At 57.5% G+C, this 56,277-nt stretch carries 55 protein-coding genes and 1 tRNA gene (2 of these 56 only partly in view); 27 read left to right on the top strand and 29 right to left on the bottom strand.

Translation table 11 applies throughout. The features are described from left to right. Nucleotides 1-238 carry the 5' portion of a GntR family transcriptional regulator gene (locus ACHZCJ_RS02165; RefSeq protein WP_159643165.1) on the bottom strand. The gene continues 107 nt to the left of window position 1, outside the view, so 238 of the gene's 345 nt are visible here — the first part of the coding sequence; the start codon lies at nucleotides 236-238; its stop codon lies off the left edge, out of view. A gap of 79 nt (nucleotides 239-317) precedes the next feature. Further along, nucleotides 318-920 carry a nitroreductase gene (locus tag ACHZCJ_RS02170; RefSeq protein ID WP_159643163.1) on the bottom strand — a complete coding sequence of 201 codons (603 nt, stop codon included), beginning with the start codon at nucleotides 918-920 and terminating at the stop codon, nucleotides 318-320. A 159-nt stretch (nucleotides 921-1,079) separates the two neighbouring features. On the opposite strand from ACHZCJ_RS02170, the gene ACHZCJ_RS02175 reads away from it, so the two are divergent. The 3 genes from ACHZCJ_RS02175 to ACHZCJ_RS02185 are packed head-to-tail and all read left to right on the top strand — an operon-like array spanning nucleotide 1,080 to nucleotide 5,385. Continuing rightward, nucleotides 1,080-2,675, top strand: a complete 1,596-nt coding sequence (locus ACHZCJ_RS02175) for a peptide MFS transporter (RefSeq protein WP_159643161.1) — start codon at nucleotides 1,080-1,082, stop codon at nucleotides 2,673-2,675. Between the two features lie 17 nt (nucleotides 2,676-2,692). Continuing rightward, nucleotides 2,693-4,093 carry an amidohydrolase gene (locus tag ACHZCJ_RS02180; protein WP_321323505.1) on the top strand — a complete coding sequence of 467 codons (1,401 nt, stop codon included), beginning with the start codon at nucleotides 2,693-2,695 and terminating at the stop codon, nucleotides 4,091-4,093. Further along, nucleotides 4,090-5,385, top strand: a complete 1,296-nt coding sequence (locus ACHZCJ_RS02185) for an amidohydrolase family protein (protein ID WP_321323507.1) — start codon at nucleotides 4,090-4,092, stop codon at nucleotides 5,383-5,385. The genes ACHZCJ_RS02180 and ACHZCJ_RS02185 overlap by 4 nt, the downstream gene beginning before the upstream one ends. 3 nt (nucleotides 5,386-5,388) lie before the next feature. Here the strand turns inward: ACHZCJ_RS02185 and ACHZCJ_RS02190 are convergent, their stop codons facing one another. Both ACHZCJ_RS02190 and ACHZCJ_RS02195 read right to left on the bottom strand, forming a co-directional pair. Next, on the bottom strand, nucleotides 5,389-6,381 hold the full coding sequence (locus ACHZCJ_RS02190; protein WP_321323509.1) for an aldo/keto reductase: 993 nt from the start codon (nucleotides 6,379-6,381) through the stop codon (nucleotides 5,389-5,391). Continuing rightward, a complete protein-coding gene (locus ACHZCJ_RS02195; protein ID WP_321323511.1) occupies nucleotides 6,378-7,598 on the bottom strand; it encodes a cation:dicarboxylate symporter family transporter in 1,221 nt (406 codons plus the stop codon). Before ACHZCJ_RS02195 ends, ACHZCJ_RS02190 begins: the two co-directional genes overlap by 4 nt. Nucleotides 7,599-7,770: 172 nt before the next feature. Between ACHZCJ_RS02195 and glmM the strand changes: the two genes are divergently transcribed. The 4 genes from glmM to ACHZCJ_RS02215 are packed head-to-tail and all read left to right on the top strand — an operon-like array spanning nucleotide 7,771 to nucleotide 10,626. Further along, nucleotides 7,771-9,111: a phosphoglucosamine mutase gene (gene glmM / locus ACHZCJ_RS02200; protein WP_159643151.1), complete on the top strand. Its 1,341-nt coding sequence runs from the start codon at nucleotides 7,771-7,773 to the stop codon at nucleotides 9,109-9,111. After that, nucleotides 9,111-9,302 carry a hypothetical protein gene (locus tag ACHZCJ_RS02205; protein ID WP_159643149.1) on the top strand — a complete coding sequence of 64 codons (192 nt, stop codon included), beginning with the start codon at nucleotides 9,111-9,113 and terminating at the stop codon, nucleotides 9,300-9,302. Before glmM ends, ACHZCJ_RS02205 begins: the two co-directional genes overlap by 1 nt. Then, nucleotides 9,299-10,072, top strand: a complete 774-nt coding sequence (gene thiD / locus ACHZCJ_RS02210; protein ID WP_236553858.1) for a bifunctional hydroxymethylpyrimidine kinase/phosphomethylpyrimidine kinase — start codon at nucleotides 9,299-9,301, stop codon at nucleotides 10,070-10,072. The genes ACHZCJ_RS02205 and thiD overlap by 4 nt, the downstream gene beginning before the upstream one ends. Continuing rightward, nucleotides 10,069-10,626: a ribonuclease HII gene (locus ACHZCJ_RS02215; protein WP_321323517.1), complete on the top strand. Its 558-nt coding sequence runs from the start codon at nucleotides 10,069-10,071 to the stop codon at nucleotides 10,624-10,626. The genes thiD and ACHZCJ_RS02215 overlap by 4 nt, the downstream gene beginning before the upstream one ends. Here the strand turns inward: ACHZCJ_RS02215 and ACHZCJ_RS02220 are convergent. Next, on the bottom strand, nucleotides 10,623-11,684 hold the full coding sequence (locus ACHZCJ_RS02220) for an acyl-CoA desaturase (RefSeq protein ID WP_159643143.1): 1,062 nt from the start codon (nucleotides 11,682-11,684) through the stop codon (nucleotides 10,623-10,625). The genes ACHZCJ_RS02215 and ACHZCJ_RS02220 overlap by 4 nt on opposite strands. Nucleotides 11,685-11,691: 7 nt before the next feature. Next, a complete protein-coding gene (locus ACHZCJ_RS02225) occupies nucleotides 11,692-11,895 on the bottom strand; it encodes a hypothetical protein (RefSeq protein ID WP_321323519.1) in 204 nt (67 codons plus the stop codon). A gap of 90 nt (nucleotides 11,896-11,985) precedes the next feature. Here ACHZCJ_RS02225 and ACHZCJ_RS02230 point away from each other — a divergent pair, with 90 nt between their 5' ends. The 4 genes from ACHZCJ_RS02230 (at nucleotide 11,986) to ACHZCJ_RS02245 (ending at nucleotide 17,391) form a co-directional block, all read left to right on the top strand. Then, a complete protein-coding gene (locus ACHZCJ_RS02230) occupies nucleotides 11,986-13,137 on the top strand; it encodes a site-specific DNA-methyltransferase (RefSeq protein ID WP_321323521.1) in 1,152 nt (383 codons plus the stop codon). 13 nt (nucleotides 13,138-13,150) lie between these two features. Continuing rightward, the gene (folP, locus tag ACHZCJ_RS02235; RefSeq protein WP_321323523.1) at nucleotides 13,151-14,284 is read left to right on the top strand and encodes a dihydropteroate synthase; all 1,134 of its coding nucleotides are present in this window, start codon (nucleotides 13,151-13,153) and stop codon (nucleotides 14,282-14,284) included. A 75-nt stretch (nucleotides 14,285-14,359) separates the two neighbouring features. After that, on the top strand, nucleotides 14,360-15,895 hold the full coding sequence (locus tag ACHZCJ_RS02240; RefSeq protein ID WP_321323525.1) for a tryptophan halogenase family protein: 1,536 nt from the start codon (nucleotides 14,360-14,362) through the stop codon (nucleotides 15,893-15,895). After that, entirely contained in the window at nucleotides 15,892-17,391 is a 1,500-nt protein-coding gene (locus ACHZCJ_RS02245; RefSeq protein ID WP_321323527.1) for a tryptophan 7-halogenase, read from the top strand. The genes ACHZCJ_RS02240 and ACHZCJ_RS02245 overlap by 4 nt, the downstream gene beginning before the upstream one ends. 935 nt (nucleotides 17,392-18,326) lie before the next feature. Here the strand turns inward: ACHZCJ_RS02245 and asd are convergent. Then, on the bottom strand, nucleotides 18,327-19,121 hold the full coding sequence (asd, locus tag ACHZCJ_RS02250; RefSeq protein ID WP_394700012.1) for an archaetidylserine decarboxylase: 795 nt from the start codon (nucleotides 19,119-19,121) through the stop codon (nucleotides 18,327-18,329). 81 nt (nucleotides 19,122-19,202) lie between these two features. After that, nucleotides 19,203-20,444 (bottom strand): threonine ammonia-lyase, encoded by a 1,242-nt coding sequence (locus ACHZCJ_RS02255; protein WP_394700013.1) that lies wholly within the window; start codon nucleotides 20,442-20,444, stop codon nucleotides 19,203-19,205. Between the two features lie 75 nt (nucleotides 20,445-20,519). On the opposite strand from ACHZCJ_RS02255, the gene ACHZCJ_RS02260 reads away from it, so the two are divergent. The 4 genes from ACHZCJ_RS02260 (at nucleotide 20,520) to ACHZCJ_RS02275 (ending at nucleotide 24,449) form a co-directional block, all read left to right on the top strand. Further along, complete coding sequence (locus tag ACHZCJ_RS02260) at nucleotides 20,520-21,392, top strand: NAD(P)-dependent oxidoreductase (RefSeq protein WP_321323533.1); 873 nt, start codon at nucleotides 20,520-20,522, stop codon at nucleotides 21,390-21,392. 14 nt (nucleotides 21,393-21,406) lie between these two features. Then, complete coding sequence (locus ACHZCJ_RS02265; RefSeq protein ID WP_321323535.1) at nucleotides 21,407-23,077, top strand: amidohydrolase; 1,671 nt, start codon at nucleotides 21,407-21,409, stop codon at nucleotides 23,075-23,077. A 195-nt stretch (nucleotides 23,078-23,272) separates the two neighbouring features. Then, nucleotides 23,273-23,509 (top strand): hypothetical protein, encoded by a 237-nt coding sequence (locus ACHZCJ_RS02270; protein WP_321323536.1) that lies wholly within the window; start codon nucleotides 23,273-23,275, stop codon nucleotides 23,507-23,509. A 175-nt stretch (nucleotides 23,510-23,684) separates the two neighbouring features. After that, nucleotides 23,685-24,449 carry an arginyltransferase gene (locus ACHZCJ_RS02275; RefSeq protein ID WP_321323538.1) on the top strand — a complete coding sequence of 255 codons (765 nt, stop codon included), beginning with the start codon at nucleotides 23,685-23,687 and terminating at the stop codon, nucleotides 24,447-24,449. A gap of 100 nt (nucleotides 24,450-24,549) precedes the next feature. On the opposite strand, the gene ACHZCJ_RS02280 is transcribed toward ACHZCJ_RS02275, so the two are convergent. The 3 genes from ACHZCJ_RS02280 to arfB form a co-directional block, all read right to left on the bottom strand. Then, on the bottom strand, nucleotides 24,550-25,935 hold the full coding sequence (locus tag ACHZCJ_RS02280; protein ID WP_321323540.1) for an RcnB family protein: 1,386 nt from the start codon (nucleotides 25,933-25,935) through the stop codon (nucleotides 24,550-24,552). A 161-nt stretch (nucleotides 25,936-26,096) separates the two neighbouring features. Next, nucleotides 26,097-26,582, bottom strand: coding sequence for a GAF domain-containing protein (locus ACHZCJ_RS02285; RefSeq protein WP_159643123.1), 486 nt, complete (start codon nucleotides 26,580-26,582; stop codon nucleotides 26,097-26,099). A gap of 84 nt (nucleotides 26,583-26,666) precedes the next feature. Next, nucleotides 26,667-27,065 carry an alternative ribosome rescue aminoacyl-tRNA hydrolase ArfB gene (gene arfB / locus ACHZCJ_RS02290; protein WP_159643121.1) on the bottom strand — a complete coding sequence of 133 codons (399 nt, stop codon included), beginning with the start codon at nucleotides 27,063-27,065 and terminating at the stop codon, nucleotides 26,667-26,669. A gap of 364 nt (nucleotides 27,066-27,429) precedes the next feature. On the opposite strand from arfB, the gene ctrA reads away from it, so the two are divergent. After that, nucleotides 27,430-28,137, top strand: a complete 708-nt coding sequence (ctrA, locus tag ACHZCJ_RS02295) for a response regulator transcription factor CtrA (RefSeq protein ID WP_100094627.1) — start codon at nucleotides 27,430-27,432, stop codon at nucleotides 28,135-28,137. A 72-nt stretch (nucleotides 28,138-28,209) separates the two neighbouring features. Here the strand turns inward: ctrA and ACHZCJ_RS02300 are convergent, their stop codons facing one another. The 5 genes from ACHZCJ_RS02300 to ACHZCJ_RS02320 form a co-directional block, all read right to left on the bottom strand. Then, nucleotides 28,210-28,977 carry a metallophosphoesterase family protein gene (locus ACHZCJ_RS02300; RefSeq protein ID WP_321323546.1) on the bottom strand — a complete coding sequence of 256 codons (768 nt, stop codon included), beginning with the start codon at nucleotides 28,975-28,977 and terminating at the stop codon, nucleotides 28,210-28,212. Nucleotides 28,978-29,084: 107 nt separating this feature from the next. Then, nucleotides 29,085-30,266 carry a saccharopine dehydrogenase NADP-binding domain-containing protein gene (locus ACHZCJ_RS02305; protein ID WP_321323547.1) on the bottom strand — a complete coding sequence of 394 codons (1,182 nt, stop codon included), beginning with the start codon at nucleotides 30,264-30,266 and terminating at the stop codon, nucleotides 29,085-29,087. Nucleotides 30,267-30,320: 54 nt separating this feature from the next. Next, nucleotides 30,321-30,875 (bottom strand): dCTP deaminase, encoded by a 555-nt coding sequence (gene dcd / locus ACHZCJ_RS02310; protein WP_159643115.1) that lies wholly within the window; start codon nucleotides 30,873-30,875, stop codon nucleotides 30,321-30,323. A gap of 19 nt (nucleotides 30,876-30,894) precedes the next feature. Next, on the bottom strand, nucleotides 30,895-31,572 hold the full coding sequence (locus ACHZCJ_RS02315) for a GH25 family lysozyme (protein WP_321323550.1): 678 nt from the start codon (nucleotides 31,570-31,572) through the stop codon (nucleotides 30,895-30,897). 47 nt (nucleotides 31,573-31,619) lie between these two features. Further along, nucleotides 31,620-32,102 carry a UPF0262 family protein gene (locus tag ACHZCJ_RS02320; protein ID WP_089134646.1) on the bottom strand — a complete coding sequence of 161 codons (483 nt, stop codon included), beginning with the start codon at nucleotides 32,100-32,102 and terminating at the stop codon, nucleotides 31,620-31,622. Between the two features lie 154 nt (nucleotides 32,103-32,256). Between ACHZCJ_RS02320 and ACHZCJ_RS02325 the strand changes: the two genes are divergently transcribed. Next, on the top strand, nucleotides 32,257-33,756 hold the full coding sequence (locus ACHZCJ_RS02325) for a replicative DNA helicase (RefSeq protein WP_321323555.1): 1,500 nt from the start codon (nucleotides 32,257-32,259) through the stop codon (nucleotides 33,754-33,756). A 36-nt stretch (nucleotides 33,757-33,792) separates the two neighbouring features. On the opposite strand, the gene ACHZCJ_RS02330 is transcribed toward ACHZCJ_RS02325, so the two are convergent. From ACHZCJ_RS02330 to ACHZCJ_RS02360, 7 genes are all read right to left on the bottom strand, one after another. After that, nucleotides 33,793-34,575 (bottom strand): phosphoadenylyl-sulfate reductase, encoded by a 783-nt coding sequence (locus ACHZCJ_RS02330; RefSeq protein ID WP_321323557.1) that lies wholly within the window; start codon nucleotides 34,573-34,575, stop codon nucleotides 33,793-33,795. After that, the gene (locus ACHZCJ_RS02335) at nucleotides 34,568-34,993 is read right to left on the bottom strand and encodes a DUF934 domain-containing protein (RefSeq protein ID WP_321323559.1); all 426 of its coding nucleotides are present in this window, start codon (nucleotides 34,991-34,993) and stop codon (nucleotides 34,568-34,570) included. The genes ACHZCJ_RS02330 and ACHZCJ_RS02335 overlap by 8 nt, the downstream gene beginning before the upstream one ends. Then, nucleotides 34,986-36,620: a nitrite/sulfite reductase gene (locus tag ACHZCJ_RS02340; RefSeq protein ID WP_321323561.1), complete on the bottom strand. Its 1,635-nt coding sequence runs from the start codon at nucleotides 36,618-36,620 to the stop codon at nucleotides 34,986-34,988. The genes ACHZCJ_RS02335 and ACHZCJ_RS02340 overlap by 8 nt, the downstream gene beginning before the upstream one ends. A gap of 1 nt (nucleotide 36,621) precedes the next feature. Next, nucleotides 36,622-36,918: a DUF2849 domain-containing protein gene (locus ACHZCJ_RS02345; RefSeq protein WP_321323563.1), complete on the bottom strand. Its 297-nt coding sequence runs from the start codon at nucleotides 36,916-36,918 to the stop codon at nucleotides 36,622-36,624. Then, the gene (gene cobA, locus ACHZCJ_RS02350) at nucleotides 36,915-37,706 is read right to left on the bottom strand and encodes a uroporphyrinogen-III C-methyltransferase (protein ID WP_321323565.1); all 792 of its coding nucleotides are present in this window, start codon (nucleotides 37,704-37,706) and stop codon (nucleotides 36,915-36,917) included. Before cobA ends, ACHZCJ_RS02345 begins: the two co-directional genes overlap by 4 nt. A 66-nt stretch (nucleotides 37,707-37,772) precedes the next feature. Beyond that, nucleotides 37,773-39,218, bottom strand: a complete 1,446-nt coding sequence (gene astD, locus ACHZCJ_RS02355) for a succinylglutamate-semialdehyde dehydrogenase (protein WP_321323567.1) — start codon at nucleotides 39,216-39,218, stop codon at nucleotides 37,773-37,775. 137 nt (nucleotides 39,219-39,355) lie between these two features. Continuing rightward, nucleotides 39,356-40,756 carry a protein adenylyltransferase SelO family protein gene (locus ACHZCJ_RS02360; RefSeq protein ID WP_321323569.1) on the bottom strand — a complete coding sequence of 467 codons (1,401 nt, stop codon included), beginning with the start codon at nucleotides 40,754-40,756 and terminating at the stop codon, nucleotides 39,356-39,358. 60 nt (nucleotides 40,757-40,816) lie between these two features. On the opposite strand from ACHZCJ_RS02360, the gene ACHZCJ_RS02365 reads away from it, so the two are divergent. From ACHZCJ_RS02365 to ACHZCJ_RS02380, 4 genes are all read left to right on the top strand, one after another. Further along, nucleotides 40,817-41,680 (top strand): alpha/beta hydrolase, encoded by an 864-nt coding sequence (locus ACHZCJ_RS02365; RefSeq protein WP_321323571.1) that lies wholly within the window; start codon nucleotides 40,817-40,819, stop codon nucleotides 41,678-41,680. A 31-nt stretch (nucleotides 41,681-41,711) separates the two neighbouring features. Next, entirely contained in the window at nucleotides 41,712-42,857 is a 1,146-nt protein-coding gene (locus ACHZCJ_RS02370) for a glycosyltransferase (RefSeq protein ID WP_321323573.1), read from the top strand. A gap of 80 nt (nucleotides 42,858-42,937) precedes the next feature. Then, a complete protein-coding gene (locus ACHZCJ_RS02375) occupies nucleotides 42,938-44,341 on the top strand; it encodes a nitronate monooxygenase family protein (protein WP_159643091.1) in 1,404 nt (467 codons plus the stop codon). Between the two features lies 1 nt (nucleotide 44,342). Further along, on the top strand, nucleotides 44,343-44,798 hold the full coding sequence (locus ACHZCJ_RS02380) for a GNAT family N-acetyltransferase (RefSeq protein ID WP_321323576.1): 456 nt from the start codon (nucleotides 44,343-44,345) through the stop codon (nucleotides 44,796-44,798). A gap of 56 nt (nucleotides 44,799-44,854) precedes the next feature. Here ACHZCJ_RS02380 and ACHZCJ_RS02385 read toward each other — a convergent pair whose 3' ends face one another. After that, a complete protein-coding gene (locus tag ACHZCJ_RS02385; RefSeq protein ID WP_321323578.1) occupies nucleotides 44,855-46,174 on the bottom strand; it encodes an ammonium transporter in 1,320 nt (439 codons plus the stop codon). A 100-nt stretch (nucleotides 46,175-46,274) separates the two neighbouring features. After that, nucleotides 46,275-47,273, bottom strand: coding sequence for a D-glycerate dehydrogenase (locus tag ACHZCJ_RS02390; RefSeq protein WP_321323580.1), 999 nt, complete (start codon nucleotides 47,271-47,273; stop codon nucleotides 46,275-46,277). A gap of 109 nt (nucleotides 47,274-47,382) precedes the next feature. Between ACHZCJ_RS02390 and ACHZCJ_RS02395 the strand changes: the two genes are divergently transcribed. Beyond that, complete coding sequence (locus tag ACHZCJ_RS02395; protein ID WP_321323582.1) at nucleotides 47,383-47,859, top strand: SH3 domain-containing protein; 477 nt, start codon at nucleotides 47,383-47,385, stop codon at nucleotides 47,857-47,859. Here ACHZCJ_RS02395 and ACHZCJ_RS02400 read toward each other — a convergent pair whose 3' ends face one another. After that, nucleotides 47,860-49,050, bottom strand: coding sequence for an acetyl-CoA C-acyltransferase (locus ACHZCJ_RS02400; RefSeq protein ID WP_321323583.1), 1,191 nt, complete (start codon nucleotides 49,048-49,050; stop codon nucleotides 47,860-47,862). 150 nt (nucleotides 49,051-49,200) lie between these two features. Between ACHZCJ_RS02400 and ACHZCJ_RS02405 the strand changes: the two genes are divergently transcribed. Further along, nucleotides 49,201-49,962, top strand: a complete 762-nt coding sequence (locus tag ACHZCJ_RS02405) for an A24 family peptidase (RefSeq protein ID WP_321323586.1) — start codon at nucleotides 49,201-49,203, stop codon at nucleotides 49,960-49,962. A gap of 102 nt (nucleotides 49,963-50,064) precedes the next feature. Next, nucleotides 50,065-50,149: transfer RNA gene (locus tag ACHZCJ_RS02410), tRNA-Leu, on the top strand. A gap of 184 nt (nucleotides 50,150-50,333) precedes the next feature. On the opposite strand, the gene ACHZCJ_RS02415 is transcribed toward ACHZCJ_RS02410, so the two are convergent. Both ACHZCJ_RS02415 and ACHZCJ_RS02420 read right to left on the bottom strand, forming a co-directional pair. Further along, nucleotides 50,334-51,500, bottom strand: coding sequence for a glycosyltransferase family 10 domain-containing protein (locus ACHZCJ_RS02415; RefSeq protein ID WP_394700014.1), 1,167 nt, complete (start codon nucleotides 51,498-51,500; stop codon nucleotides 50,334-50,336). Then, entirely contained in the window at nucleotides 51,500-52,714 is a 1,215-nt protein-coding gene (locus tag ACHZCJ_RS02420) for a glycosyltransferase family 2 protein (protein WP_394700015.1), read from the bottom strand. Before ACHZCJ_RS02420 ends, ACHZCJ_RS02415 begins: the two co-directional genes overlap by 1 nt. A 34-nt stretch (nucleotides 52,715-52,748) precedes the next feature. On the opposite strand from ACHZCJ_RS02420, the gene ACHZCJ_RS02425 reads away from it, so the two are divergent. Next, nucleotides 52,749-54,059: a nucleotide sugar dehydrogenase gene (locus ACHZCJ_RS02425; RefSeq protein ID WP_321323592.1), complete on the top strand. Its 1,311-nt coding sequence runs from the start codon at nucleotides 52,749-52,751 to the stop codon at nucleotides 54,057-54,059. A gap of 8 nt (nucleotides 54,060-54,067) precedes the next feature. On the opposite strand, the gene ACHZCJ_RS02430 is transcribed toward ACHZCJ_RS02425, so the two are convergent. Continuing rightward, the gene (locus ACHZCJ_RS02430) at nucleotides 54,068-55,123 is read right to left on the bottom strand and encodes an NAD-dependent epimerase/dehydratase family protein (RefSeq protein WP_321323594.1); all 1,056 of its coding nucleotides are present in this window, start codon (nucleotides 55,121-55,123) and stop codon (nucleotides 54,068-54,070) included. Nucleotides 55,124-55,346: 223 nt separating this feature from the next. Here ACHZCJ_RS02430 and ACHZCJ_RS02435 point away from each other — a divergent pair, with 223 nt between their 5' ends. Both ACHZCJ_RS02435 and ACHZCJ_RS02440 read left to right on the top strand, forming a co-directional pair. Beyond that, a complete protein-coding gene (locus ACHZCJ_RS02435; RefSeq protein WP_321323596.1) occupies nucleotides 55,347-55,910 on the top strand; it encodes a methyltransferase domain-containing protein in 564 nt (187 codons plus the stop codon). A gap of 55 nt (nucleotides 55,911-55,965) precedes the next feature. Next, nucleotides 55,966-56,277, top strand: partial view of an ABC transporter ATP-binding protein gene (locus ACHZCJ_RS02440; protein WP_321323599.1) — the 5' end (the start) only. 1,398 nt of this gene lie beyond the right edge of the window; 312 of the gene's 1,710 nt are visible here — the first part of the coding sequence; the start codon lies at nucleotides 55,966-55,968; the stop codon falls past the right edge of the window.

The raw sequence follows: 56,277 nt of genomic DNA on the forward strand, positions 1-56,277 counted from the left end.
ACAGGCGCTTTCTGGCGCCGGCGGCTACGAACATGCCGACACCGCGCTTTACGGTAACCAGACCCTCCTCCTGAAAACCCTGATAGGCTTTGGCGACGGTCAGCGGATTGGCGCCTTGGTCCGCAGCAAAGACGCGGACAGAGGGAAGCATGTCACCCTCTTCATATTTACCGTCGAGAATGGATTCCGATATGATGTCCCGCAACTTCAGATAGACGGGTTTGTTCGCATTGTTCATGCTGCATCACTGCCATAATACAGCGAAGCAGGCAAGTGGAAGTTCCGCTTCTTCCGCAAAGCGCGATAAAGTCCGAGATTTATTGTGGGGCTGGCGGGGTCCATTCGGACAATATGTTCTTCAACTCCGGGCGCGGGCGCTCGGTCAGTTCGGCACCGGCCGTGCCCAGATAGAGGAAGCCCGCGATTTTTTCGGGCTTGGCGCCAAACAGGTCGCGGACATCTTCGTTGAAGGCCGGCCAGCCGGTGATCCAGCCACCGACAAAACCCATGGCGTGGGTGGCGTGGAGAATATTCATGACAAAAGCGCCGCAGCTGAGTTCCTGTTCCCACAGCGGAATCTTGGTTGATTCTACCGGAGAATACATCACGACCAGCAGCGTCGGCGCGAGGCAGGCCATGGATTCCAGAGATTCCAGTTCCATCCGTCCCGCTTCCGGCCGTTCTTTCAGATAGGCGTTGTGGATCCCATTGGCGAACAGGCTGCGCTGATCGTCGCCGACTGCAACCACGCGCCACGGCGCCAGCTTGCCATGGTCCGGCGTGCGCAGGGCAATAGTGACAATCTCTTCAATCTGCGCCTTGCTGGGTCCGGGTGCGATCATGTCGCGCGGCCGTCCGGAGCGGCGGGAAGGGAGGTAGCTGGCGAGGCTGCTGAGATCGTTGAATTGCTTTTCGGTCATATTCGTCACTTCGGAAGAGATGCACGCGATTGCAAGGCGAATTTGCGGAAAACCGGTCTCGCTTGAAACAATATGCTTCACTTGCGCATTTTTATCATTAGTGTGCGGGGCAACCGGGCCGGATTATGCGGCCCAAATCTATTGCCGGGGAGTATTTATATGGCGGGAGCGTATCTGGAATCGGGTGATGCAAGAGGGACATTCCTCGGACACCCCAAGGGCCTGTTTGTTCTGTTTTTCGCAGAAATGTGGGAACGTTTTTCCTATTACGGCATGCGCGCGCTGCTTATATTCTACCTGACCAAACACTGGCTCTTTTCCGATAGCGAATCCGGGATCATTTACGGTGCCTATACGGCGCTGGTCTATATCACTCCCGTTGTCGGCGGTTATCTGGCAGACAAATATCTCGGGCAGCGAAAAGCGGTGCTGTTCGGGGCGGTATTGCTGACGTTGGGCCATTTTTTCATGGCATTCGAGGGCGATGCGGGAGTCGGTCATGTCGACAACCCAATCATCAGCATATTCTGGCTGGCGCTCGCACTGATCATCGTCGGTTCCGGTTTTCTGAAAGCCAATATCTCGGTGATCGTCGGCCAGCTTTATCCCCGCACCGATGTGCGACGCGACGGCGCCTATACAATTTTCTATATGGGCATCAATCTTGGCGCTGCTTTGGGGTCGTTGCTATGCGGCTACATCGGTGAGACTTATGGCTGGGCTTATGGTTTCGGTCTGGCCGGAATCGGCATGCTGCTTGGCCTAGTCGTCTTCATCTGGGGCAAACCCCTTCTGCTCGGCCGCGGCGAAGCCAAGGATCCGGAACTTCTGAACAAGCCTGTGGGCGGACTGAAGCTGGAATGGTGGATGTATATCATCGGTCTGGTACTGGTCGGTGTCTGCTGGCTGGCCATTCAGTTCCAGGACATGGTCGGTTACGTGCTCGGCCTGTTTGGCGGCGCGCTGGTGCTCTATGTGCTGGTCACTGCGGTCACGAAGCTGGCATCCGATGAACGCGACCGTATCTTCGCGGCGATGTTCCTGATCCTGACTTCGATCATATTCTGGGCGCTGTTCGAGCAGGCCGGTTCTTCGCTGAACCTGTTCACCGACCGGCATGTTGACCGTGCCGGTGTTCCGGCCTCGACCTTCCAGTCGATCAACGCGATCTACATCATCTTGCTGGCGCCGGTATTCGCGACGCTATGGACCGTGATGGGCCGCAAGGGAATCGAACCCTCGGCGCCGTTCAAATTCGGTCTGGGTGTCGTCCAGGTTGGTCTTGGTTTTCTGGTTCTGGTCTGGGGCGCACAGTCTGCCGGACTTGAAAATGCAACGCCTGTGATTTTCATCTTCCTGATCTACCTGCTGCACACAACCGGTGAACTCTGCCTTTCGCCGGTCGGTCTGTCGGCTATGAACCGGCTGGCACCTGCGCATATGGCCAGCCTGATCATGGGAACATGGTTCTTCGCATCGGCAACCGGCAATTTCGCCGCAGGTCTCATCGCTTCCGCAACAGGCGCTGAAGGCGTGGGCGAGGAAGCCGGCAAGCAGGTTGTGCTGGATGTCTACTCCACCGTCGGCTGGGTAGCGATTGCCGTTGGCGTCGGGGTTCTCGTGGTATCGCCGCTGATCAGAAACCTGATGCATCTCGATACGTTGAAGGACGACAATGTCGGCGATGATCTGGAAGGCCAGCGGGAAGTGGGCGAACCACAGGCTGCTGGCGTCCATCCTTCGACCAAATCATAAGACTGAGTGGCTTTGCTATGAAATTTCGGGCTTTGCTGGCGCTGGTTGCTGGCGGATCGCTGTTGGCTGGCTGTACGGCCAATGCGGCGGATACAAAATCGGCTAGCACCACACCGCCCGTGAAATCGAGCAAACCGGCCAAGGTGGCATTTCCGTCGACTTACCGCGCCTATCCGTCAGCGCCCACCGCCATCACCGGCGTGACCATCTATGATGGTGAGGGCGGCCGGATCGAGCGGGGAACAGTGTTCATGGCGGGCGGAAAAATCTCCTCAATCGGCGGCCCCGACACGGCCATCCCGGCCGATGCGACGATTGTCGACGGCACCGGTAAATATGTCACGCCCGGCATCATCGACGTGCACAGTCATCTCGGCGACTATCCGACGCCGAGCGTATCGGCGCATGATGATGGCAATGAAGCGACCTCTCCAGTGACCCCGGAAGTCTGGGCCGAACATAGCGTCTGGCCGCAGGACCCCGGCTTCTCCCGCGCCATGGCCAATGGCGGGATCACGGCGCTGCAAATTCTGCCAGGTTCGGCCAATCTGTTCGGTGGTCGCTCGGTGACGCTGAAAAATGTGCCCTCGCGGACCGTGCAGGGGATGAAATTTCCCGGCGCACCTTATGGTATGAAAATGGCTTGCGGTGAAAATCCGAAGCGGGTTTACGGCAGCCGCAACCGCATGCCGTCGACCCGTATGGGCAATCTCGCGCTCAACCGGCAGACCTGGATCGACGCACAGGATTATCGCGAAAAGCGCAACGCCGGCAAGAGCCAGAAACGCGATCTCGGCAAGGAGACTCTGGCCGGCGTGCTCGACGGCGATATTCTCGTCCACAACCATTGCTACCGCGCCGACGAACTGGCCCAGATCATCGATATGTCGAAGGAGTTCGGCTATAAGGTTACGGCGTTCCATCACGCGGTCGAAAGCTATAAAATCGCCGACATGCTGGCGGAAGAGGGCATTTGTTCCGCCGTCTGGGCCGACTGGTGGGGTTTCAAGATGGAAGCCTATGACGCGATCCCGGAAAATGCGGCGCTATTGCAAAAGGCCGGTGCCTGCGTGATCATCCACAGCGATGACGAAAACCAGATCCAGCGGCTCAACCAGGAAGCGGCCAAGGCGCTGGCCGACGGCCGGGCGATGGGCATAGAGATCAGCGATGCACAGGCGATCCGCTGGATCACGCTCAATCCGGCGAAAGCCATGGGCATTGACGAGATGACTGGCAGCCTGAAGCCTGGTAAGATGGCTGATCTGGTCCTGTGGAACGGCAATCCGCTGAGCGTATACGCGCGGCCCGAAAAAGTCTGGATTGACGGCGCCCTGATGTTTGACAGTGGCGATCCCGGCCGCCGTCCGGTCAGCGATTTCGAACTCGGCCAGCCCGGTGAAGGAGACGTGAAATGAAGCGTTTTTCTCTGTTGCTCGCCTCCGCTGCAGCCCTGATTGCTGCTCCGCTTGCTGCGCAGACCACTGCCATTACCGGCGGCAAGGTCGTGATCGGCGACGGCAGCGCGCCGATTGAAGGCGGCACCGTATTGATCCGCAATGACCGGGTAGTCGCTGCCGGTGCCAATGTCGCCATTCCCGCCGATGCGCGGCGGGTCGATGCCAGCGGAAAATGGGTGACGCCGGGCATTTTTGCCGGATTCAGCCGGATCGGCCTGGTCGAAGTCGGGGCGGTCAGCCAGACCAATGATATGAACGCAAGCGGGTCGCCCTTTTCGGCAGCGCTGGATGTGCAATATGCCATCAATCCATTCGCGTCTGCCGTGGCCGTAAACCGTGCCGCCGGGGTTACCCGAGCGGTTGTATCGCCGAGCACCTCCGACTCCATTTTCGGAGGTTTCGGAGCGATAGCCGATCTCGGGCAGGATGAGGATCCGATCACCCGGGCGCGTGCCTTCCAGTTTGTCGAACTGGGTGAAACCGGTCACCGACGCGCGGGGGGCAGCCGTTCCGCTTCGCATATCCACTTCCGCGCGCTGCTCGATGAGGCACGCACTTATGCGCGCAATCCTTCAGCCTTTGACAGCGATCTGCTCAAGGCTTCCGATGCCAAGGCCTTGTTGCCGGTGATCAACGGCAACACCAAGCTGCTCGTCCATGTCGAGAGCGCCAATGACATTTTGAAAGTCCTCGACTTGCGCAAGGATTTTCCGGCCCTGAAAATGGTGCTGGTTGGGGCCAATGAAGGTTGGCGGGTGGCCGATCATATCGCCGCAGCAGGCGTGCCGGTGCTGGCTTCTGCCCTTGCTGACCTGCCTTATGGTTTCGAGGATCTGGCTGCTACCCAGTCCAATATCGGTCGGATGAAGGACGCCGGTGTCAAGGTTGCCATCGGCATGATCAATGACCGGGATGCGCACCAGCTCCGCTATTCGGTACAATATGCCGGCAATCTTGTTGCACTCAACAGGGTGCCGCGCGCAACCGGGCTGAGCTGGGACGAGGCTTTTGCCGCGATCAGCTCGGGTCCTGCAGAGATTATGGACATGGGCGGGCAACTGGGTTCGCTCAAGCCCGGCCGTCAGGCCGATGTGGTTATCTGGACCGGCGATCCGCTGGAGCTGTCGACCCAGGTGGAAAAGGTGATTATCGACGGTGTCGACCAGTCGCTCAGCAATCGCCAGATGCGGCTGCGCGACCGCTATGCCGATCCGGCACCGGGGGTCTTGCCAAAGGCCTATGACCGCTAGACGCTAGAGCCGGACCATCGACATCATGGTCTCGCCATAGCGCGGACCTGCGGTGCCCCCGACCGGTGCCGCAGCTTCCAGTTCGTCGAGATCGATTGTGGTGAGTTCGATATCGACCGCTGCCATGCTGTCTTCCAGCGTGGCCCGCCGCTTCGAACCGGGAATGGGAACAATGAAGTCGCCCTGCGCCAACAGCCACGCCAGGGCAATTTGCGCGGGTGAACAGTGATGCCGGGCGGCAACCGCCTTGACCACGTCTACCAGCTTCATATTCAGCGCGAAATTTTCTTCCGAATAGCGCGGATCATTGCGGCGATAATCATCCTCCGGAAGATCGTCACGGCTGCTGATCTGGCCGGTGAGAAAACCGCGGCCCAACGGACTATAGGGCACAAAGCCGATGCCAAGATCCTGACAGACCGGCAGGATATCTTCCTCGACGCCGCGCTCCCACAGGGAATATTCGGATTGCAGAGCGGCTATCGGATGGGTCGCATGGGCCTTTTTCAGCGTGGCGGCTCCGGCTTCCGACAGGCCGAGATAGCGGACCTTGCCCTCGGTCACGAGGTCGGCCATCGCGCCGACCGTTTCCTCAATCGGCACATTGGGATCGACGCGGTGCTGGTAAAACAGATCGATGGTGTCGATACCCAGCCGCTTCAGGGACCCCTCGCAGGCCCGGCGCACATTGGCCGGCGTGGAATCAACCCCGCGTACCTGAGCATCCTTGATCGCGAAACCGAATTTGCTGGCGATGATCAGGCGGTCGCGGCGACCGCTGATCGCCTGGCCCAGCAGTTCCTCGTTCAGATAGGGACCGTAGACTTCTGCGGTATCAAAAAAGGTGACGCCCAGCTCGATTGCCCGGTCGATGGTCGCCAGACTTTCGGCGCTGCTGGCCGCTCCGTACATGCTTTTGCCAATACCCGCCATCGGCATGCAGCCGAGACCGAGCGCTGACACTTCCAGTTCCGGTCCGAGTTTGCGATATTTCATGTCAAATCTCCTTCGCTTCTGCCGATTGTGGCGGTGACGCTCATATTGGTGCTGACATTGGCGACCGTCCGCATGATATCAGGAAAGGTCTCGATCGCCAAAAGCAGAACCAGTGGTTCGATGGGCAGGCCCATGGCGATACAGATGGGGGCAATGGATGTGATGAAGCTGATCGACCCCGGCAGGCTGACCGCTCCCATGGTGGTGATGGCGGCGACCACAACACCGATCGCCAGCATCGGGAAGGTTAATTCTATACCGATCAGATGGGCGATATAGATCGCCACCGCCAGATTCATACAGGGACCGGTCGCCCGGAAGAGGGCAACAGCAATCGGCAGGACGACATCGGCGGACCGTTCGCCCACACCCATCGCTTTCACACCGCTAACCATGGCCGGTAGTGATGCAAGCGAGCTTTGCGTTGAAATCGCGACCGCCTGGGCGGGGGCCGAGGCCTTGAAAAAGGCAATGGGGCCACGTCTCCCGCCGATATAGGTGAGGACATAGCTGAATATCCAGACCACAGCGCCGACGCTGCTGACGATCAGGACATAGTGAAGCAAGGCCCCGAAAGCTGCCAGACCGGCGGTGGCGCCGACACCCAGAGCCAGCGCGAAAACGCCGAGGGGGGCAAGCGCAAGCACCCACTGGATCAGGATCAGCAGGGCATTGGCAACCGCATTGAAAAACTGGTCGAGCATGAGCCGCTGCGCCTCCGGCAATTTGGTAATGGCAAAGGCGAATGCCAAGGCGAAGACCATCAGCGGAAGCACCGCATCCTCGGCTGCGGCCGCAATGGCATTGGTCGGGATCAGGGCGCGGAGAAATTCGCTGAACGGCGGGACGTCGCCCGGCGCAGCCGCGCTTCCCAGCGCGGTGCGAAGAGCCGCCGCAGCATCACCGTTAAGCGGAAACAGATCGAGCAAGGCAGGGGTAACCAACGCCGCCATGGCCGACGAACACCAGAGGATGAAGATCATGAACCCGATCGCCCGCGCGGTCATCCGTCCGGCGCGAGCCATGGATGCCGCCTTGCCAATTCCGACGATGAGCAAGGTGAATACAAGCGGGATGACCGTCATTCGTAAAGCATTGAGCCACATATTGCCGACCACATCGGCCGCTTCGACCAGCAGGACGTTTCGGGAACCGGCGTACAGGCCGGTCAAGATGCCAAGGACCAGAGCGAGCAATATGATCAGCGCTTTTTTCAATGGTTTGCCCCTTCATGGTATGGAAGCGGACCATCAACCATGGCGCGGCGGTGCTGGCAAGGGGCGATTGTTCGTAAAATTTGCTGTCATCGCCATTGTCTCTTGGTTTCCTGCCGATCCATCGGCTAGAGATAGGCGCAACGGGCGCGATCATGGCGGGACATAGTTGAATATGGCGAAGAAATTTTTTGGTACCGACGGCATTCGCGGTCTGACCAATGCACATCCAATGACAGCCGAAATCGCGATGAAGGTAGGGCAGGCCGCCGGTCGGCATTTCCAGCGGGGCAACCACCGGCACCGTGTGGTCATCGGCAAGGATACCCGGTTGTCGGGCTATATGATGGAAAATGCGCTGGTCGCCGGTTTTACCAGCGTCGGAATGGACGTTGTCCAGGTTGGTCCTATGCCAACGCCGGCAGTGGCGCTGTTGACCCGTTCGATGCGGGCCGATCTGGGCGTGATGATTTCGGCCAGCCATAATCCCTATTATGACAACGGCATAAAATTATTCGGGCCGGACGGATTCAAGCTGTCCGACGAAGATGAATTCACGATCGAATCCTATCTTGAAGAAGAGGCAAAACTTGCGCCGGCAGCGGATATCGGCCGCGCCAAAAGGTTCGAAGATGCGCGCGGCCGCTATATTCACGCCGTCAAAATGTCCTTGCCCGATCATATCCGTCTGGATGGCCTGAAGATCGTTTGCGATTGCGCCAATGGCGCGGCCTATCAGGTGGCGCCTTCTGCGCTTTGGGAACTGGGCGCCGAAGTTGTGACTCTCGGGATCAGTCCCAACGGTTTGAACATCAATGACAAATGCGGGTCGACGGATGTCGCGACCTTGCAGGAGACCGTCGTTGCTTCCGGCGCGCATATTGGTATCGCGCTGGACGGGGATGCGGACCGCTTGATCGTGGTCGACGAAAAGGGCCAGGTGGTCGACGGCGACCAGCTGATGGCTCTGCTCGGCTGGAGCTGGAGCCGGAACGGCCTGCTCCGCGGGGACGGTATCGTTGCCACGGTGATGTCCAATCTCGGGCTGGAAAGATTTCTCAACGCGCAGAATCTCGATCTCGTGCGGGCCAAGGTCGGCGACCGCTATGTTCTGGAGGAGATGAAGAAGGGCGGCTATAATGTCGGCGGCGAGCAGTCGGGGCATATGATCCTGCTCGATCACGGAACCACCGGAGACGGCACCGTTGCCGCGCTTCAGGTGCTCGGTGAACTGGTCGATAGCGGCAAACCGGCGAGCGAATTGCTGCATCTTTTTGATCCGGTCCCGCAATTGCTCAAGAATGTGCGTTACAGTGACGGCCAGCCGCTCGAGAGCGAAAAGGTCAAGGCGGTGATCGCGGAAGCGGAAAGGGAACTCGAAGGCAGCGGCCGTCTGGTGATCCGCAAATCGGGCACCGAACCGCTGATCCGGGTGATGGCCGAAGGTGACGACGAGGCTCAGGTAAATGCTGTCGTTGACCGGATTTGCGCGGTAGTAGAGGAAGTTGCGAGCTGATGCTGGGATTCCTCGACGCCATGGATGCCAGAACCATTGTGGTGATGGGACTGATCCTGCCGGTTCTCGTGACGCTGCTCGTCTATATCTTTGCGCGCGGTTTTTTCCGCCGGTTCTGGCTTCCCATCGTCCTGCTCGCCGGCGCTCTTGAATGGTTTTTAATCGTCCAGGTCGGGCCATTATTCCTGTGACCACTCGCTGTCCGCGGATATTGTCGATTGCCGGCTCGGACAGCGGCGGTGGGGCCGGTATCCAGGCGGATATCAAGACCATTACCATGCTGGGCGGTCACGCAATGACAGCGATCACTGCGATTACCGCGCAGAACACGCTCGGCGTGCAGGCCGTCCACCAGCTGCCGACCGAAATGATCATCCAGCAAATGGAATCCGTGGTCAGCGATATCGGAGTCGATGCGGTCAAGATCGGCATGATCGGGAGCGCGGAGGCAGCGCTGGCGGTGGCGGACTATCTGCAGAAGCTGGGCATCGCCATTGTCTTCGATCCGGTGATGATCGCGACGAGCGGTAGCATCCTGGCGGACGCAGAGACAATATCGGCGTTTGGCAAGCTGATGGACGTGGCATCAGTGGTTACGCCCAATCTGCCGGAACTGGAAGCGCTGGGCGGCAAGGATGAGATTTTAGGCCATGGCTGCCATCTGGTGATCAAGGGCGGACATGGAGAGGGGGCCGTGGTCATTGACGAGCTTCATGCACCAAGCGGCCTGGTCAGACGGATTGAAGGGAAACGGATCGATAGCAGCCAAACCCATGGTACCGGCTGCACCTTCGCCAGTGCGCTGGCGGTCGGTCTCGGTCGCGGACTGGCGTTGAACGCAGCGTTCGAGCAGGCCATATCATTCACCCGTATCGCGATTTTGGAAGCGCCGGGGCTCGGTGAAGGCAGCGGCCCGCTTGGCCACCAGTTTGTCACCGATTTTCAGGATGAGGAGCGGTGATCGCGGGCGTTGACGAAGTGGGCAGGGGGCCACTTGCGGGGCCCGTGGTTGCAGCCGCCGTCATCCTGCCCGACGATCGCATGATCGCAGAGCTGGATGACAGCAAGAAACTGACGGCAAAAAAACGGGCGCGGCTCGAGCAGCAGATCATGGATTGTGCCCGTTTCTCGATTGCCCAATGCTGCGAGGCCGAGATTGACGAGATCAATATCTTGCAGGCGACGATGCTGGCGATGACACGCGCGGTGGAAGGGCTGGATGCCGTCCCCGATCATGTGCTGGTCGATGGCAACCGCTTGCCGAAATGGACCTATTCAGCCGAAGCGGTGATTGGCGGGGACGCGCTGCATCCCTGTATTTCGGCCGCCTCCATTCTCGCCAAGGAATTTCGCGACCGGTTGATGATCGCCGCAGCCGAGCAATATCCGCAATATGGCTGGGAACGGAACAAGGGCTATGGCACGGCCGAGCATCTGGCGGCGCTCAGGCAATATGGACCGACACCACTGCACCGCAGAAGCTTCGCTCCAGTGTCCCAGATGGAATTGCTCTAGGCTTCGACTTCCGCGCGTTTTGGCGCGATCTTGCGCTCTGCCAGAACCCATTCGCCGCTCTCGCTCTTGATATATTTCGGTTGGCGGGTGACGTTCCACACCAGACCCATTTTCTCCAGCAGCAGCAGGATATAGCCAGCGATGTCGATCTCCCACCAGGCCATGCCTTGAAAGCTGGCGCGCGGATGCTTGTGGTGGTTGTTATGCCATCCTTCGCCCAGCGTCAGCAGCGAGAATATGAAGCTGTTCTTGGCAGTGCCCACACCCTTGGTATGGCGCTGTGATCCGACCACATGGGCGTAGCTGGAAATGCCGAGCGTGATCTGCAGGACGACAAATGTCCGGAAGTAACCGCCGATCAGGATAGTGCTGATTACATGGTCCCAGCCACCGAAAACAAGGCCCCAGATACCGGGGAAGATAATCAGCGAGAAAACCAGCCAGTACCAACGGGTCTTGTGCAGCCAGAGCACAACATCATTGTCGGCCAGGCCTTTGCCATAGATGCTGGTGTCGGTGACGCAATCGTCCATGAACCAGCCAAAATGGGAATGGAACATGCCCTTGAGCCTGCTGGTCGGGCGGCCGCGGCCATCGAGCCAGGGGCTGTGCACGTCTCCGATTTCATCGGTATGAGCATGATGTCGGCGGTGGTCGGTGGCCCAGCGCAAGACCGACGACTGGATCGACATCTGCGCCATTCCACCCAGGATATATTGCATCGGCACCGAGGTTTCGAAGGCCTTGTGCGAATAATAGCGATGGAAGCCGAGCACTATGCCGAGCATCAGTATGATATAGCCGGCGATGAAAGCCGACCATTCGACCCAGCCGGTATCATAGGTAAACATATACCAGATGGCTGCAATCGAGCCGAAAATCTTGGAGCCGAAGACAATCGCATATTCCTTGCGTTTCTCGCGTCCGGCTGCGCCGCCGACGATCACGCCGGGATGCGGACGGGGTTCGTCGCTTTCCTGGGAAATGCCATTTTCATGTTGATACTGATCGCGAAAATTGCGTGCCATCTGTTCACCGGCCCCTGGGCTGTTGCTCATCCGAGCTTTACTGGTTTTTACGTTTATAGTCCGAATGCGGCTTTTGTGAAACAAATTTGATTTTTGAAAAATTCCAGATTTTTTCCGAAGAATTTTCGCCAACGAGTCTTTTGCGCCACACCACTAGGGATTGAGTCGCGTCCGGCGGCGGCGACTCCATATCTGGTGACGGACTCGTTTCGTTCTCGTCGGCAAAGTTTCCGTTAACCATTAAGATACGCCTTTAACCTATGTTAACGGCCTTGACCGCGGGCGATTTGGGACTCACCACGGGCGCGATCGAAAAAAGGAATTGAGTTTCATGGGGATTATCGAGCGCATTCAGGCGCCCAAGACACGCACCGCGCCAAGCGCTGGAACACGTACTACCAAGAAGGCGGCCGAACTGCCGCTCGGGCAGATTCTGAAGATGGACTGTATCACGGCAATGGCATCGCTTCCCGATGCATCGGTCGATATGATCTTCGCCGATCCGCCCTATAACCTGCAACTGGGGGGTGATCTTTACCGTCCGGAAGGCGGGCAGGTAGACGCTGTGGACGATGCCTGGGACCAGTTTGACAGCTTTGCCGCCTATGATGCCTTTACCAAGGCCTGGCTGGCGGAAGCGCGACGCATTCTCAAGCCCGATGGTTCCCTGTGGGTGATCGGCAGCTATCACAATATCTTCCGGGTCGGCGCTTCGCTGCAGGATCTCGGTTACTGGATCCTCAACGACATCATCTGGCGCAAGGCCAATCCAATGCCGAATTTCAAGGGCACCCGTTTTACCAATGCGCATGAAACCCTGATCTGGGCGTCGAAATCGGAAAAGTCGAAATATACGTTCAACTATCGCGCGATGAAGAATCTCAATGACGAATTGCAGATGCGCAGCGACTGGGTAATGCCGATCTGCGGCGGTCAGGAACGGCTGAAACGCAACGGGACCAAGGCGCATCCGACCCAGAAGCCGGAAGCTTTGCTTTACCGGGTGATGCTGGCGACGACCAATCCCGGAGACGTGGTGCTCGATCCGTTTTTCGGCACCGGTACGACTGGAGCGGTTGCCAAGCGTCTGGGACGTGAATGGATCGGTTGTGAAAAAGAGGACAGCTATTGCGAAGTCGCCGAACAGCGCATCGCCGAAGCCCTGCCACTTGACGAAAGCGCACTCAAAACCATGCAGTCACCCAAAGCGAAGCCGCGGGTTGCTTTCGGAACGCTGGTCGAAACCGGCTATCTGAAGCCTGGTGACGAACTGTGCAGCAAGAACCGCAAGTTCAAGGTCAAGGTCCGGGCGGACGGTTCGGTAATCTGGGAAGGCCAGGAAGGCTCGATCCACAAGATCGGTGCGGCCGTGCAGGATGCTCCGAGCTGTAACGGCTGGACCTATTGGTATTACAAGGATGGCAAGGACCTGAAGCCGATCGACAATCTGCGGCAGACCTATTTGCTGGCCACCGAACCCTGATAGGGGTGACATCATGAGCCAACTGGAAGAACTGGAAGCATGTGGAGCGGATAGCAGGCTCTATCTGAAACCTGTTGGACTGGTAGATAGTCCGCAATGGCATACCGATAAAAACCAGCGTTTAAACAATAGTTTAACTTGGTTTTCTCAGATCGAATATTTGATAGTCGAGGCCGGTTGTCCAAACCGGCGAGGTCTGGTCAATATCACGCAATGGCCGGAATGGGCGCATGCGCTTCCGGAGCCGCTGGCGCAGCGCGCGGAGACATTATTCGCCAATCTTACCCGCCAGCACCCGGCGCTACAATGTGGTGACCGGACGATCCGCTTTGATCAACCGCATGTCATGGGCATCCTCAATATAACGCCCGACAGTTTCTCCGACGGCGGCAAGCACCAGGATGATCCGGAAAAAGCGGCCGAAGCCGGTCTGGCGATGGCGGTTGCCGGGTCCTCGATCCTCGACATTGGCGGTGAGAGCACGCGGCCCGGTGCCAATCCGGTCTGGGAAGGCGATGAAATCAAGCGCGTGGTTCCGGTCGTCGAACGACTGGCCCATTGCGGTGCTGTCCTTTCGGTCGACACGCGCAAGGCGGCGGTGATGGAGGCAGCGATCGCCGCAGGCGCGCATCTGATCAACGACGTCTCGGCCTTGCTGCACGACAAGAGGTCGCTCGAAGTGGCCGGCGTGTCCGGTCTCCCGGTGGTCTTGATGCACGCGCCCTCCAGCGGCAAGGACCCGCACAAGGGCGAGGGCTATGGCAATATCGTCACCGATACGCTCGACTGGCTGGAGCAGCGGGTCGCCGAGGTGGTCGCGGCAGGCTTCGAGCGCGACAAGATCATCATCGATCCGGGCCTCGGCTTCGGCAAGTCACTAACCGACAATCTTGCCCTGATGAACAATATCGCGATGTTCCACGCGCTCGGCCAGCCGTTGCTGATCGGTGCCAGCCGCAAGCGGATGATCGGTGCGCTAGCCAAGGAAGCGCCGGTCGACCAGCGGCTCGGTGGCTCGATCGCTTTTGCCCACCACGCCATCCAGCAAGGCGCACAGATCGTCCGGGTGCACGACGTCCCCGAAACGGTTCAGGCCATGCAGATATGGCGCGGGATGCGTGATGCCGGGGTTACCGCACCGCGCTGATTATCCGTTTGGCGAAAGGGCAATAATCGGGCAGTCTGTCCCTTGTCTTGATCAAGCAAGCATCGGGGAAACGCATTGAAAGACCGCTCCGAACAAAGCATCCGGGAGATTGTCATTGTCGGCGGCGGTACGGCGGGCTGGATGACGGCAGCTGCGCTTTCCCACAGGCTCGGAACGACCGGTACGAATATCCGTCTGATAGAATCGGCGGAAATCGGCACCGTGGGTGTCGGCGAGGCAACGCTACCGCAAATTCGCGACTTCAACCGGATGCTCGGGATCAAGGAAGCGGAACTGATGGCGCGAACCAGCGCAACCATCAAACTTGGCATAGAGTTTCGCGACTGGGGCAAGACAGGTGATCACTATATCCACCCGTTTGGCGTGCACGGCGAACCGATCGGTCCGGCTGACTTTCATCATTACTGGGTCGAAGCACGGGCGGAAGGCGCGGCGGAAGAATTCGGCCGCTACAGCCTGCCCATCGAGGCGGCACGGCGCCTGAAATTCAATCTGCCGCCGGGCAATCCGGACTCGCTTTTGCAGTCTTATTCCTATGCTTTCCAGTTTGATGCCAGCCTCTATGCCGTGTTTCTCGCCGAATATGCAGAGGCGCGCGGGACCCGACGGATCGAGGGCAAGGTCGTGTCGGTAAAATGCGACGGAGACAATGGTTTCATCCGCTCGCTCACGCTTGAATCCGGCGAGCAGATAACGGGTGACCTGTTCATTGACTGTTCCGGCTTTCGCGGACTGCTGATCGAACAGGAACTGCAAACGGGCTTTGCCGACTGGAGCGACTATCTGCCTTGCAACCGGGCTTTTGCCGTTCCCTGCGCGATCGGCGATCCGGTCGGTCCGTTCACCCGCTCGACTGCCCGCTCTGCCGGATGGCAGTGGCGCATTCCGCTGCAGCACCGGATCGGCAACGGTCATGTCTATTGCGACCGCTATATCCGTGATCAGGACGCGGTCGACATGCTGATGGACAATCTGGAGGGCGAGCCGATTGCAGAACCGAAACAACTGTTCTTCAAGACCGGCAAGCGCAAGAAATTGTGGAACCGTAACTGCATCGCCATCGGCCTGTCCGGCGGTTTTCTCGAACCGCTGGAATCGACCAGCATCGACTTGATCCAGAGTGGAATCATGAACCTGCTCGCATTGTTTCCCGAAAAGCAGTGCGCCGCTTCGGATGCCGACGAATATAACCGGTTGATGGATCTTGAATTTGATCGTGTGCGTGATTTTCTGATGTTGCACTATGTACTCAACCAGCGCGAGGAGCCGTTCTGGCGGGACATGCGGGAGATGGCCTGGCCTGACAGCCTGCGCGAGAAGGTCGAAGCGTTTGAACGGCGCGGACTGGTCCCGCAATATGATCAGGGTCTGTTTCAGCCAGCAAGTTGGCTGTCCGTCTTCATCGGCCAGAATCTCCTTCCCGAAACCTGGGATTTGCGGGTTGATGCCATGGCTGCTGATCGCCGTTCTGCTGCGCTTCAGCGGATCAAAGCCGCGATTGATGATAGTGCCGGGCGGATGAGCGAACATCTCGCCTTTATCGAAACTTATCGGGCTAAATTTGCTGGTTCGAATGGGGACATGCAATGAGCGGAGAAAAGCAACGGGTAAGGCGGATCGCTCTTTTCGGAAAGAGCTGCGAGCTTTGGCCGGTCGCGGCCTTGCTCGCTCATGAATTGCCGGACAATATCGCGCTGGTTCTGGTAGAAGACGCGGTCCCGGTCGAACCGGCGGCCGTTACCATCCGCCTCGATGATCCGCTGCTGGCGAGGCTTGGTGTCGGTGCCGAGGACCTGCAAAAGACCAATAGCGCGGTTTTTACTCTGGGATGCGAGTTAAGGGACTGGCAGCATGGCGACAGCCGCTTTTTCCTGGCCGGGTCGGGGACCCTGCCGGCGGTCGATGATATCGCTATTCACCAGATCATGCTGCGGGCGGCGGAGCTTTACGACCAGCGAGAGCGACTGCCCTATCTCTACCAGCCCTTTCGATTGCCCGCCCGGGCCTTGGCAGCCGGCAAATTCGCGTTTCAGTCCCCCGATCCGCGTTCCCCGCTCAACATGTTGAGACCAACCGTCCAGATTGACCGGGCCGAATATGCCGCAATGTGCAAACAGCGTGTTGACCGGACGCAGGCGAAGATTGTCGAGGCCAGGCCACAGGCCGTGAATATGTGCACGGATAGCGGAACCATCCGCCGGATTTCACTCGACAACGGCGCTGTCGTGGATGCCGATTTCTTTATCGATCTGTCCGGAGACCTGAGCCGGCTGACCAATGATATCCTGAATCCGGATTGGACCTCCATCGCCGGACGGCTGCCTTTTGACCGGTTGGTATCTGCCAGCAAAGCCGGTCCATGGTGCGGGGACGACAACCATGTTGTGGCGCAGGCGATCGAGGGAGGATTGCTTATCAGCGCGCCGCTGCGCGAAAGCAACAGCGTGCAGCTCCTCTACCGGTCCGGTATTATGACCAGTGAAGAAGCGCAGGCGCTTGTCGGCCGCGATGCTCAGGAGAGCCGGCTGGATCCCGGCTATTGCGGGCGACCCTGGAACGGCAATCTCGTGCGACTGGGCAGTGCCTCGGCTTGTCTCGGGCCCTTTTTATCTGCCGACATGACGATATTGCATCAGCAGACTGTCATTCTTGCGGATCTGCTGCCCAATCGCTCCGGCATGGCGGTCGAGGCCAGGGCATTTAACCGGCGGCAGCTGACCGTTGTGGAGCAGATACGTGATTTCATCCTGTTGCCCTTTGCGCTCAACGGGCGGAGCGATGGACCATGGTCAGGCTTTGCCTCGCAGCCAATGCCGGACAGCCTGGCCAAAAAAATTGATCAGTTTCGGAGCCGGGGCCGGTTCGTCGCCTTTGAAGGCGAAATATTCGACGAGCAGAGTTGGATCGACCTGATGATCGGCTTTGGCGTCGTTCCCAGGCGTGTCGATCCGATGGCGCTTTCGCTGGATATGACGACGATGCCCCGCCGGTTGAAGATTCTCACCGGTGCCTTCGACCGGGTGCTCGCCGCCATGCCGTTGAGCGGAGATGTTCCCGATCGCCACGGCTTCGAACCGTTCACTTGATCCGGTCCGTCCGTTCCACCTGCCGGACGTCAAGGACCGTTTTATCGAGGTTGGTGGTCAGACGCTTCAGATCTGGCGCGGCATGCGCGATGCCGAGGGTACCACAACCGTTTGGACTAGGTACGCGATATCTCGAAAGCGGACGGCATTCATGGGTTCGTGGGGTGGCCGGGATTGGGTGGGGAGCAGAAATTGACATCTGCGATTTTTAACGGCGGCTTCGTTTCGAAAGCGGACATTAGGCCTGCATCATATAGATTTTTCGTTTTTGCGCTCAAGCTTGAGTTGTCGAGGTCGATAAACTTCGTGATACCACTGTATGGTTTTCGGAACCTCATCGAGAAGTTTATCAACGTCTTGCCATCTTTTTGGCCATGGAAATCGTTTGTACGAGTTCGTTGGAAAACGGATACCGGCCAGCCACAGTTTTTCGACTTTCCTCCACTGCATGATGTTGGATTTTTTCGGAGCTTTGAACGATCTACCCATCAATGCTAGCGGGGAGCTACAGTTCGGGCAGGGTGCTAAATCGTCTCGCGGTTCGACTTTGAAACTCGTGCGACAACTAAAGCAAGCATGTGCAACCAAATAACCACCTCTTCGGTAATCATTTTTGGCTGGAGGGACGATTGCTCTTGAACCAGTTTTCTTTCTGATTTACATTCGTCGAGCTTTTTCTTGCTTTGTCGTCATGATCGCATCTTAAGATACAATATTGGCCGCTGCAATTAAGGTCTCCTTTTGCGCCCAAAGCGGACACTAGAGCCAGATATCATGAATGACCGATACTGGGGCGTTAGCCGAAGGCCCCACAAAGCGAGCGCAATGTCTGCTTTGCCGGTATCTCAGGCTAAATGCTGAAATTCCTGAGACCATTGTGGACTAACCGTGCGCACGCGCGCTCGGCTCTGTGTAACATCAGCTATCGATAGACGTCAAAAACCGGGACGATGGCCCATTGTTTCGCCGAGCCGTACCGGTCGCTCCGGCGCCCAGTCGGCGGAAAAAGCGATGGTGTTCGGACGAAACAGCATGACTACCGTAGAGCCGAGCAGGAAACGTCCCATCTCCTCGCCCTTTTCGAGCGCGATATTCTGGTCGGCATAGGTCCACTGCGTGATCTTGCTCGCTGGCTTTGGCTTGACGACGCCGTGCCAGACCGTTGCCATGCTGCCAACGATGGTAGCACCGACCAGGACCATCGCGAACCTGCCATGCTCCGGTGAATCAAACACGCATATCACCCGCTCGTTTCGCGCGAACAGGTTGGGCACGCCGCGCGCCGTGGCGGGGTTAACGGAAAACAGTGCGCCTGGTACATAGGTCATGCTCTCGAGCCTGCCGTCACAAGGCATATGGATGCGATGATAATCCTTGGGCGACAGATAGACATTGGCAAAGCTGCCGTTGCGAAATTCTGCTGCCAGAGCTGTATCGCCGCCCAGCAACGCGGTGGTCGTAAACAGATGACCCTTTGCCTGAAGGATATGGTGGTCATCAATAGCGCCAAGCTGACTGATCGCGCCATCCACCGGGCAGGCAAAATCCGCTTCCGTAATCGGTCGCGCGCCGGCCTTGAGCGGGCGGGTGAAGAAGGCGTTGAAGCTGTTGTAGCTGGCGATGTCCGGATTTCCGGCCTCGCTCATATCGACCGCATATTTGCCGATAAACCAGCGTATCAGCCGGGTCGTCAGCGCACCCCGTTCCGCCTCGGCAATGCGACCGGCCAAGCTGGTAAGGCCCCGCTTTGGCAGGATGTACTGGGACGCGACTTTCAGACGTTCGAACAATTTTTCACTCGCATCAATCGCTCAATCGGCCAGTTCTACCTGACGCACATCATAGCCCGCCTTGTTGAGATCGGCGATCAGGCCTTCCAGTTGCTCCCGGTCCTTGGCTTCGCATTCGATGTCTGTGATCAGGCCCTTTGCCGGCAGGTTGGTAAACACCCGCTGGTGATAGACCTCGATGATATTCACTTCATGCTCGGCAAATTGCTTCACGACATTGTACAGCGCGCCGGGCTGGTCGCGCAGATGCAGGCGGAGACGGGCGAGGCGGCCCGAACGGGCGAGATCGCGCAGCAGGACATTGGCCAGCAGCCGGGTGTCGATATTGCCGCCACACAGGACGAGGCCGACTTTTTCGCCGGCGAATTTTTCCTTGTTGGCGAGCAGCGCCGCGAGACCGGCGGCGCCGGCACCCTCGACCACGGTCTTCTCGATCTGCAGCAGCAGGCTGACCGCGCCCTCGAGTTGGGCTTCGCTGACCAGCAAAATCTCGTCGATATATTTCTGGATGATTGCGGCGGTAAATTCGGAGGGATTGCGCACGGCGATACCCTCGGCCAGCGTGTCGCCGCCGGCGGTGACGGGCTTGCCGGTCAGCTTGCCATACATGCTGGGATAGAGCACGGCCTGGACGCCGGTCATCTTGATATCCGGTTTCATGGCGCTGGCTGCGGTTGCCATGCCGGAGAATAGCCCGCCGCCGCCGATCGGGATGATCAGGCGATCGAGATCGGGAATGGCTTCCAGCATCTCGATGGCCACCGTACCCTGACCGGCCGCGACACGCGGATCGTCGAACGCGTGGATATAGGTCAGGCCACGCTGGTCAGCGAGCTCCATGGCATGGGCGTAAGCTTCGTCATAATTGCCACCAAAGATGACGATTTCGGCCCCATGGCCACGGGTCTGCTCGACCTTCACCATCGGTGTGGTGCTTGGCATGACGATAGTCGCCGGAATGCCAAGTTTCTTGGCGTTATAGGCCAGCCCCTGGGCATGGTTGCCGGCGGATGCGGCGATGACGCCGGCCTTGCGCTTGCTTTCATCCATCAGCAACAAGGCGTTCAGCGCGCCCCGCTCCTTATAAGCGGCGGTGAACTGAAGATTCTCGAATTTGAGATAGACCTCGGCACCGCTCAGTTCGGACAGGGTAATGCTCTTCAGCGTCGGCGTATGGACGACACGATCCTTGATCCGGTCGTGGGCGGCTTTGACGTCCTCGAAATCGAAGGAGGGAAGGGCGGATTTTTGCATATCATTCATATCGCCTGTGCCCCTAACGCATCTGGTCATCGAGGGAAACAATGATTATGGCCGTGCAACAGCTTGGGGAATATTATGGCAAAAATTGCATTTATCGGGATCGGGGTGATGGGTGGCCCGATGGCCGGACATCTGGCTGCAGCCGGGCACGAACTTACCGTCTATAACCGGACCAGGGCCAAGGCCGAGACATGGGTGGCCGAACATGGCGGAAAAATCGCCGAAAGCCCCGCCGAGGCAGCGCGCGACAAGCAGATAGTAATCACCTGTGTCGGCAATGACGATGATCTTGCCTCAGTCACCATGGGACGCGATGGCGCCTTTTCGACGATGGCTGCCGCTGCCCTGTTCATCGACCACACAACCGTATCGGCACGGATTGCCCGGCAATTGTCGGTAGAAGCGGAGGGGCGCGGAATCCATGTCGTCGACGCACCGGTTTCCGGCGGTCAGGCCGGCGCGGAAAACGGCACTTTATCGATCATGTGCGGTGGCAGCGCAGAAGCCTTTGCCGCGGCCGAACTGATCATGACCGCTTATGCCGGGCGGATCGTCCATGTCGGTCGTACCGGCGCCGGCCAGACGACAAAAATGTGCAACCAGATCGCCATTGCCGGAGTACTGGAAGGCCTGTCCGAGGCGCTGCGCTTTGCCCAGGCCAGCCGGCTCGATCTCGACAAGGTTTACGCGGCAATTTCCGGCGGTGCAGCACAAAGCTGGCAAATGGACAATCGCTGGGCGACCATGGCCGAAGACAAGTTCGATTTCGGGTTTGCCGTCGACTGGATGCGCAAGGATCTGGGGCTGGCGATGGAAGAAGCCCGGACCAATGGTGCGACGATCCCGGTCGCGGCGCTGGTTGACCAATTTTATGCCGAGGTGCAGGCCGCCGGCGGCGGGCGCAATGATACGAGTTCATTGATATCCCGCCTCCCGAAACGACAATAGAGAGGGTGCAGGATATGATCGGCGGGTTGAAGAAAACGGGCGCGATTTGCGGCGCGATAGCAGCGAGCATTTTCCTTCTGCCCGGTGCAGCACTGGCCGACAGTCTGATTGAAAATGTCAACGGCATGACGCTCGACGCCGAAGGCAAGCTGATCCGCTTTGCCGCGCTGCTGGTTGACGACGAGGGCAGGGTGAAGCAACTGCTAGACCGCAAGGACAAGCGGCCGCGCGAGGTGGATTTCCAGTTTGACGGCAAGGGCCGCACGTTGATCCCCGGCTTTTTTGATGCGCACGGCCATGTCATGGGCATGGGCTTTGGCGCACTGACGCTGGATCTATCCGATAGCAGGACGCTGGACGAAGCGCTCGCCAAGATCGCTCGATATGCTGCTGATAATCCGGGCAAGCCCTGGATCATCGGCAATGGCTGGAACCAGGAAATCTGGGGGCTCGGTCGTTTCCCGACGGCGGCGGAGCTGGATGGCGTGGTCTCCGACCGCCCGGTATATCTTTCCCGCGTCGACGGACATGCGGCCTGGGTCAATGGCGCAGCGATGAAGGCCGCAGATGTCTCGAATTCTACCAAATCACCCAGCGGCGGCTCGATCGAGAAGGTCGGTGGCAAGCCAACCGGTATTTTCGTTGATGCGGCAATGACATTGTTCGAGGCTGCGATCCCCGCGCCGCGTCCGGTGGAGCGCGATCTGGCGTTTGCCAAGGCGCAGGGAATTTTGCTGGCCAATGGCGTGACGTCGATCGCCGACATGGGCACGACGATGCAGGACTGGCAAAGCTTTCGCCGGGCAGGGGACAAGGGCCAGTTGAAGATCCGGATCATATCTTATGCCTCGGGTATCGAGGACATGGTCGCGATTGCCGGCCCGGCGCCTTCACCCTGGCTCTATGAGGATCATCTGAAACTGGCAGGGGTCAAATTATATCTCGATGGTGCCCTGGGTTCGCGCGGCGCTCTGCTGAAACAACCCTATGCGGACAAGCCCGGCGAACGCGGGCTGGCGATGCTCGGATCGGCGCAACTCAAGAACAAGATGAGCCGCGCCGCCATGGACGGCTTCCAGACCGCGGTCCATGCAATTGGCGACAGGGCCAATGACGAGATTTTATCGGCGGTTGAGGAATTGCGGGTCACCTACAAGGGCGATAGGCGGTGGCGGGTTGAGCATGCGCAGATCATCGACCCGGTCGATATCGGCCGTTTTGCTGCTACCGGCACGATTGCCTCGATGCAGCCGGTGCACCAGATTTCCGACCGGCTGATGGCCGAAGCGCGGCTTGGGCCGGGCCGCCTGAACGGTGCCTATGCTTGGAAATCACTGGCCGATTCCGGTGCCCGCCTGGCGTTCGGTACCGATGTTCCGGTGGAATCCCCCAATCCCTTTGCCGGGCTGGCGGCGGCGATGACCCGCGAGGATGCCGACGGTCAGCCGTTCGGCGGGTGGATGCCGGCAGAGCGGCTGAATCGCGTACAAGCCTGGCAGGCCTATACCTATGGCGCGGCCTTTGCTGCCTTTGCAGAAGATCGGCTGGGAACGCTGGAACCCGGTAAAAGGGCGGATTTTCTGATAGTCGAGCAGGATATCATGCTGGCGACACCGGCCCAGATCCGGGAAATGCAGGTCATGCAGACATGGATAGCAGGCAAGCCTGCCTATGTCCGGAAGTGATCATTCGGGCCGGATAGGGAATGGTTTTTCGATTGGCCAATCAGTTTCGCAACCTTGTTGCGACGAATCGGCAATTAGGATAAATAAGGTTTCACGGAGGCTGACTGTTTGGGAAAGCCTCCGGAATTCAACAGGGCGCATCGAAGTTCGGTTCCGGACTTTTAAATCTTACACAAGACCTGATTGGAGCATTATATGAAATTCGCTACTATGGCTGCCAGCCTTGCATCCCTCACGTTGGCCGCTTCCCCCGTTGCCGCGCAATCAAGCAACAGCGTTTCCTCTGCTATCCAGCGGACCGACGCTACGCCAGGAAGTCTCGAAAAGCTGGAAGGCGAAAATGGCATTCTGATCGCGCTTCTGGCGGCTGCTGCGGTGATCGCGGGCATCATCATCATTGCCGACGGTGACGATGAGCCTACAAGCCCCTGAGCCGACAGGACAAATATGTTCTGAAATGAAAACGGGGCAATTTTTGCCCCGTTTTTATTGCAATTGCCTGATCGCTATTATTGTGAACGATTGTGGTAAATCGCCTTTTCATTTTGTGTGTCGGGCGGCATATTAAGCTGGTCGATTCTCAAGAATGTAACAAAAGGCTGGCTTTGTGACTGCACCCGTTCGCTTTCCGCGATTCTTTGTAACAAACCCCAGCCCATGCCCCTATCTGCCAGGAAAAAGTGAACGCAAGGTTTTTACCGAGCTGAACGGCCCCCATACAGAAGAACTGAATGATGCGCTCGGACGGATCGGGTTCCGGCGCAGCCAGAATGTGGCCTATCGGCCCAGTTGCCTGGACTGCAAAGCCTGCGTCTCGGTTCGGGTCCTGACGGACGAATTTCGTCCCAGTGCCACGCAAAGAAAGCTGATCCGCCGCAATAATGATCTGGTGGTCGAAGCCTGTGAGCCCTGGGCCACCGACGAGCAATTTCAATTGCTGCAGAAATATCTCGCCAAGCGCCACCCAGGTGGTGGCATGGCGGAAATGGACGAGATGGACTATTCCGACATGGTCGAGCAGTCTCCAGTTAAAAGTTTTGTGATCGAATATCGCGAACCGACAGAAGACGGAAGCAAGGGCCGTCTGGTTGGAGCCTGCCTCACTGACCAACAGGGTGATGGCCTGTCGATGATATACAGTTTCTTCGACGCGGAACATGGCGAGCGCGCCGGTCTCGGCAATTATATCATCATGGATCATATCTTGCGCGCCCGGTCTGCCGGATTGCCCTATGTCTATCTCGGCTACTGGGTCGATGGCTCGCCGCAAATGGAGTATAAGGTCCGGTTCCGTCCGCTCGAGCGGCTTGGTCCCGACGGATGGCAGCGTCTGGATGCGACCGCCTTTATCAAGGCGCAATGCCCCGGCTGACCGTTCGATCACGGACCAGGCTTATAAAATCATAAAGATATGAAAAGGCCTGCCAACCGGATGTGGTTGGCAGGCCTTTTTGTGTTCATGGATTGGTGGATCAATCGTACAGGCAGCGGGCCTGCTGACAACCTTTCAGCGGTACGGCCTTCGGTGCCGATTTCCAGACTTTCTTGGCCGCCGGTTTCCAGCGCTTCTTCTGCTTCGGCTGGGAATAGACCACTTCCTCTTCGATATAGGTCGTTGTCGTTGTGGTCGTAACCGGTGCTGACTGAATGACTATGGTCGTCACCATGGGCTGTTGCGCCTGCGGATAATAATAGGCCGGGCTATATTGTCCGTTCCAGCCACTGGGATAGACTGGATGACCCTGAGGTGGCTGCGGGCTATGATGCTGTACCGGCGGATACTCGCGGCTATATTCCCGATGCCGGCTTGTTTGCTGCTGGTCATATCCATATTGCTTGAGCAGCTTGCGGCAGCGATCGGTGCCCTGATCGATTGCCGCGCCTGCGACCGCGCCTACTCCGCCGCCGATCAGCGATCCGGCCAGCCGGTTGCCTCTGCCAGCGATACGATTGCCGGCCAAGGCGCCAATCGCGCCGCCAACCAATGCTCCGCCAATGCCGCTGCTTTCTTTGCAGCGTTCAAGATAGGCCAAATCTTCCGCACGCTGGCGATCATATCCGCGCTCGTCCGGATAGGATGCATGATATCCTTCGCGGACTTCGCTCTCCGAATTCCAGTGGGGCGTCACATTGCCGTCGCCGATGAAGGTCCCGGAATATTGTCCCTGATAGACCTGTCCGTCGGCATCCCGATAGGTCCCCTGCCATTCGCCCTGATAGCTGCCGTCTTCGCGATAGGCTCCCTGCCAGTCACCCTGATAGGTGGACTGGTCGCCGTGCCTGTAGGCGCCGGGTGTGGCGATGACCCGGTCATCACCAGCGAATACACCTGGATCATAGGCCGCATATCCGTCGCGATAGCCGTCCTGATAGCCCTGATTGTAGCGGTCCCAGTCGACATTATAGCGCGCGTCCTGGACCACGCCATAGCGGTCGGTCAGCACGGCATCGTCATAATAGCGCGACCAGCCATAGCCGTAATTCGGTTGGCTGAGACCATAATAGCCGAAGTTACCGATGAAATAGCTGGGCTGGATATAGGTTCTGGGAAGGCGAAAACCCCGGTGGGGTTTGCGGTAATTGCGGTCATAGCCCATGCGGCCGCGGCGCACATAGCTGTTTGCATGGCGATTACCCTTCACATGTCCCATATTCCCCATTTTCCGCATCTGCCGGTTGCCCATGCGTTTCATGGACTTGGTGCCTGCAGCCGGATCGGCCAGCGCTTCCGGAGAAGCAAAGGAAAGGTCGACCGGAAGCGGTGCGGCACCGTCAGGGGGCGAGTCGATAGCGGCAATCGCCGCTCCAGGTGCCAATGCAAAAACACCGGCAAGGCTGGTAAGTAACAGGGTCTTCATGGTTAACAACTCCCTAGTTTCAGACATGCGCCAAGCAGGTCCGATCGAAATCTGGTTAATGAACATTTACCAAATTTCAGGGGCTTTGACCATTAGCCGCTTGTAAAATAGAGTTGATTTAGCGTTTTGTCTCGAAATGGGGCAAGTTGGTTACCCCGTCGTTAACCAAGATTGTTGGCAATTGTCTCGATAATCCGGACCATACCGGCCTCGTCCGCTTGCCGGAAACGGTCGGGGCGGGGACTGTCGAGATCGAGGACCGCAACGACCACACCATCCTTGAAGACCGGTACGACCAGCTCGCTGCGACTGTCGGCATCGCAGGCGATATGACCGGGAAAGGCATGGACATCGGCGACCCGCTGGACCTTGCCCGTGGCTGCCGCCGCCCCGCAAACGCCGGATCCGATGGCGATTCTGATACAGGCGGTCTTTCCCTGAAACGGACCCAGCACCAGTTCACCATCCACTACCCGATAGAAGCCGGCCCAGTTGAGTTCCGGCACATATTGCCAGATCAGCGCGGCGATATTGGCCATATTGGCAATCGCATCCGGTTCCCCGTCCACCAGGGCAGCGGCAAAAGACGTCAAGTCGGCGTAAAGTTCTGCGGCCGGTTGGTCCGGATCGATTGCAATGTCCAGCATAGATGGTTCGTCTTTCGGGCTTCGTTTTGATTGGCGGCCTCTTAACCGTTTCAGATGCGGCAGGCCAGCCTGTCAATCATGGGCTCAGTCAAGGACAGGCTTGCCGCGCATTTTCTTCACCGAGGATTTTTTCTTCTTTTTATCGACCCTGCGTGCCTTGGCGGCCCGGCTCGGGCGGGTCTTTATCCGCCGGGCGTCCCGTTGATGCGCCTGCTCGATCATTTCGGCCACGCGTCGTCTGGCTTCTGCCCGATTGGCTTCGCGGGTGCGAAATTCGCGCACGGTCAGCACCAGCTCTCCGCTGCTGGTCATCTTTCGACCGGCCAGGGCTTTCAGCTTGTGAAAGGCGTATGGCTGCAGACCGAGCGCATAGATATTCACCCGCATTTGTACTGCGGTGGCCACCTTGTTGACATTCTGGCCGCCGGGACCGCTGGCGGCGAGAAATGTTTCGGTTATCGCGCTTTCCGGAATTTCAACCATGTAAAGCTACTAGCGGCATATTCCGCCGGGCGACAGACCCAGTGGCCGAAGCCCGTCATTAGCGGTGAGAATACCATCAATCTTAAACATATCCGGATCAAATCCTGACTGATTTGGGCCGGATATTGATAAAATGGTGCCGGAAATAGCAAAATGTTAATTTTTTTTCGGGGAAGGGCAGGAGTCCTGAAACGACTCATTTCTGCGGGTTACAGAGTCCCTGGGCTGCTCGCGACTCGTGCTGAATCCTGCCTTAGGGAAAAATTAACCTTTTACGTTCATTCATCTTATGGTTAATAAATGATCCATCGGGTCGGCAACATGATCGATCCGGAGCGAGCAATTAAGAAAAAGGGGCTGCCTGATGCGCGTGCTGCTGATTGAAGATGAACCAACGACTGCAAAAGCAATCGAGCTGATGCTGACAACCGAAGGTTTCAACGTATATACAACGGATCTGGGCGAGGAAGGCCTCGATCTGGGCAAGCTCTATGATTATGACATCATATTGCTCGATCTTAACCTGCCGGACATGCATGGTTATGACGTACTCAAGAAGCTTCGCGTTGCGAAAGTCCAGACGCCCGTTCTCATCCTTTCCGGTATCAGCGAAATGGACAGCAAGGTTCGCAGCTTTGGCTTCGGTGCCGATGATTATGTCACCAAGCCGTTCCACCGGGACGAACTGGTCGCGCGTATCCATGCGGTTGTGCGTCGGTCCAAGGGCCATTCGCAGAGCGTCATCCGGACCGGCAAGCTGGCCGTGAACCTGGATGCCAAGACGGTTGAAGTCGATGGCAATCGTGTTCATCTGACCGGCAAGGAATACGCGATGCTCGAGCTGCTCTCCCTCCGAAAGGGAACGACGCTCACCAAGGAAATGTTCCTCAACCATCTCTATGGCGGGATGGACGAGCCGGAACTCAAGATTATCGACGTGTTTATCTGCAAGCTGCGCAAGAAACTGTCGCTGGCGTGCGGCGGCGAGAATTATATCGAGACCGTGTGGGGCAGGGGCTATGTCCTGCGCGATATGGAAGAAGAGCTCGCTCCGACCGCGCAAGTCGCCTGAACGGCTAAAATTCCATCATGAATGTCTGTGTTTCAGACTAAAACGGCGGGGCCTAGCGGTTCCGCCGTTTCTCTATGCAGCGGTGTCGAGATACCAGCGATCCGTCCCCTGCAGGGCCAAGGCCGTCAGCTTGCCGGAATAATAAGCGCCGGTATCAATACCGATGCGGTTGCCAGCTTCCACGACCTCTTCCGATATGGTGTGACCGTAGACAATCACCTTTTCATGGGCTTCCTGTACGGCAAGGAAATCCTCGCGGATCCAGCGCAGGTCTTTCTGCCGCTGTTCGGAAATCGGCAGGCCGGGACGTATCCCGGCATGGACAAAGGCATAGTCGCCAATAGTGATATGGTCCTCGAAGCTCGCGATAAAATCGATATGCTCTTTAGGAAACAGGTTGCGTACGCGCTCTGCCAACTGCACCATATCGAGCTCGATATATTCCTTCATGCTGATGTCATAGCTCAGGATCGTCTCGCGCCCGCCAATTCGGTTGAAGAAGCGCACGGACTTTTCCTCGCCGGTCGCGGCCGCGAGATAGACTTCCTCGTGATTGCCCATCAGAAAGCGGACACTACCCAATTCTTCCCTGATCCGCATTGCCGTGTCGAGCACGCCGGCGCTGTCCGGGCCACGGTCGACCAGGTCGCCGAGAAAGATGATCTCGCTTTCGGCATTGTCCCGCTCGCTGTCATCCTTGATGATCTGGTCCAAGAGCTGGAGCAGCAGGTCGTTGCGGCCGTGGACATCGCCAATGGCATAAACCCGACGACCGTCGGGAATGGTCGCCTGGTCAATCGGGCTGGGAGCCTTTTTTCTGCGAAGAAGACGATTCAGCATGATGCTAATAAATTTGTCCTGAAATACGGAGTTTTAAGGGCGAGACACGAAATTTCCGTAACACGCAACTAATTAACAGAGACTGTCCGGACAGCCACGGTTCGCCGTCAGCTTTCGACGACGAAGCTCAGACCGGCCTTGGCTTCCAGGCGTTTGACCAGCTGCTTGCCCATCAGCGCGCCCGGTGTCCAGACGCCGCCGCCTTTCGCAATCTTGTCCTGGGCCAGGCAGAGCGCGGATTCCGCTATCATCTTGGATGTCGAACCATAGCCGGGATCCTTGTCGCCCTTGACGCACAAGGTGGCGGCTTCGCCATCTTGGGTCTCGCCGAGAAACAGGATGTCATAAAATCCATTTTCACGCTGTTCCTTGGTTGGGCCTTCGCCTGGCTTGGGCGCATCGTCACCGCCGAAAGGATTGGCTTTTGCCACCATTTCCGCAGCCTGTTTGCCGAGATCGCCGGGGCTCGTCACGACCATTTCGTCATATTTGAAATCTTCTCCGAACGGGAAATCGAGCAGGAAATTGGTCCGGTGGACATTTTTCGTGTTGATCGCCGCCATGATGAAGGGGGCCACCCAGCTGTCGATGGTCTTGTCATATTTCGGGATCAGCATATTGGGCTGATCCGGCCCTTCGAAACCGGGGGTCAGACCGAAGCTGCTCGACAGAATTTTCACCAGACCGGGATTTTTGCCAATCGCCTTCATGGTTTCTTTCAGGCTGGCAGCCGTGCCGCCGGAAAATGTGCCTTCCATCGCGCGCACCCGGCCTTTCACGCGGGCTGCCGGCTTGCCGAAACGTTTTTTCATTTCCTTCTGCAGCATCAACACGCCGAGATCGAACGGTATCGAGTCAAAACCGCAGGAGAAACAGATCTGCGCTCCGGACTTTTCCGCCGCTTCCTGATGCTGGTCGATCATCGCCCGCATCCAGCCCGGTTCACCGCACAGATCGACATAATGGGTGCCATTCTTGACGCAGGCGGCGACGAGCTCGTCGCCGTAGAGTTGATAGGGGCCGACGGTGGTCAGCACCACCTTGGTGCGGCTGGCCATCATGTCGATCGACGCGGCATCATCGGAATCGGCGACGACCAGCGGTGTGTCTTTTGGCGCGCCGATAAGATCGCGGACTTCCTCGAGCTTTTCCAGACTCCGTCCGGCCATCGCCCATTTCGGAGCGTCTTCGCCAATGCCATATTGCTGCGCCATATATTCGGCAACCAGACGGCCGGTATAGCCGGTGGAACCATAGATGATGACGTCGAATTCTTTTGCTACGGACATGACCGGCTCTCCTGCAGATTGTTTGATCGTTGAATCGATTTTGCCCGCTATGGCCTAGAGCTTGGCCAGAGTCACACCCTTTTGCCGCATATATTTACCCGAACGGTCGGCATAGCTGACGTCGCAAGGCTCGTTTCCTTTCAGAAACAGGAACTGGCAGGCACCCTCATTGGCGTAGATTTTGGCGGGCAGGGGGCTGGTGTTGGAAAATTCCAGAGTGACATGGCCTTCCCATTCCGGTTCCAGCGGTGTCACATTGACGATGATCCCGCAGCGCGCATAGGTCGATTTGCCGAGACAGATGACCAGCACATCACGCGGAATACGGAAATATTCGACCGTGCGGGCGAGGGCGAAACTGTTCGGCGGTATGATGCAGCAGTCGGTCTTGCGGTCGACAAAGCTGTTCTCGTTGAAATTCTTCGGATCGACCACCGCATTGTCGACATTGGTGAAAATCTTGAACTCGTCCGATACCCGGGCATCATAGCCGTAGGAGGAGAGGCCGTAGCTGATACAACCTTCCTTTTTCTGGCCCTCGACAAACGGCTCGATCATGCCGGAATGTTTGGCTTCGTTACGGATCCAGCGGTCGGATAAAATGCTCATATCGGATTCCTGTTGATGATCAAGGACGCACTACGTTCCAGTTTATCGGGCCGTCAACCCCGCTGATCCGGCGCATGTCGGAGGCACGCCACATCACCCAGGGTTTGGTGGCATAATCGGGCGGGAAAAAATTCGATTCGAGCCAGAAGGTCCGGTCGATACCGCTGCTGATGTTGTAAAGCTCCTCGAATTCCTGCGAAACCGCGATGATGGCCGGCTTCTCGCTGTGGGACTCGATCTGGTTGAGAAATGTATTGAGCTCGCTCAGCACCAGGGCCCGGCCTGGGCGGTCGCCGCAACCATTGTCGAAGGCGAGGCGGATGGCAGGCGGCAGCATATTTTCGCCGCGCGGTACAGTGGTTACGAAGCTGGTCGCCTGATCGGTCGCGAGACGACAGAGCGAATAGTTATGGAGCGCGCCATAGCGGATGCCGGCCTCCCGCGCGCCTTCGATATTCGCTGCGAAATTCGCGTCGCGCTTGTCCGCGCCGTCTGTTGCCTGGATATAGGCAAAGTCGACTCCGGTCGCGCCCGCAACGTGCCATGTAATGGTGCCGTGGCTTTCGTCTACCGAGATTCCCTGGACCGGATATTGGTCGCGGGGCGGTGCCCAGCTGACCGCGACATTGCGCAATATCAAGGCTATGACCAGCAGAACCACGACGATAGCGGCAAGGCTGAACAGATTTTTTCTCATGGCTCTAACGGTCACCCTGGTTCCCTGATACGCAGCGGACGTATCACTCAATTCTTGATATGCAACACACAGATCAATGTGAAGAGACGGCGGGCGGTCTTGAAATCCACATCGATCTTGCCTTCGAGCCGTTCGACCAGCAGTTCCGCGCCCTGATCATGCACCCCGCGTCGCGCCATGTCGATCGTCTCGATTTCCGCTGCGCTGGCTTTGCGGATCGCCTGATAATAGCTGTCGCAAATGGCAAAATAGTCTCGGATCGGACGCCGGAACCGGCCCAGCGCCAGAATCAGGGTCTCCAGCGGCTCGCCGTTTTCGCGGCCGATGGATATCACCAGCCGGCCTTCCTGAACGCTCAGTTGCAGTTGATAGGGGCCGGCATAGCCGTCATCATGCTGCTTGAGCGGCTTGAAATAATTATCCTCGATCAGATCAAAGATCGCGATGCGGCGCTCCTGCTCGATATCGGCGTTGCGCCACAGAATCGTGGCCTCGTCGAGTTCAACAGAGATGATGCGCGGATCGGACATTGCGCCCTGTTGCCGCAGCGCCGGTCTCAGGACAAGGGTTTTTGCCGCGCAGCACGACAAGTTGGATCTTTCCACAGAATTGTCCCCGGCCCTGTGCCGATATTTTTCTCCGCCGCCCCCTTGCCGAGAATCGATTCAGGGTGGATGAGGAGCCATGGCCGAATTGATGCGTTTCGAAAATGATGAACCCGAAGAACAGCGCCTGCCGCGCAATGTCGAGGCAGAGGCGACCTTTCTCGGTGCGTTGTTAATCGACAACCGGGTCGCTGAAGATGTGCAGACCCGCCTGCGGCCGGAACATTTTTACGAACCGTTGCACGGCCGGATTTACGAGCAGGCGCTGAAGCTGCTCGACAAGAATATGGTGGTGACGCCGGTCACCCTGAAGCCCTATTTCGAGTCGGACGAGGCGATGAAGGCGCTGGGTGGCCCTTCCTATCTGGCCAAGTTGACCGGCGATGGGGCCGGCCTGATCGGTGCCCGCGATTTTGCCAATCAGATTTATGACCTGGCATTGCTCCGCGAACTGGTCAGCGTTGGCCGGACGCTTGTCGACAGCGCGCTCGACACCAGCGAAAAAGTCGATCCTAAGGAACAGATCGAGGAAGCGGAAACCGCTTTGTACCGCGTGTCCGAAGGCGAAGCGCAAGAAGGCGGCGTGCGATCGTTTCTGCAAGCTTCAACCGAAGCGCTGAGCAATGTCGAGCGGGCGTTCAACAGCGGCGGCAAAGTGTCCGGCATCACCACCGGCCTGACCGATGTGAACGCGAAAATGGGCGGCCTGCACCGAAGTGATTTGCTCATTCTTGCCGGACGTCCGGGCATGGGCAAGACCTCACTTGCCACCAATATCGCCTTCAATGCCGCCAATCGCTACATGCGTGACATGGCCGACGGGATCGCGCCGGAAGATTCGCTCGGCGCCAAGACCGCTTTCTTCAGTCTGGAAATGTCGGCCGACCAGCTGGCCACCAGGATCCTTTCGGAACAGGCCGAGATCAGCTCGGAAAAACTGCGTATGGGCTCGATCAGCCGGGAGGAGATGCACCGGCTCGCCATGGCATCCCGGGAATTGCAGGATCTCCCGCTGTTCATCGATGACACGCCTGGCCTGACTATTGCCGCGTTACGGACGCGGGCGCGGCGCCTGCAACGGCGTCAGGGCATCGGCATGATCGTGGTCGATTATCTGCAACTGCTACAGGGTTCCGGCCGCGCCAGCGACAATCGGGTGAATGAAATTTCGGAAATCAGCCGCGGTTTGAAAACGTTGGCCAAGGAACTGCAAGTGCCGGTGATGGCCCTGTCGCAGCTGAGCCGTCAAGTCGAAAGCCGCGAGGACAAGCGTCCGCAGCTCTCCGATCTGCGGGAATCCGGTTCGATCGAGCAGGACGCCGATATCGTGATGTTCATCTTCCGCGAGGAATATTATCATATGGCAGTCAAGCCCGATGTTCCCGACGGTAATTCCACTCCGGAGCAGATCAAGAAATATGAGGATTGGGAACGCGACCATGTCCAGGCCGAGGGCAAGGCGACCGTTATCGTCGCAAAGAACCGCCAGGGCTCGACCGGCAATATCCAGCTGAGCTTCATCAGCGAATTCACGAAGTTCGGTGACCTGGCTTACAGCGAAAGCCCCGACGACTATTAGCCACAATGGCGATGCCCGGGGCGGTCTGGTTCGTGACTAGAAGATCGGATCGTTGACCCCGTCCTTGCCGTTATTGGGCAGAGGCGTCACATCCTCGTGAATGCCGCATTCGGATTTGTCCCATCCACGCCAGCGTCCGGCACGGGGGTCTTCGCCGGGCAGCACTTTCGATGTGCAGGGCGCGCAGCCGACCGACAGGTAGCCTTCCGCCTCCAGCGGGTGACGCGGCAGATCATGTTTTTCGAAATAGGCTTCCAGATCGTCCTTGATCCAGTCGCCGAGCGGATTGATCTTCAGCCGGCCATCGTCAATTTCGAAACGCGGAATATTGTTGCGGGTCACCGACTGGAATGCCTTGCGGCCCGATATCCAGCTGTTGAGCCCGGCCTTGGCGCGGGCCAGCGGCTCGACCTTGCGGATTTCGCAGCAGCCGTCCGGGTCATAGGACCAGCGCAATCCGTTCTCGTCCTTTTCCGCCAGCACGGCCGCCTCTGGAGCGACGATATTGGCGTTCTTGATGCCGAGAAGGCTGATCAGCGTGTCGCGATATTCCAGCGTTTCCGGAAACATCTTGAGCGTATCGACGAAGGTCACGGGAATGGTCGGGTCAACCGCTGCAACCAGATGCAACAGGACCGCGCTTTCGGTTCCGAAAGACGAGACCACGGCGACTTCACCGAGTTGTCGTTCATCGAAAAGCGCCTTCAGCATGGTCGTGGTGTCGACACCCTCGAACCGCTGGTTCAGGGCGTCGGCGTCGGCCTGCGTAAAGTCGGGGCGAACATCGATCGTGTCGACCTTGCGTGCGGCTTCAGCCATGACGGAGCCTCCAGATCGGGGTGCGTTGGTCAGACGTTGCCTGATAGACATGGTCGTAGCGCTTTATCGCCTCTTCCATCCGTTCGGGATTGATTGGCGCATCCGGCGCAAAGGCATCGAAACCGCAGCGCCGCATATGACTGACCTGATCGAGCAGGACATCCCCGCTGGCACGCAATTCGCCGGCATAACCGGACTCGCGCAATATCTGCGCGGCCGAATAGCCGCGACCGTCGCCAAAGGCCGGGAAATCGATCTCGACCAGCGACAGGCGGTCGAGATAGGGCAGCAACAGGCGCGCGTCCTCGCCCGCTTCGATGCGGACGGCGGTGGCATTCGACTGGTCCAGAAAGGAATCGAGCGACACCGCCGGTTCTTCGTGGACCTCGTCATCACGTAAACGGATTGCTTCAACCATAGATAGCCTCCTTGAACCGGGCCATGCCGACACGGCGATAGGTGTCGATGAACCGCTCTCCCTCCTCGCGCTGTTCGAGATAGAGGTCGGTTACCGTTTCGATCGCGTCGATCACGCCGTCTTCGGTGAATCCCGGACCGGTAATCTTTGCCAGACTGGCATCTTCCGCACCGGAACCGCCCAGCAGCAGCTGGTAGTTTTCCGTGCCCTTCCTGTCGACACCCAATATGCCGATATGGCCGGCATGATGGTGCCCGCAGGCGTTGATGCAGCCGGAGATTTTGAGTTTCAGTTCGCCCAGTTCCCGCTGACGGCCGAGATCGGCGAAACGTTCGCTGATCTTCTGCGCGAGGGGAATGGAGCGGGCATTGGCAAGGCTGCAATAATCGAGACCGGGGCAGGCGATGCTGTCGGTGATCAGGTCGAGATTGGCCGGAGCCAGGCCGGCTTCGTCCAGCTTCTGCCAGATCGCGTAGAGATCGCTCTTTTTGACATGCGGCAGCACGATATTCTGGCTGTGCGTGACCCGCAGTTCGTCAAAACTATATTGCTCGGCCAGATCGGCCATCAGGTCGATCTGGGCGGATGATGCGTCGCCCGGAATGCCGCCGCGCGGCTTCAGGCTGATCGTCGCAATCGCATAGCCGGGCTGTTTGTGCGCAGAGATATTCTGATCGACCCAGACAGCGAAATCCGGATCGGACAGGTCCAGATCATCGCTTGCCTGCTTGTCAAACGGCGGGTCCTGAAAAAATTCACTGATCCGTGCCAGTTCTTCAACCGGTGGGTTGAGGCCCAAGGTTTTCATATGGGCGAATTCTTCCTCGACCTGCCGGCTATATTCTTCCGGGCCGAGTTCGTGGACAAGGATTTTGATCCGCGCCTTATATTTATTGTCGCGGCGTCCGTAGCGGTTGTAGACGCGCAGGCAGGCCTCCGCATAGCTGATCAACTCGTCTGCGGGGACAAAATCGCGGATTTCCGGTGCCACCATCGGAGTCCGGCCCATGCCGCCGCCGACGAAGAATTTTGCACCCAGTTCGCCCGCTTCATTATGCACCAGCTGGATGCCGATATCGTGCAGACGCATGGCAGCACGATCGGTGTCGCTGGCGATCACGGCAAATTTGAATTTGCGTGGCAGATAGGAGAATTCGGGGTGGAAGCTCGACCATTGCCGCAGGATTTCGGCCCAGGAGCGCGGATCGGCAATCTCGTCGGCGGTTGCACCGGCGAACTGGTCCGAGGAGATATTGCGGATGCAATTGCCGCTGGTCTGGATCGCGTGCATTTCTACCGATGCGAGATCGGCCAGAATATCGGGCGCATCTTCCAGCTTGATCCAGTTATACTGGATATTCTGCCGGGTGGTGAAATGGCCGTAGTCCCGGTCATATTTGCGCGCGATATGACCGAGCATGCGCATCTGCTTGCTGCTCAGCGTGCCGTAGGGAACGGCAACGCGCAGCATATAGGCGTGGAGTTGCAGATAGAGGCCGTTCATCAGCCGCAGCGGCTTGAACTGGTCCTCGGTCAGATCGCCAGCGAGACGGCGCTTCACCTGGTCGCGGAATTCCTCAACCCGTGTGTCGACCATTTTCTGGTCATATTTGTCATATTGATACATGTCAGATCACCCATAAGCCGGCATCGGGATCGGCCGGTTTTAATGTCAGGTCGGGACGGACGGTCGGCCCGAGTGCGCGCACCCGGTCCTTGATGTGACCCGGGCGGGGGCCGTCATCGGTCTGTTCGGCTTCGATAATATAAGGAGAGTTTACCCGGCGGGCGGCTTCCTCGCGCTGCAGGATTGCCTCGCCCTGATTGCCGACATCGGTCGCGTCTTTGACAAAGCGAGACCAGTCGAGCCCGGTCCACCAGATAACGTCACCGGTTTTAAGATCATTTCCGGTCAAGATTTTCATGCGACCACTCCCGCCATCTGCGCAATTTCAAGAAATTTGTCTTCAGCATCGCCGTAGCGCGCAACTTCACCGACCACGAGCAGCGCCGGACTTCTCACTTTTTCCCGGCGGACCATATCGCCAAGATCGGTCAACAACGTGCGAAGGGCGCGGAAATCGGAACGCGTTCCATTCTCCAGCACCGCCACCGGCAAGTCGGGCGCGGCGCCGTCGGCGATCAGTTTCTCGACAATCGCTTCGGCATTGGCAACACCCATATAGATGACCAGAGTTCGGCCAATGCCGGCCAGACCCGACCAGTTCTGGTCGGACAGGCCCTTGCACTGGCCTGCGACGAAACTGACCGCGCTGGCGGCGTCCCGATGGGTCAGCGGCATGCGCGCCTGTGCGGCACAACCAAGCGCGGCGCTGATCCCCGGAACGACCTCCACAGCAACACCGGCAGCAACGCAGTCATCGGCCTCTTCGCCACCCCGTCCGAAAATGAACGGATCGCCACCCTTGAGCCGCACGACCAGATGGCCCTTGCCCGCTTCTTCGATCAGAATAGTGTTGATCTGGTCCTGCGCGACGCTGTGCAGCGAGCGTTTCTTCGCGACCGAGATATAGCGAGCGGTCGGCGATGCCAGATCCAGAATATCGCGGCTGACCAGCCCGTCGTGGACGATCACATCGGCGCGTTGCAGCAGCCTTGCCGCCTTCAACGTCAGCAGTTCGGGATCACCCGGACCCGCGCCGACCAGATAGACCTTGCCTGCAGCGGTCGTCTTGCTTCTTGTCTTTTCCATGGGTGCGATATGCGCGTATCAGGCAGAATGTTCAAAACAGAAGATTTTGGGGGCACCTAAGCTCAGCTATTTGGCGGCTGGCGATCCGTCTTCTTCGCCGTTGATATCATCCTTCAGTCCAATGCCAATCCGGGCCCGTGCTTTTTCCGCTTCCATCGACACGACCGGATAGGCGCAATAATCTGCGGCATAATATGCGCTGGGTCGGTGATTGCCGGACAGGCCGATGCCACCAAACGGCGCTTCGGATGAAGCACCGACGGTCATCTTGTTCCAGTTGACGATGCCGGCGCGGCTGCTTGACCAGAATTGGTCATAATGGTTGGCCGTTCCGCCGATGAGCGCTGCGGACAGGCCGTAGCGGGTGTTGTTTGCTTCGGCGATCGCTTCTTCGAAGTCGGCGACGCGGACAACCTGCAGGATCGGTCCGAACAACTCTATGTCCGGCCGCTCTTCCAGTTGCGTGACATCAATGATGCCGGGTGTCAGAAAGGGGAGCTCCGCAACCGGTCTGGCCATATGCTTGATCGGTTTTCCCCCGTGGCTCATCAGCGCCAGAAAGCTTTCGGTCAGGCCGTCTGCCGTCTCGTTATCGATCACCGGTCCCATGAAGGGAGCGGGCGATGCAAAGGGCTCGTCGATGATCAGCCGGTCAGTGATCCGCTTCACCTCCTTGATAATACGCTCATAAAGATCATCCTTCACGATCAACCGGCTCGCGGCGGAACAGCGCTGTCCGGCGCTCAGAAACGCTGACTGCACAATCAGGACAGCGGCGCTGTGGATATCGCTGGTGTCCCAGGCGATGATCGGATTGTTGCCGCCCATCTCCAGCGCCAGTATCTTGTCGGGGCGGGATGCAAACTGACGATTGAGCGCTATGCCGGTGTGCGCCGATCCGGTGAAGAGGACGCCGTCAAGCTCCTCGTTGGCGGTCAGCTGTTTGCCGATTGCGGGACCGCCATGCACGATATTGACAACGCCGGCAGGCATTCCGGCCTTGTCGAACGCATCCATCAGATATTGGCCTACCGCAGGAGTTTTCTCCGACGGCTTGAAGACAATCGTATTGCCGGCAATCAGCGCCGGAACGATATGGCCATTCGGTAGATGGGCCGGGAAATTATAGGGGCCGAGCACGGCGAGAACACCATGCGGCTTGTGTCGCAGGGCAGCGCGCATATCGGGCTGGCTGGGCAACTGCCGCTGCGGGGTGCGATCGGCAAAGGCGCGCACCGAGATATCAACCTTGTTGACGACGGATTCGACCTCCGTGCGGGCCTCCCATAGCGGCTTTCCGGTTTCGCGCGAGATCAGTTCGGCCAGTTCTTCGCTGCCGGTCCGGATGCGGTTGGCATAGCGCCGCACCGCTTCAATCCGTTTGACCAGCGCGGTGGCTGCCCAGCCGGGCCAGGCTGCGCGCGCATTCGCGACCGCAGCATCCGGATTGCCGCTGGTGCCAGTCCAAAGGGTTGCCCCGGTTGCCGGTTCGATGGATATCAGGTCGCTCAAATTGGCCTCAATGTTCTAAACATGGGTTGCTCGATGAATCATATATGGCACATCTCCCGCGATAGACCATAGGACATAAAGACTTAGCGCCATGATGATGAATTTTTTCCGAACATGCTGTCGCGTTGCCAGATAGGTTAGCCGTTGCGCAGAGCGACGCCCATCGCACGAATTTCATTGATCTTTTTCGTAAGTGGCGCCCAATTGTCGTCGCTGGCAATCGCGTTCCATATCCACTCGACTTCTTCTATATGCATCGAACAGGGTTCGGGATGTCCCCAGTAGTCGCTGACCGGCTGGCGGAAGCGCTCGCGTTCGGCGATCAGTGCCCGAAACTCGGCAAACTCCCTTGTTTTGTCATCCGGGCAAGACAGGTTTTCGCATTTCCCCCAGTCGAAGAAGAACTGGTCAATCCCGACGTTTTTCTGTGCCAGCCCTTTCTCTGCCGCAACCACCAGATAGCGGTCTTTCTCGAAACCCTCGGATACGACGCCAAGCCGCCAGCAGAAATGCTCGGTAAAGGCGACGCCATAGGCTTTCGGAAAATCGTCCAGCGTCGCGACCAGCGGATCGCTATCCGAAATCAGCCGCAAGGCGCTGGCAAATTGCGCCAGATTCCAGTGCAGCGCTTCGGGTTGCCGCCCGAAACAATAAAGCCCTTCATGATCGAAATAGGCGGCGGTGAAGCCGGGCTCCCAATAAGGCGTGAACCGCCATGGACCATAGTCAAAGCTTTCACCGGTGATATTTATATTGTCGGTGTTGAGTACGCCATGAACGAAACCGGCGGTCATATAGGCGCCGGCAAGCCTCGCCACTTCCTGCGCGGTCCGGGCAAATAATTCCGAGGCCGGATCGTCCGTTTGCGCCCCGCCGAAATAATATTCGAGGCAATAAGCGACCAGCTCTCGCATCAGCTCTTCGTTTTTTTCATAGGCAATGCGCTGGAACGCGCCGATGCGGATATGGCTGTGGCTCAACCGGGTCATCACAGCCGAGCGGGTGGGGGAGGGTTCGTCCCCGCGCATCAGTTTCTCGCCGGTTTCAACCACCGAAAAAGTCTTCGAGGTGTTAACGCCCAGCGCTTCCAGCATTTCCGTTGCCAGAATTTCACGCACCGCACCCTTCAAGGTCAAACGGCCATCGCCGGTCCGGCTCCACGGCGTTGTGCCCGATCCCTTGGTGCCGAGATCCATCAACCGGTTCTCGTGATCGCGCAGTTGCGCGAACAGAAAGCCACGGCCGTCACCGATGTCGGGATTATAATTGCGGAACTGGTGGCCATGATAACGCAGTGCCAGCGGCGGATCGAGATTGTCGGGTAGCGGCTCGAACTTGCCGAAATGGTCGACCCATTGCTGCTCGTTCAGCATGTCCAGTCCCACGCTGCGGTCCCACCGGTCATTTCTGAATCGCAAAATATGTCCGGGGAAAGTGGCAGCGGCAACCGGATCACCGATCTTGTCTCCCAATCGGGTGATCTGGACATCCGCCTTATAGTCGGTCTTTCCGGGTTCTGCTTGCGGTTTATATGGCATTTTCCCACAGTGGCGGCTAATCGGTTGCACAGCAAGTGGCAAGACGGGGCGAAGGACAGGATGAGCGAAGAAAATTCCGGTCAGCATATCTACTGGGAATCCGATGACGGGCTGAAACTGCACGCCCGCGACTTTCCCTCGGACAGCGGCAAGATACCGGTTATCTGCATTCCCGGCCTGACCCGCAATGCTCGCGACTTCGAGCATCTGGGCACGGTTTTCGACGGCCACAGACGGGTCATCATGCTCGACCTGCGCGGACGCGGGCTGAGCGAATATGCCAATGATAGTAACACTTATAATCCGAAACAATATGTCTCTGATATCATCATGCTGATGGACGAACTGCAGATTCCCGAAGCGGTATTTTTCGGAACGTCGCTGGGTGGTGTGATCACCATGGTCATGGCAAAAATGTACACCGCGCGGATCGCCGGGGCTCTGCTGAACGACATTGGTCCCGAACTCGACCAGAAAGGGCTCGACCGGATTGCCGAACATGTCGGGCAGGGAAGAAGCTTTGATACCTGGGCCCATGCGGGGCGCGACATGGCGGAAAGCAGCAGCGACATCTTCCCGGACTTCACGCTAAAGGACTGGATTGCCTTTGCCAAGAAAGTCTACCGGATGAACAGTTCCGGTCGGATCAAGCTGGACTATGACATGAAGATTGCCGAACCCTTCGACAGCAAGGGCGGCGGCAGCGGAGCGCTGTGGAATGCGCTGGAACATATGAAGGATATTCCTACCCTGATATTGCGCGGCGAATTATCCGATCTGTTCAGTGAAACGGTGGCCAGAAAGATGCTGGACAAGCTCGACAAGGCCGATCTCGTCACGATACCGCGCGTAGGCCATTGTCCAACGCTCGAAGAGCCGGCCTCGCTTGACGCGATCAATCAATTGCTCCACCGCATCGACTGATTGAATCCAGACAGCCGGGCAACAACACCGCATGAAACCAGCCAAGATATTGCATCTGCACAGCACCTTCGATCTGGGGGGCAAGGAAGCGCGCGCCGTGAGGTTGATGAACCATTTCGGCAGCACAGCGGATCATGTGATCCTGTCGGCTCAGCCCGGCAACCTGTCAGCCCGCGATGCGATTGATCCGGCGATAAAGGTGAGATTCCCGTCGGACGCACCATCGCTGGCAGGAAAGCCGTCACTGAAACGCTATCGCGAGTTCGTTACCTATTTCCGCCAGTTCGATCTGATCTTGTCCTATAACTGGGGTTCGATGGACGGCGTCATGGCGCGGACCCTGTTCTCGCGGGTCGAAGGCCTGCCGCCGCTGATCCATCATGAAGACGGGTTCAACGAGGACGAGCAGGTCAAGCTCAACTGGAAACGCAATCTGTTCCGTAAATTCGCCCTCGGTGCGGCCCGGGCGCTGGTCGTGCCGTCAGAGAATCTCGTCGGCATCGCCAAAAATGTCTGGAAACAGCCGGAGCAGCGAATTCACCGGATTCCCAATGGCATTGACGTGAAGCGCTTCGAGAAAAAACCGCAACGTGGATCGCTGCCCGGTTTCACCAGGCACAAAGGTGAAGTCGTGGTCGGGACCGTGGCCGGACTGCGGGCAATCAAGAATCTGCCAAGACTGGTGCGGGCCTGTGCCGCGGCGGGCGACAATGTCCGGCTGGTGATTGTCGGCGAGGGGCCGGACAGAGAAAGAATAGTGGCCGAAGCGCAGCGAGCCGGTCTTGGCGACCGTTTGCTGATGCCGGGATTCCTGCCAGACCCGGCGCGCTATATCGGACTGTTCGATATTTTTGCCCTGTCCTCCGACAGCGAACAATTTCCGATTTCGCTGATCGAGGCGATGGCGGCAGGGTTGCCGGTAGCCGCGACCGACGTCGGCGACATCAAATCGATGGTGTCGCAGGCCAATCAGGGGTTCATCAAACCGCTCGGTGACGAAAGCAAATTCCGCGAATCGCTGACAACCCTTGTGCAGCACCAGCAGTTGCGCGAAGACCTCGGGATGCAGAACCGGCTCAAGGCGCAGGCGGAATATAATGAAGGCAAGATGCTGGCCCGCTACGCGCTGATCTACGGACAGGCGCTGGGACGCGCGGATTTCGGCCCGGGCCAATAGCGATTTAGGCAGCACAGTTTTTTCGAGCATTTTTAGTTGCCGGTGTCTATATCGGCCTTTGGGGAAAATAGGAGATTTCATTGTTCAAGGGCTTAAAACCCATTCAGTATAACGGTCAGGAAGTATGGCCGTTGATCGAGGGTGGAAAAGGCGTCGCAGCCACCAATCACGCGAGTTCGGGTGCTTGGGCGGCTGCCGGCGGCATCGGCACGGTATCCGCAGTCAATGCGGACAGCTATGACGAGCATGGCAATGTCATCCCGCAAATCTATCATGGCCGGAAGCGCGAAGAGCGCCATCAGGAACTGATCGACTATGCGATCGACGGTGCGGTGACGCAGGTCAAACAGGCCTATGAAATATCCGAGGGCAGGGGCGCGATCAACATCAACGTCCTGTGGGAAATGGGCGGCGCGCAGCAAGTGCTGGAAGGCGTGCTCGAACAGACCAAGGGTATGGTCGCAGGCGTCACCTGCGGTGCCGGCATGCCCTACAAGCTGTCCGAAATCGCCCAGCAATATGGCGTGAACTATCTGCCGATCATCAGCTCCGCCCGTGCTTTTCGCGCGCTGTGGAAGCGGGCCTACAAGAAGGTTCCGGACCTGATGGCTGCGGTCGTCTACGAAGACCCCTGGCTGGCAGGCGGTCATAACGGACTGTCCAATGCCGAAGATCCGCGCAAACCGGAAGATCCCTATCCGCGGGTCAAGGCGCTGCGCGAGACAATGCGCGCCGAGGGCATAGCAGACAACGTGCCGATCATCATGGCCGGCGGTGTCTGGCATCTGCGCGACTGGCAGGACTGGATCGACAGCGAAGAGCTCGGCCAGATTGCCTTCCAGTTCGGCACCCGACCCTTGCTGACCAAGGAAAGCCCGATCCCAGAAAGCTGGAAGAGCGAACTGACCAAGATCAAGGAAGGCGATATCCTTCTGCACAAATTCTCGCCGACCGGCTTCTATTCTTCGGCTGTGCGCAACGAATTTTTGCGCAGTCTTGAAGCGCGATCGGAACGGCAGATTCCCTATTCGACCGAGAAAGCCGGCGAGCATACGCACCAGCTGGATGTCGGGGTCAAGGGCAAGAATTTCTGGGTCACACGCAATGATCTGCTCCGCGCGCGCGAATGGGACGGCCTCGGCTTTACCATGGCGATGAAAACGCCGGACAACACATTGATCTTTGCCACGCCCGAAGAGTCGAAGATGATCCGCAAGGATCAGGCGGATTGTATGGGCTGCCTGTCCCATTGCGGTTTTTCCGCCTGGAAGGACCATGACAATTTCAGCACCGGGCGGCTTGCCGATCCGCGCAGCTTCTGTATCCAGAAAAGCCTGCAGGAAATCGTCCATGGCGCTCCGGTCGAGGAACATCTGATGTTCGCCGGCCATGGCGCGTATAATTTCGGCACCGATCCCTTCTACTCCAATGGCTTTGTACCGACGGTGAAGCAACTGGTGGATCGCATCCTCACGGGCGACTGAGTTGGAAATCCGGCGCGATGATCTGAGCGGCCAGCAGGTTCAGGACCTGCTGGCATCGCATCTCGCCGGCATGCAGGAAAATTCGCCGCCGGAAAGCGTTTATGCCCTCGATCTTGCGAGTCTGCGTACCTCCGATGTCTCGGTCTGGACGGCATGGGAAGGCAGAGACCTGTGCGGCGTTGGTGCGCTCAAGCAGCTGTCACCATCGAACGGCGAGGTCAAGTCGATGCGCACCGATAACCGACATTTGCGCAAGGGTGTTGGTCAAGCCCTGCTTGATCATATTATCGCTGTGGCGCAGGAACGCGGCTACCGACGAATAAGCCTGGAAACCGGCTCGGGCCCGGAATTTGAGGCCGCGCTGAGCCTTTACCGGAAGCGTGGGTTTACCAATGGCGAACCGTTCGGCGCCTATGCGCCGACCGACTTCAACCAGTTTCTCCATCTGGAATTGTGACCTGTCGACAGATTGCCGATGGGGTCAGATTTTCCGGCTGGATGAAGCTGTAGAAATCAATCCAGATCCCAGGCCCGTTCGCCATGGTTGGAAATATCCAGACCATCGCGCTCGTCGTCCTCGCTAACCCGCATCGGCAGGATATAGCTGATGCCGAAGCCAATGATCGCGGTGGCGACTGCCGACCAGATAGCGACGGCACCGACGCCGATCAACTGGGCAACAAACTGGCTGCCAAAGGCCATGTTTTCGCCATAACCGGTGCCGCCAAAACTTTCTGAGATGAACAGCGCGAGCAGCAGGCTGCCCAATATGCCGCCAACTCCGTGGACCGCAAAAACGTCGAGGCTGTCGTCGATCTTGAAGCCGTTCTTCACCAGGCCCACAGCAAAGAAACAGACGATTGCAGCAGCCGTTCCGATGAGGATCGAGGCGCCGGGCCCGACAAATCCCGCGGCCGGGGTGATCGTTGCCAGACCGGCAATGGCACCCGTTGCGACGCCAACCGCAGTTGATTTGCCGACCTTGAATTTCTCGATCAGTATCCAGACCAGCGCGGCCATGGAGGCGGCGATATGGGTGTTGATGATGGCCGCAGAGGCATCGTCGGTCGCTGTCAGCGCGGAGCCGCCATTGAATCCGAACCAGCCGACCCAGAGCATCGCAGCACCGGCGACGGTCAGGGCAGGGCTATGCGGCAGCATGAGCGTCTTGGGCCAGCCCATGCGCTTGCCGAGCATGATTGCGACAACCAGCGCGGAGACGCCGGCGGTGGTGTGAACGACGATACCACCGGCAAAGTCGAGCACACCGAGATTGCTCAGCCAGCCGCCACCCCAGACCCAATGAGTCACCGGCGCATAGACCACCAGCAGCCAGAGCGCACAAAAAGCCACGACCCAGCCAAAGCGGGCCCGCTCGACCCAAGCGCCGATCATCAGCGCCGGCGTGATCACGGCGAAGGTCAACTGGAACATGGCAAAGGCGGATTCCGGTATCGAGGTGGCTTCTCGGACATTGCCGAGGTTGTTCAGCATCGCATTGAAACCATTACCGAGAAAACCGTTGGTTACCGGACCGAATGCCAGCGAATATCCGATGACAACCCACAAGATCGAACAGATGCCAACCACCGCCATGCACTGGATCAGGACCGAAAGAAAATTCTTCGAGCGAACCAGACCACCATAGAACAGCGCCAGACCGGGAAGGGTCATCAGCAGAACCAGCGCGCTGGATGTCATGATCCAGGCCGTGTCTCCGCTATTTGCAACATCAGCGGCAATCGCGGGATCAATCGGCAATTGCGCATGAAGCGGAGAAGACACCAACCCGGCCGCCAGCAAGGAGCCGATGGATTTAACTGGATATTTCATGATGATCCCCGCTGCTATAATTTTATTATCGCTGTTCGCGCTCGCGAATCAGATTGCGACGAATTCCTAGTCCAGACCGGGAGGGGACTCAACGGAAAGCTTAAATCCAGCCATCGAGCACCTGATCAGGGGGCCGGTGGCCATCTGCCCAGACGCGGATATTGGTGATTACCCGTTCGCCGGATGCTTCACGCCCCTCGAAGGTCGCGCTTCCCATATGCGGCAGCAGGACCGTATTCTTCAGCGCCAGAAAACGCGGGTCGATCGCCGGTTCGTTCTGGTAGACATCCAGTCCGGCCCCGCCGATCCTCTCATTCTGTAAAGCATTGATCAGGGCATCTTCGTTGACCAGATCACCGCGCGCGGTGTTAATCAAATAGGTGGAGGGTTTCATCATGCCGATCCGTTCGGCATTGATCATCTCGTGCGTTTCCGCCGTATGCGGACAATGAAGAGTGATAATGTCACATTCGCGCACCAGTTCGTCGAGGTCGGCGACAAAATTGGCGCGCAGCGATTCCTCAACCGCTGGCGGCAACTGTCGGCGATTATGATAGAAGATCGAGAGGCCAAAACCCGAAGCGCGGCGAGCGACGGCCTGTCCGATGCGGCCCATGCCGATGATGCCAAGCTTTTTGCCGCCGATGCAATGGCCGAGCATGCCGGACGGCTTCCAGCCTTCCCATTCACCGGATCGCACCAGTTTCTCGCCTTCCGAAAGCCGCCGCGGAACCGAGAGGATCAGTGCCATGGTCATGTCTGCTGTATCTTCGGTGAAAACGCCGGGTGTATTGGTCACCAGGATTTTTTTCGCGCGGGCAGCGCCCAGATCAATATGGTCCACACCCGCCCCGAAACTGGCGATCAGGCGCAGCCGGTCGGGCGCATTGGCAATCATTTCGGCATCGATATGATCGGTCACGGTCGGCACGAGAACATCGCAATCCGCCATGGCCGCGATCAGGTCGTCGCGCGAAAAGGCCTTGTCGCTATAATTGGGCACGGCATCGAAGAGCTCGCACATGCGGTTCTGATTGGAATCCGCCAATTCGCGGGTGATGATGACACGGGGTTTCGAGATCGCTGGTGAGTCTGGCATAGACCCGTTGCTATGCCCGAATTTCGGTTCAGGTCAAGCAGCTGGCTCTTGAAGCAGGTCCGTCTTTCGGGCTATGCCATGATCAATTGGGGAAGAGTAAACAATCATCATGCGTATTCCGGCTTTCATGCTCGTCGCGATCTTGGGTGTGTTCCCGCTATCGCCCGCTGCGGCGCAACAGCAGCCGCCCTATTGGGCCTCGATCGACGAACCCGAGGCGCGGATGCGGACCGGCCCGAGTACCGAATATCCGACGATGTGGATATACAAGCGCGAGAAATTGCCGATCAAGATTCTGGCGCGCTACAAGGCCTGGCGCAAAGTCGAGGACCATGAAGGAACCCAGGGCTGGATGCACGCGCGCCTGCTCAGCGCGTCCCGCACCGGGCTGGTGCTGGCGACCAATGGCAAGCCGGTCGCGATGCGGGCCTTGCCCGATCCGGACGCCAAAATTGTGTGGCGGGCCGAACCGGGCGTTGTGGGCAATCTGACCCTGTGCGAAAAAGGCTGGTGCCTGTTCGACGTCACCGGCCGTCGCGGTTATATCAGCATGTCCGACATCTGGGGCGACGAACCGCTGAAATAATCAGTCGACCAGTTCGACCGCTACTGCGGTTGCTTCGCCACCACCGATACATAGCGCCGCGACGCCTTTTTTCAGGCCGCGTTTTTTCAGGGCCGCTACCAGCGTCACCATGATCCGCGCGCCGCTGGCACCGATCGGATGGCCGAGAGCGGTGGCGCCACCGTTGACGTTCAGCTTGTCACGGCTGATGCCGATATCCTGCATCGCGAACATGGCAACGCAGGCGAAGGCCTCGTTCACTTCCCAGAGATCGACATCCGCAACGGACCAGCCGGTCTTGTCGAGCAACTTCTGGATCGCGCTGACCGGAGCCGTGGTGAATTTTGACGGTGCATGGGCATGGGCGGCATGGCCGACAATCCGGGCCACCGGTTTCAGGCCCTTGGCATTTGCCACGCTTTCGCGGGTTAGCACCATGGCGGCGGCACCGTCCGAAATGGAAGAGGCATTGGCGGCGGTGATCGTGCCGTCCTTGGCAAAGGCAGGGCGGAGCTGGGGGATTTTGTCCGGATTGCCTTTCAGCGGCTGCTCGTCCTTGCCGACGGTAACGCTGCCCTTGCGGCTTTTGACTTCTACCGCAACGACTTCGTCATCAAAGGCATCGCCTTCGACGGCGCTCTTGGCGCGAGCAAGCGATTCGATAGAATATTCGTCCTGTGCTTCGCGGCTCAACTGATATTCGCCTACGGTTTCTTCGGCAAAGCTGCCCATTGCCCGGCCCGGTTCATAGGCATCTTCAAGACCGTCGAGGAACATATGGTCCTTTGCTTCGGTATGGCCGAGACGCGCGCCGCTGCGCATCTTGGGCAGCAGATAGGGCGCGTTGGTCATGCTTTCCATGCCGCCTGCGACGATCATATCGATCGAACCGGCCGCCAGGGCTTCCGCACCCATGATCGCAGCCTGCATGCCGGAACCACACATCTTGTTGACCGTCGTTGCTTCAACCGACTGCGGCAGTCCGGCGAAAATGGCGGCCTGACGGGCAGGGGCCTGACCCTGACCGGCAGAGAGCACATTGCCCATATAGATACGCTCTACATCCGCGCCTTCGACTCCGGCGCGTTCGACGGCTGCCCTGACCGCAACCGCTCCCAGATCGGACGCACTGACTTCGCCAAGCGCCCCCTGCATGCCGCCCATCGGGGTACGGGCATAGGAAAGAATGACGATCGGATCGGAATTGGACATGGAGGAGCCTTTCTGGGTTTGATGCGACGCTTCGGGCGTGCGCGATTCTTGCAAACCACATAGGCGCGAACCTCCGCTTTTTCAATTGGGGCATTGAATGCCGCGCATGACCGTGCCAATCGACCGGGATATTCCTGTTTGGAGCCTGTGTTGCCAGCCCATTTTGTACCTTTGTTCGCCATTTTACTCGGCTTGATCGTCGGCAGCTTTCTGGCGACGCTGATCCTCAGATGGCCGGAGGGCCGTTCGGTCGTGGCCGGGCGATCGGCCTGTGACCATTGCGGGCATGAATTGCGCGCCCGGGAACTGGTTCCGGTGCTGAGTTTTTGCCTGCAGGCGGGAAAGTGCCGACGATGCGGGACGGTGATCGCACCGGATCATCTGGCGATCGAACTCGCTGCGGCACTGATCGCCGGGCTTGCGCTATATGCGTCGCCCGGTCCGGATGGGGTGGCCGGGGCACTGTTCGGCTGGTTCCTGCTGACCCTCGCGGCGCTGGACGCAAAGCATCACTGGCTGCCTGACGGCCTGACGGGGGCGCTGGCACTGACCGGCCTGGCCACCGGTCTGCTGTCGATTCCACCATCGCTGGTCGACCGGCTGATCGGCGGCGTTGCCGGTTTCGCCTCTCTGGCCATCATTGCGATCATTTACAAAGGCATTAGAAAGCGTGATGGCCTCGGCGGCGGTGATCCGAAAATGCTGGGCGCAATCGGCTGCTGGCTGGGCTGGCAAATGCTGCCACTCGTGCTTCTGGGAGCCAGTCTGGTCGGCCTATTGGTCGCGATATCCTGGCGGCTGCGTGGCCGAACCGTCGACGCCGGAACGATGATGCCCCTCGGCAGCCTGATGGCGATCGCCGCCTTTCCCTTATGGCTGGTGCAAGCCAGCGTGGTCGATATAGCATATTGATTTTCCGATGTCCGCGCAGACAGCGGAAAAAGCCGTTGCCAGCGCTGGGCCGGTTCGCTAACAGAGCCTCGATTTCGCTGTACGACATTTGATACAGCCGGAGCCCCTGTGGTGGAATTGGTAGACGCGCTGCACTCAAAATGCAGTTCCGCAAGGAGTGCCCGTTCGAGTCGGGCCAGGGGCACCATCACCTGATTTTGATGGACAATGGCTGTTTTTGTTCCAGCACCGTCAGCAACTGACTTCAGTTAACCGCAAGCGTCCCATGGGTCGGGAAATGGCCGTCGGACAAAGATCCGACATATCAATTGTCAGCTCGATGGATTTGTCTTGTCTCGATTGTCCAGGTCGAACCGGTTATCGCTATACCACTAAGCATTCCGCCAGTTCAAACGGATCTGTTCAATGGTCATCGGACGAACGGGTTGCGGGACATCGGTGGCAGATTTCACAAATTTTGCGAGCCGCGCAAATGAATTATGTTCATCGAGTACAATGCGTTTCGCTTCCAACACCGCATCGCGGTTTTTCTGCCAGCGATCCGAACTGGCAGCATCCTTGATAATCTTGAATACATCAGGATCCTCTGGGTCAATCAACACCATACTCTCGGCCGGAAAAAAATCCGTAATGATCTTGCTGCCATAATAGATCGGCATGGTTTCGGCGACGAAGCAATCGGTCAGTTTCTCGGTAAAATAATAGTCAGACCGGGAATTCTCAAATGCGATGCTGTAACGATAGGGAGCCAGCGCATCCCATTTGTCTTTGATCGGATTGAATCCGTGGCCAAAATGGTCGAACGCGACTTCCCGCTTCAGTTTCTCGAGAAAGCGCAATCGATAGCGATGACTGGCCATAACCGCCTGGTTACTGCACACCCAGGATAATGTTCTGGGCTTGTGATCGATCGAATTGGCTTTGAGAAAGTCATAGTCTTTCATAACACTCCAGCTCGGAGTCAAAGACGCGGTGGTGATATAGCGACGCTGCGCATCGGATTTTTCTTCCAGACTTGCATCGCAGGTCAGAACAATCGTGCCGTCTCCCTGTGCTTCATGCCACGGGCGATGTGTGTGTGTTGGCGGCTCGCAAACAGCAAAGATAGTGCGGTTGGGGCTGCCCCGAAATCGGATTTTCTGCCGGTGCCAGTCAATGCTGTTCAAAATGATGTGCCAGTCAGGTTCCGGCGTTTCGCCCCTTGTGAATGCGACACCATCCCATATTCCCCGCCCGCCCGGGGTCGACAAACGAACGGCGAGCAAGAAACAGTCCCAGATATCTTCGCTATCGGCGTTGCCGGTTCGGTCCGAGCCTCGCCAATTATCATAGCAGCTGACAATAATTTCCGCTGCTTCTACATCTTCCGGAGATACCGAGGGGTGCTGAATATACTGCTGCGGGGTAAATAAGTCCGTTATATAGGCTCTGCCCAAGTTGCGAACATGTCCCCTCACGTATCTCAGAATGCTGATCACCCTGTCTGCTATTGTGACGGGAAGTGCTACCGTCCCCGACTGATCAACTTGTTTTCTCATCAAGATATAGCCTTCGCGCCTTGGTGGCCAGAATCACGCAGGTTCCGCACAAAACGGTAAACCCCTCTTATACCTTTCGCCGCGAGATAGATCGAAAGCAGAAAATGATAGTATAACCGCCGGTTGGGCATCGCCAGGATATCAACGAAATTCGGTTTGCGGTCAGGGTGATTCATGATGCAGACATATAGTCTCTTCGCATGATCTTTGGACTCCCAGTCGCCCGCACAACCGAAGCGGATGGCCATGCCAACTATTGCGATACGATAACGCATGTCGGTTTTCTCGATTTCCAGATTTTCTGAATTCGCCCATTCGCGAAAAGCCAGTCGCGCCTGCAGAGAGCTTTTTGTGCACTCGTGGTCGGTCCGGTTAAAGCTCAGGTGGCCAAAAGAGTGTTGCCGTCTCAATCCGATATATTTCGATGTCGAGGAACCTGATCCGGTTTTGGCAACGACCCGCCACACAAACTCGGTATCTTCACCGACGACAAGGGAATTATTATATATTCCGGATTCTAACAGCGTCGACCTTCTATATAATGCAGCATGGGTCATCCAGCTGTTGGAGAGAATATTCTGTTCCGACGATCTTGATATCCCCGACTTGTCTGCGGCCAATATTCTGCCGTTTTCATCCGAACTGTGAATATTCGCGATCGCATAAGGGAAATTCCCTGCCGATAGCAATTGCACCAGCGTCTCCAGGGCATCAGGAAAGACAAGATCATCAGAGTCCAGCATGTAGAGGAATTCTCCTCTTGCGTGCGCCAGACCGTTGTTTCGCGCGGATGCGACACCCGCATTGTCCTGATGCAGCACGGTGAATGCAATTTCGGGATTGTCCCGCTGCCAGCGCGTCAATCGTTCAAACGTGCCGTCGGTTGAGCCGTCGTCGACGACAATGATCTCAATATCAGGCCAGGTTTGCGCGACGACGGACGCCAAGGCGTCCTGTACGAGTTGTTTCCGGTTGAAGGTTGGAATGATTACCGAAACCAGACCGCTGACATATTCCGTATTTATCATCGGCACCGACGATGTCTTTTCAGACTGGTCACTGTGGCTATCAGATTTTATCATCCCGCTTTGGGCCTCGTCGAGAATAGAATTCAAGTCAAGAAATATTGCAACCGCATCAACGCCTTGCCTGCGCTTCATCGATTGAGTTGTTCGGGCGGTTTCTCGAAACGTCCGATGGTTGTTGACGAGCACATTTTCATATGCTCCTGTTCGGCCGATGGAAGCCTTGAAAAAACACCCTACCGATAGCCTGTCGGTGATTGGTTTGGGCAAGGTCGGTTTGCCGCTTGCCGCAAATCTGGCATCTGCCGGATCACCAGTATTTGGTTATGATCCGGATCCGGTCAGGCGGGATCTGTTAAGTAGCCACGATCCTCAGCAAGACGAAATTCTTTATGAAAACGGGTTGTCTCATGCCTTGAAGGAAGGCGCGGTCAATCTGACAGCGGTCGACAATATGGCGGAAGCAATTCTTGCCTCTGCCATATCGTTTGTCATCGTTCCCACTCCTTCGTTACAAAACGGAAGCTTTTCACTTTCCTTTGTCGAGAGTGTCTGCAGTGAAATCGGAAAGACCTTGCGTAGCAAGGCCGAAGACCATTTGATTGTCCTGGTAAGTACAGTTTCGCCCGCGTCAGTGGCTGACACTATCATTCCGGTGCTGGAGCGTGCGTCGGGAAAGACTTGCGGCAAGGGCTTCAGCTTTTGTTATTCACCGGCACTGATCGCCCTGGGCGATGTCATAAAAGGTTTTGCGGAACCCGATTTTGCATTTGTCGGAGAGGTTGACGAAAATGGCGCTGACCAACTGAATGCTTTTTATTCTGACCGATTGCCGCCCGGAACGCCAATACATCGAATGAGCGCCGAGAGCGTGGAAATTGCGAAACTGGCGCTGAACAATTTTCTGACAATGAAAATCGGTTTTTCAAACCTGATCGGTCATTTGTGCGATCGAACCCCGAACGCGGATGTGCACGACGTACTCGGTGCACTGGGGAATGACACGAGAATAGGGGGGAAATTCCTCAATGCCGGAATGGGATTCGGTGGCCCTTGTTTGCCGCGGGACAATGCTGCGCTGTCGGCCAGTTTGTCGTCGGTGGATCTGGAGCCGTATTTACCCGAAGCCATCGCGCGTAGCAACATGGACCATACAACCCGGCTGGCAATGATCGCGGATCCTCACCGGAACGTCGGTGTTATCGGACTTGGTTATAAAGCCGCCAGCCCGGTAACCCTGGATTCCGCTGCTATTGCCCTGTGCAATATTCTGATCGAGCGTGGCCGCAATGTCTATGCATTTGATCCCCTTGCAGACAAAATGGATTTCGGTTCGTTACACGAGCAGGTCATATTGGTCTCGTCGCTTTCCAAACTATTCGAGCTGGTCGAAATGGCCTTTCTCACAGCCGACCTGCAGTCCTCAGGAGAATTGGCTGAAAATTTTCCCGACGAGGTCAAGCTGATCGACGTAAGCAGCCGACTGGCAAATGATGAGAGACATTCGCACGTTCGCATATTTGGCAAGTCATAGCTCGCCAGTCAGACATGGTTTTTAATCGCCACCTGGCTTGCTATCCATTGATAGGTCGTTGCGAGCCCCTGAATCAGCGGTTGTTCCGGTTTCCACCCCAGAACTTCAGCAATAAGCCTGTTGTCCGAATTCCTTCCGCGGACACCCTGCGGACCTTCAACCGATTGGATTTTCAGTTGTTTTCCCGATAATTTGATGATGGCCTCTGCGAGATCTGCTATGCTGATCATTTCCTCGGATCCGATATTGACCGGATCGCTATAGTCAGAACGCATCAACCGGACGGTGCCTTCGATACATTCGTCAATATAGAGAAAAGACCGTGTTTGCCGTCCATCACCCCATATTTCCATCTCCGTCCCGTCGGTTGCTTCTGCGATTTTCCTGCACAATGCAGCCGGCGCTTTTTCCCGCCCGCCCTGCCAGGTTCCCAGCGGCCCGAATATGTTGTGATATCTAGCTATTCTGACATTGATCCCATGGTTGCGATGAAACGCCTGGTAGAGTCGTTCGCTGAACAGTTTCTCCCATCCATAATCGCTCTCCGGGTCAGCGGGATAGGCCGACTTTTCCCCACAAACCGGATTATCAGGATCGGTCTGGTTATAGGCTGGATAAATACAAGCAGACGATGTGAAGAATAGCCGCCCGGCCTTGTCAGCGGTGCAATATTTCGCCGTGTTCAGATTGACTTGAGCCGAATTGAAAATCACGTCTGCATCATTCTCGCCGGTGAACAGATAGCCTGCTCCACCCATATCAGCAGCCAGTTGATAGACTTCGTCAAAGTCCCGAAAGAAAAGGCTTTCCACGACTTTTGCATCCCGAAGGTCGCCGATAATGAAATCATCGGCTTTGGTCTGGCCAAATTCCGGATATTTGACGTCCACGCCGCGAACCCAGAAACCTTCGCTTTTCAATCGATTTACCAGATGGTTCCCAATAAAACCGCCGGCTCCAAAAACCATTGCTTTGTTCAATTGTCTCTCGCCATCCATCAGGTGTCGCGGACAAATCTGATTATTTGACCCAGCCTTTTTCCGGCGTAGTAAAGCCAACAGCATGTTTCAATTAAAAAGAAATTGAGTCTGCTGCTTGCGACTGATATTTCGGCCATTCACAATGCGTAATCCACCAAAGCTCATGTCAGGAAATAATCGATCCGGGATTTTGCCAGTAAAGCTGCATTCCCGGAAACGGCTGAGCGCACCACATTCCGACGGCATATTATTCCTTGTTTATTCGCAAGACGTATAAAATGTCATCGCCCTTCAGGAAGAGAAACATATGACCAGCCCGGTAAAATTGCATCTGGGCTGCGGGCCCGTATATATCCCGGGCTTCATTCATATTGATGCAAATCCCCATAGCCATGTCGACCATGTTTGCAGCGTTGATCAACTCGATCATATAGCCGACGACAGCGTCGATTTAGTCTATGCTTGCCACGTCCTCGAGCATTTTGGCCGAAACGAATATCAAGCGGTTCTGACAGAATGGTACCGCGTGCTCAAACCGCGCGGAATCCTGAGACTTTCTGTTCCGGATTTTGCAAAAACTGTGAAAATTTATGTTGAGAGAAATCTTCTGGTTGACGGTATGATGACGATAATGGGATCTCTGGTGGGTGGACAGCGTGATGAATTTGATTATCACAAAATTGTATTCGACCGGAAACTGCTCGACCAGGCCCTTGGAAATGCGGGCTTTACATCAACCCGCCTTTGGGATTGGCGGGACACGGAGCACGCGCATATTGACGATCATTCTCAGGCCTATCTTCCGCATATGGACAAGGAAAACGGGATATTGATGAGTTTGAACATGGAGGCGGTAAAAGGATCCGATTGAACCGTGATCGAACAATTGGCGGCAAGCATGCCGAACCTATCCGGGGAACAATGATTTGACCATATTGGAAGAAGTGCGGGTCTTGATCAGGCTGATGTCACCGGCACTGCGGCTTCGAATGGTTATGACATTATTGTTGATGCTTCTCGGCATTTTCGCCGAAATGCTGACGATCGGAGCGGTGCTTCCGTTCATTGCTTTTGCAACCAATCCGGAGTCCGAAATGATCGGGCCTCAAGCAAGGGCCTGGTTCGATTGGATCCATGACGACCCGCTGATTGCAGCATCCATTGTGTTGGGGGGGGCAGCCATTTGCTCGACGGGTGTACGATTGTTCCTTTCTTGGGCCAGTCAGAAATTCATTGTC

The sequence above is a fragment of the uncultured Parasphingorhabdus sp. genome (assembly GCF_963677535.2).
Classification (GTDB): domain Bacteria; phylum Pseudomonadota; class Alphaproteobacteria; order Sphingomonadales; family Sphingomonadaceae; genus Parasphingorhabdus.

Excerpts from the sequence above, each read along its gene's own strand:
- ACHZCJ_RS02435 (WP_321323596.1), top strand. The coding sequence starts at position 55,347 with ATGACCAGCCCGGTAAAATTGCATCTGGGCTGCGGGCCCGTATATATC.
- ACHZCJ_RS02415 (WP_394700014.1), bottom strand. The coding sequence starts at position 51,500 with ATGAGAAAACAAGTTGATCAGTCGGGGACGGTAGCACTTCCCGTCACA.
- ACHZCJ_RS02325 (WP_321323555.1), top strand. The coding sequence starts at position 32,257 with ATGGCCGAATTGATGCGTTTCGAAAATGATGAACCCGAAGAACAGCGC.
- ACHZCJ_RS02260 (WP_321323533.1), top strand. The coding sequence starts at position 20,520 with ATGGCAAAAATTGCATTTATCGGGATCGGGGTGATGGGTGGCCCGATG.
- arfB (WP_159643121.1), bottom strand. The coding sequence starts at position 27,065 with ATGGTTGAAATTCCGGAAAGCGCGATAACCGAAACATTTCTCGCCGCC.
- ACHZCJ_RS02185 (WP_321323507.1), top strand. The coding sequence starts at position 4,090 with ATGAAGCGTTTTTCTCTGTTGCTCGCCTCCGCTGCAGCCCTGATTGCT.
- ctrA (WP_100094627.1), top strand. The coding sequence starts at position 27,430 with ATGCGCGTGCTGCTGATTGAAGATGAACCAACGACTGCAAAAGCAATC.
- ACHZCJ_RS02390 (WP_321323580.1), bottom strand. The coding sequence starts at position 47,273 with ATGCCAGACTCACCAGCGATCTCGAAACCCCGTGTCATCATCACCCGC.
- ACHZCJ_RS02220 (WP_159643143.1), bottom strand. The coding sequence starts at position 11,684 with ATGAGCAACAGCCCAGGGGCCGGTGAACAGATGGCACGCAATTTTCGC.
- ACHZCJ_RS02360 (WP_321323569.1), bottom strand. The coding sequence starts at position 40,756 with ATGCCATATAAACCGCAAGCAGAACCCGGAAAGACCGACTATAAGGCG.
- glmM (WP_159643151.1), top strand. The coding sequence starts at position 7,771 with ATGGCGAAGAAATTTTTTGGTACCGACGGCATTCGCGGTCTGACCAAT.
- ACHZCJ_RS02370 (WP_321323573.1), top strand. The coding sequence starts at position 41,712 with ATGAAACCAGCCAAGATATTGCATCTGCACAGCACCTTCGATCTGGGG.
- ACHZCJ_RS02285 (WP_159643123.1), bottom strand. The coding sequence starts at position 26,582 with ATGCTGGACATTGCAATCGATCCGGACCAACCGGCCGCAGAACTTTAC.
- ACHZCJ_RS02385 (WP_321323578.1), bottom strand. The coding sequence starts at position 46,174 with ATGAAATATCCAGTTAAATCCATCGGCTCCTTGCTGGCGGCCGGGTTG.
- ACHZCJ_RS02170 (WP_159643163.1), bottom strand. The coding sequence starts at position 920 with ATGACCGAAAAGCAATTCAACGATCTCAGCAGCCTCGCCAGCTACCTC.
- ACHZCJ_RS02175 (WP_159643161.1), top strand. The coding sequence starts at position 1,080 with ATGGCGGGAGCGTATCTGGAATCGGGTGATGCAAGAGGGACATTCCTC.
- cobA (WP_321323565.1), bottom strand. The coding sequence starts at position 37,706 with ATGGAAAAGACAAGAAGCAAGACGACCGCTGCAGGCAAGGTCTATCTG.
- dcd (WP_159643115.1), bottom strand. The coding sequence starts at position 30,875 with ATGAGCATTTTATCCGACCGCTGGATCCGTAACGAAGCCAAACATTCC.
- ACHZCJ_RS02225 (WP_321323519.1), bottom strand. The coding sequence starts at position 11,895 with ATGGTTAACGGAAACTTTGCCGACGAGAACGAAACGAGTCCGTCACCA.
- ACHZCJ_RS02205 (WP_159643149.1), top strand. The coding sequence starts at position 9,111 with ATGCTGGGATTCCTCGACGCCATGGATGCCAGAACCATTGTGGTGATG.
- ACHZCJ_RS02320 (WP_089134646.1), bottom strand. The coding sequence starts at position 32,102 with ATGTCCGATCCGCGCATCATCTCTGTTGAACTCGACGAGGCCACGATT.
- ACHZCJ_RS02340 (WP_321323561.1), bottom strand. The coding sequence starts at position 36,620 with ATGTATCAATATGACAAATATGACCAGAAAATGGTCGACACACGGGTT.
- ACHZCJ_RS02270 (WP_321323536.1), top strand. The coding sequence starts at position 23,273 with ATGAAATTCGCTACTATGGCTGCCAGCCTTGCATCCCTCACGTTGGCC.
- ACHZCJ_RS02335 (WP_321323559.1), bottom strand. The coding sequence starts at position 34,993 with ATGGTTGAAGCAATCCGTTTACGTGATGACGAGGTCCACGAAGAACCG.
- ACHZCJ_RS02395 (WP_321323582.1), top strand. The coding sequence starts at position 47,383 with ATGCGTATTCCGGCTTTCATGCTCGTCGCGATCTTGGGTGTGTTCCCG.
- ACHZCJ_RS02305 (WP_321323547.1), bottom strand. The coding sequence starts at position 30,266 with ATGTCCGTAGCAAAAGAATTCGACGTCATCATCTATGGTTCCACCGGC.
- ACHZCJ_RS02190 (WP_321323509.1), bottom strand. The coding sequence starts at position 6,381 with ATGAAATATCGCAAACTCGGACCGGAACTGGAAGTGTCAGCGCTCGGT.
- ACHZCJ_RS02265 (WP_321323535.1), top strand. The coding sequence starts at position 21,407 with ATGATCGGCGGGTTGAAGAAAACGGGCGCGATTTGCGGCGCGATAGCA.
- ACHZCJ_RS02280 (WP_321323540.1), bottom strand. The coding sequence starts at position 25,935 with ATGAAGACCCTGTTACTTACCAGCCTTGCCGGTGTTTTTGCATTGGCA.
- ACHZCJ_RS02180 (WP_321323505.1), top strand. The coding sequence starts at position 2,693 with ATGAAATTTCGGGCTTTGCTGGCGCTGGTTGCTGGCGGATCGCTGTTG.
- ACHZCJ_RS02230 (WP_321323521.1), top strand. The coding sequence starts at position 11,986 with ATGGGGATTATCGAGCGCATTCAGGCGCCCAAGACACGCACCGCGCCA.
- ACHZCJ_RS02430 (WP_321323594.1), bottom strand. The coding sequence starts at position 55,123 with ATGCTGTTGGCTTTACTACGCCGGAAAAAGGCTGGGTCAAATAATCAG.
- ACHZCJ_RS02400 (WP_321323583.1), bottom strand. The coding sequence starts at position 49,050 with ATGTCCAATTCCGATCCGATCGTCATTCTTTCCTATGCCCGTACCCCG.
- ACHZCJ_RS02315 (WP_321323550.1), bottom strand. The coding sequence starts at position 31,572 with ATGAGAAAAAATCTGTTCAGCCTTGCCGCTATCGTCGTGGTTCTGCTG.
- ACHZCJ_RS02255 (WP_394700013.1), bottom strand. The coding sequence starts at position 20,444 with ATGAATGATATGCAAAAATCCGCCCTTCCCTCCTTCGATTTCGAGGAC.
- ACHZCJ_RS02345 (WP_321323563.1), bottom strand. The coding sequence starts at position 36,918 with ATGAAAATCTTGACCGGAAATGATCTTAAAACCGGTGACGTTATCTGG.
- folP (WP_321323523.1), top strand. The coding sequence starts at position 13,151 with ATGAGCCAACTGGAAGAACTGGAAGCATGTGGAGCGGATAGCAGGCTC.
- ACHZCJ_RS02300 (WP_321323546.1), bottom strand. The coding sequence starts at position 28,977 with ATGCTGAATCGTCTTCTTCGCAGAAAAAAGGCTCCCAGCCCGATTGAC.
- ACHZCJ_RS02245 (WP_321323527.1), top strand. The coding sequence starts at position 15,892 with ATGAGCGGAGAAAAGCAACGGGTAAGGCGGATCGCTCTTTTCGGAAAG.
- ACHZCJ_RS02330 (WP_321323557.1), bottom strand. The coding sequence starts at position 34,575 with ATGGCTGAAGCCGCACGCAAGGTCGACACGATCGATGTTCGCCCCGAC.
- ACHZCJ_RS02365 (WP_321323571.1), top strand. The coding sequence starts at position 40,817 with ATGAGCGAAGAAAATTCCGGTCAGCATATCTACTGGGAATCCGATGAC.